Consider the following 46,109-nt stretch of genomic DNA (forward strand, 5'->3'; position numbering starts at 1 on the left):
TTACCTCTAGGCTTTTTAATGCCTCGAATTCAGCTATTTGCTTTTTGCTGACTACACCTGCTTTTTTTAGGTCAGCAAAGGTTTCCGTCATTTCATCAATGATGCGGCTTTTTGTCTTAGTGGCTGCCATATTTCACCTCTATCAATATTTTGTCGTTTAACAGTTTTTCAATTTTTGAAGATGTTGACTCTAATAGTGATTTCGCATTTTTCTGCAAATAAGCTAGCTCGACATTATTAATGTTTGCCCGCTCATTCTTTTCAAAACCATATATAAAGAACCAATGAGTGCTTAGCTTTGTGGCTATGATCGTTCTAACCCCATGGCTTTTGCCACGATTACCAATGGCTATGCGTTTCTTAAATACATTACAACCCAAATCCGCATCGTATAGCCCCTTTGAAATTTCCATAACTGCACCAACTAGGTCCTGATCTGTGAGCTCAGAACTTTTGAGCCATTTAGCGAATATTTTTGTTTTAAAGATTCGTTTTTTGCCCATACATAACTATACCACTAAGTGGTATAGTTTTCAAAAAAAATACATCCCAACATTTACAGCATGGAATTAAAAAGGATGTTACTTCTTCAAGCGCATTTCAGCAGCCCTAGCATGGGCTTGCAAGCCCTCACCATGCGCTAGCGTGCTGGCAACTTTACCTAAGGTTTGTGCGCCGGCTTCGCTGACTTCAATCATGCTGGAGCGCTTAATGAAGTCATAGACGCCCAGTGGCGATGAGAAACGCGCTGTGCGTGCTGTCGGTAAAACGTGATTGGGTCCAGCGCAATAATCACCGAGTGATTCACTGGTGTAATTACCCATGAAGATTGCGCCTGCATGGCGAATGAGCTCAGCCCACTTTCTCGGCTCCTGCGCGCAAATCTCTAAATGTTCTGCAGCAATTGCATTGGCGATCGCACATGACTCTGCCATGTCTTTTACCTGAACCAGTAATGCCCGGTTAGTGAGCGATGTCCGAATTACTTCCTGGCGTGGCATCTCGGGCAAGAGGCGATCGATGCTGGCTTGTACCGCTTCAATAAATTGTGAATCGGGCGTCAGCAAAATCGACTGCGCCAATTCATCGTGCTCGGCCTGCGAGAACAAATCCATGGCAACCCAATCGGGATTGGTTGTGCCATCGCACAGCACCAATATTTCTGAGGGGCCTGCAATCATGTCGATGCCAACCGTACCAAATACGCGGCGCTTCGCGGCAGCAACATAGGCATTGCCGGGACCGACAATCTTATCCACCGAAGGCACGGTATCTGTACCGTAGGCCAAGGCAGCAACGGCTTGGGCACCGCCAATCGTAAACACCCGATCAACCCCAGCCAACCAAGCGGCAGCCAGCACTAAAGGGTTACGCGCGCCATCCGGTGTTGGCACCACCATAATGACTTCTTGCACGCCAGCGACCTTCGCTGGAATGGCATTCATTAAAACCGATGAAGGGTAAGCCGCCTTACCACCAGGCACATAAATACCAACACGATCTAGTGGCGTAACCTTTTGGCCTAAACGTGTTCCATCGGCTTCGGTGTATTCCCAAGAATGGCAACCCGCTTCGATGCGCTGTTGTTCGTGATATGCCCGCACTCGGCTTGCGGCAATATCCAATGCATTTTTTTGCTCGGACGGTAACTGCAGATAGGCCTGCTCGAGATCACCGCGCGCGATTTCTAAATCGGCAACGCTTTTTGCTGTATTGGCAATGCTCAGTCGATCAAAACGCTTGGTGTAGTCGAGCACCGCTGTATCACCGCGCGCTTTGACATCGGCCAAAATGCCCATCACTGCGGCATCAATGGCATTGTCATCTGCACTAGGCAGAGACAAGCTGGCCATCAGCGTCGCTTTGAAATTCGCATCGCTGCTATTGAGGCGCCTGATCTTAACTGAGCCTGGCATGGGTCTTACTTCAGCTGCTCAAAAAAGGGTTGTAGCTGGGCACGCTTACGCTTATAAGATGCTTGATTCACCACGAGGCGTGCACTGATATCGGCAATGGCTTCGACCTCAACCAAGCCGTTGGCTTTTAAGGTGTTGCCTGTCGACACTAAGTCAACAATGGCGTCTGCCAAGCCGACCAAGGGGGCGAGCTCCATTGATCCATACAACTGAATCGTATCGATGTGCACCCCTTTATTGGCAAAGTGCTCGCGAGCGCAGTTCACATATTTAGTTGCCACCTTCAGGCGCGATCCTTGACGAACGGCTTCGGCGTAATCAAAACCAGCGCGCACGGCAACCGACATACGGCATTTGGCAATACCCAGATCAAATGGCACATAAAGACCATCTGTGCCTTTTTCCATTAAGACGTCCAAACCGGCGACCCCAAAATCTGCACCACCAAACTGCACATAGGTTGGCACATCAGAGGCGCGCACAATGATCAAGCGAACATCGGGATTCGAGGTCTCAATAATGAGCTTACGTGACTTTTCAGGGTCCTCCAGCGGCCGAATGCCGATCTTGGACAGAATCGCTGTTGTCTCTTCGAAGATACGGCCCTTAGAGAGGGCGAGGGTCAATTTCATGGAACTATTATTTCACGCGCTCGATGTTTGCGCCCAATTGGGTTAATTTTTGCTCCATCCGGTCATAACCGCGGTCTAAGTGGTAAATCCGATCAACAATCGTCTCCCCCTGAGCCGCAAGACCAGCAATCACGAGGCTGGCGGATGCCCGAAGGTCTGTTGCCATCACCGTCGCGCCCGACAAAGCCTCAACGCCCTGGGCAATCGCGGTATTGCCCTCAATCGCAATATCGGCGCCCAAGCGGTTGAGCTCTTGCACGTGCATAAAGCGGTTTTCAAAGATCGTTTCAGTAATGGTCGAGCTGCCTTGTGCAATGGCATTCACGCTCATCAACTGTGCCTGCATATCGGTTGGGAAGGCGGGATACTCCGAGGTGCGAAAGTTCACCGCCTTTGGGCGCCCTTGCATCTTGGCCCGAATCCAATCGGGTCCAGTCTCTACTTGCAAGCCCACTTCACGTAATTTGACTAAGACCGCATCCAAGGTATCCGGACGGCAGTGCTTGACCAGAACATCACCACCGGCGGCAGCAACGGCACACAAGAAAGTGCCGGCCTCGATTCGGTCCGGGATAACGCTATGCTCTGCGCCGTGCAAGGCATCTACGCCTTCGATGACGAGCTTATCGCTGCCAATGCCGGTAATCTTGGCACCCATTTTGACGAGTAGTTCAGCTAAATCACTCACCTCGGGTTCGCGCGCGGCGTTCTCCAAGGTGGTTATTCCCTTAGCCAATGTTGCTGCCATTAAAAGGTTTTCGGTACCCGTGACGGTAATCATGTCGGTCAGAATCGATGCGCCCTGCAAACGCTCTGCCTTGGCTTCAATATTGCCGCCCTTGATTTTCATGGCGGCACCCATCGCCTTTAAACCCTTAATGTGCTGATCAACTGGCCTAGCGCCAATCGCACATCCCCCCGGCAAAGAAACCGTTGCCTTACCAAGGCGCGCTAATAAAGGACCCAAAACTAAGATCGATGCGCGCATGGTCTTCACGATGTCGTACGTGGCCTCAAAGCTAGTGATGTTGGCTGCATTTAAGATGAGGTGTGTGCGATTGTCCGGATTAGGGAAATCAACTTGCACGCCCATGTTTTTAAGTAACTTAAGCATGGTGCGCACATCCTGCAGATCAGGCACATTGCGTAATTCGATTGGTTCCTTACTTAAAAGGCAGGCACACAAAATCGGCAGGGCTGCATTCTTAGCCCCCGCTATCAGCACTTCGCCTTGCAGCGGCTTTCCGCCAATCATTTTTAACTTATCCATTGCGCTTTATTTTCTTTTTATTGCTTCGTGCTTCATGCAAATTGCTACTGACTTATTGACCCGATTTGCCTGCAAACTCAGCTGGTGTCAATGCCTTAATCGATAAGGCATGCACTTCCGCTTTCATGCGATCACCCAGTGCGGCATACACCAATTGATGACGCTGAATCAAGCGCTTGCCCTCAAACTCAGGGCTCACTACCGTTGCATAAAAATGCTGGCCATCGCCCTCTACCGCAAGGTGGCTGCAAGCAATGCCTTGCTGAATATAGGACTGAATTTGTTCTGGGGTTGGAAACATCGGTTACTCCATAAAGTAAAGCAATTGAATTCAATTCTGCTTAATGCCGTAATTTATACCCGGTTTTAAGCATGCGCAATGCGGCCAACGAGACTGCTAAGAAAAATCCACTGACGATAGCAAAGCTCATCCACGGGGAAACATCCGACACACCAAAAAAGCCATAGCGAAATCCGTCAATCATATAAAAGAAGGGATTGAAATGCGATACCGTTTGCCACACCGGTGGTAAGGTATGAATTGAATAGAAGACGCCCGATAACATCGTAGCCGGCATGATTAAAAAGTTCTGAAAAGCAGCCAGTTGATCAAACTTATCGGCCCAGATGCCAGCTATCAAACCCATGCTACCTAAAATGGCTGCGCCCAGAAAAGCAAAAACGATGATCCAAATCGGGTATTCAAAACTCGGTTGTACAAACCAAGCAGTAATTAAGAAAACGCCCAAGCCAACTACTACACCCCGCACGACCGCAGCCAGCACATAGGCCGCATAAAACTCCAGATTGCTCAGCGGGGCCAGTAGAACAAAAACCAAATTGCCGGTGATCTTAGACTGAATTAAGGAGGATGAGGTATTCGCAAAGGCATTTTGCAATAGACTCATCATCACGAGACCTGGAATCAAAAAGGCGGTATAGCTGAGGTGGCCATACATTTCCACCTTACCTTCCAGTACGTGGCCAAAGATCAAGAGGTACAGTACTGCGGTCAACACCGGCGCGGCCACCGTCTGAAACGCAACCTTATAAAAGCGCTTTACCTCTTTGCGCAGTAGCGTCGGAAAGCCACTGCCATAGTCAAATGGGGCATGCTTCATGCGGCGTTTCCAGACATGATGTGAACAAAGACATCTTCCAAATCAGCCGCCTCACCATTTTGTTTTTTTGTACCGCCAAAGCGAGAAAGCAAATTAGCGGTGGTGTCTAGAGCTACAACCTTGCCTTGCTTTAGCATCGCAATGCGCTGACACAAGGCCTCAGCCTCTTCTAAATAATGAGTAGTTAATACGATAGTGTGCCCATCGTGATTCAGTCTGCTAATAAACTGCCACAGGGATTGGCGCAACTCGACATCCACTCCCGCCGTTGGCTCATCCAGCACAATCACCGGCGGGCGATGTACCAGCGCTTGCGCAACTAAGACGCGGCGTTTCATGCCGCCGGATAGAGAACGCATATTGCTATCGGCTTTACCCGTCAAATCCAGGTTAGCCATGATCTCATCGATCCACGCATCGTTATTACGAATGCCAAAGTATCCCGACTGAAAGCGTAAGGTTTCGCGTACTGTAAAGAAGGGGTCAAAAACCAATTCTTGTGGCACCACACCCAGCTTGCGGCGCGCCTCACGGTGGGTCGACTGCACATCCACGCCCATAATCGAAGCACTGCCGTGGTCTGGCTTACACAGCCCAGCCAAAATGGAGATTAGGGTTGTTTTGCCAGCGCCGTTAGGGCCGAGTAGGCCAAAAAACTCACCTTCATGGATAGTCAGCGAAACCTCATCTAAGGCTTGCAAGACGCCATACTGCTTTGATACGCCTTTAATCGAGATTGCAGAAGTCATGCTGCTGGCGTGCCCAACAACTCAGCAACGCCGTAAACCTGAGCCAATACGCACAATTTCGGTGGCGGACTTACTAAGATCAATTCACGCTGAACCTGTCGTAATTTTTTTTGCCATGCGATCAAGACAGCCAGCGCACTGGAATCAAAATCGCTCAGTGCGGCACAATCCACTCTCTCCAGCTTGGCCAGATCACGCAATCCATCCGCCTCGACTGCTAAAGCATTTTGCTGGGTTAAGGTAGATGGCAGGGTATACGGCATAGCGCGTTTGTTAATTACCAGGACGAGCCGAGGCCAGCATCTTATTGCGTTCTTTTAAAAACGCGATCAGGCCATCAATGCCATTTTGATTAATTTGGTTTGTAAATTGATTACGGTAGTTCTCGACTAGCCAAACTCCCAAAACGTTGATGTCATAGACTCTCCAGCCGGCGGGTGTTTTTTCTAAACGGTAATCCAGCGGAATCGGGTCGCCACGACCCAGCACCACCGTGCGCACAATCACTTCGGTATCGGTAGGCGCTGCACGCAAAGCTTTGTACTGAACGGTTTGATCGCGCACCTGGCTTAATGCGCCAGAGTAGGTACGAATCAATAGGGTTTTGAATTCTGCAATCAGCTGAGCTTGCTGTTCAGGCGTGGCCTTTCTCCAATTGGGGCCCATCGACATCTCGGTGGTACGCCGCATGTCGGTATAAGGAACAATCTTCTTTTCTACTAAATCAACAACCCGCGCAATATTGCCCTTCTGAATTTCTGGATCTGCCTTAATCGAGGCCATCACCTCACTCACAATGCTACGAATTAATCCATTCGGAGTGGATTCATCGATCGGGGCATTTTGTGCGCTAGCTGGATTGATAAACCAGATTGCGGCCAGTGCAGTAAAGATGGAAATGGCGTGGCGGATATTGATATTCAATTGGGCTTCTCTTATGTGTTACAGCGCGATTTGAGTAGGTAGCGTAATTTTAGCCCGCCCTAGCAAACTCAGCAAAAGCGCTGCCATTTGCTATTCTGGAGTCTATTCGTAGGGATTTTGAAATGGCGGCAGTGTTTCTTCATCGTCATAACCCGCTTTGCTTTGCTCAATTTGATATTGACGACGCTGAATATACCCATCCCGCACAAAGGAGTACTTATCAAGGGCCGCACCCTCCAGAAGATCGCCAGCCTGGTAGTAGTTGTTTCGGGCGTTGACGATACGTAAGCCTGTCAGGCTGTTTCGCAAGGCAACATCAGGCAAGAGTCGAAGCAGATAGTCGGTCTCAATATCAGCCGCCGTTCCAAAGGTATCGCGTACCGAGCTCGGCCCGAAGAATGGCAAAACAACATAGGGGCCTGAAGGAATGCCCCATACGCCAAACGTTTGTCCAAAGTCAGCCTTATGTTTAGGCAGCCCTCCCGGAGTGGCCATGTCAATTAAACCGCCCAAGCCAAAAACCGTATTAACTACAACCCGCATCAAGCCTTTGGCTGCTACGCCGGGGTTGCCCTGCAACAACTGGTTCAGTGCAGAATAAATATCGTTGTAGTTGCCAAAGAAATTATCAATGCCATCCCGCGCGAAGGAGGGCACCACATAGCGATAACCGGTAGTTACCGGCTTGAGAACGTATGTGTCTAAGCCTTCATTGAAACTGAAAACAGAGCGGTTAAATGACTCCCATGGGTCTTGCGCCGAAGGCTGGATACCCGCCGGAATGCTTGCGCAGCCAATCATGCTGACGCACACGATCGCGATTAAACCACGCTTGGCGCTTTGCCTGAGAAAGAGTCGCAGCCAAAGAATCACTTCTTAGCGCCTTCATCTTTACCGCCATCAGCTGCCTTGTTATACAAAAATTGGCTGATGAGGTTTTCGAGAACAACGGCTGATTGGGTTTGCGTAATCATATTGCCCTGTGCCAACATTTGATCTGAACCGCCGGCCTCAAGCCCAACGTATTGCTCGCCCAGTAAGCCCGAAGTCAAAATCTTTGCGGACGAATCTTTCGGAAACTGGTAGCTGCGCTCGAGTGTCATGGTGACGGTTGCTTGGTAGGTTGTGTCATCAAAGCGAATGTCTGCAATGCGACCAACAACGACACCGGCACTTTTCACTGGTGCGCGTGGCTTTAAACCGCCAATATTGTCAAAGCGAGCAGTGATCGTATAGGTAGGCTGAAACGATACGGCATTCATATTACCGACTTTGAGGGCCAAAAAGAGAGCCGCCAATAAGCCAATGGCAACAAATATTCCGACCCAGACATCAATGGCACTTTTTCTCATATGGACCTCAGTTTAATCCTTCTGCATTTCATCATTAGTTCGAGAACATCAAGGCAGTCAGCAAGAAATCCAATGCCAATACCGCCAAGGATGAAATCACAACCGTACGGGTGGTTGCTTGCGATACCCCTTCTGGCGTTGGTTTGGCCTCAAACCCCTGATAAAGGGCAATAAACGTCACCACCACACCAAACACAATGCTCTTAATTAGGCCATTCCCAATGTCGGAGAAGAGGTCAACGCCTCCCTGCATTTGTGACCAAAACGCCCCCGAGTCAACACCAATTAATGGCACGCCGACAAAGTAACCGCCAATCACACCAACCGCAGTAAAGATCGTTGCCAAAATCGGCATGGAAATAATGCCGGCCCACAGGCGTGGCGCCACCACTCGGCTTAAAGGATCGACGGCCATCATCTCCATCGCACTCAATTGTTCACCCGCCTTCATCAGGCCAATTTCTGCAGTAAGCGAAGTGCCTGCCCTGCCCGCAAAAAGGAGGGCAGTAATTACGGGGCCCAGCTCACGCGTGAGCGACAAGGCAACCAACAAGCCTAATGCTTGTTCCGAGCCATAGCGATTGAGGGTGTAGTAGCCCTGTAAGCCCAAAACAAAACCAACAAATAAACCCGAGACCGCAATAATCACAAAGGAGTGATTACCAATAAAGAGAATTTGATCGGAAACCAAGCGTGGACGCTTTAATAGCGGAGCAGAGCGAGCCATCACTGCAATGAACATGCGCGTTGCATGGCCAAGACTAACAATATTGCTGCGGATAAAGAATCCGAGGTCGCCAAGCAAATCGATGGTTTTACGTACGATCATCGCGCGCCCACTTCAACAGCAAAATCATCCAGGAGGCCTGCGCCCGGATAATGAAATGGCACTGGTCCATCGGGAGAGGCATCCAAGAATTGGCGCACAAATGGATCGCTTGAACGATTGAGTTCATCGGGCGTACCCTGGGCACCAATGCGCCCATTGGCAATGAAGTAGACGTAATCTGCAATTGCAAATGTTTCTTCCACATCATGAGTGACCAGAATGCTCGTAGCACCAAGTGCAGTATTTAGATCACGGATCAAACGCGCTGTAATGCCAAGCGCTATTGGATCCAAACCGGCAAACGGCTCGTCATACATGATGAGCGGCGGATCAAGTGCAATCGCCCGGGCTAGTGCCACACGCCTTGCCATGCCGCCCGAGATTTGCCCCGGCATCAAGTCACGCGCACCACGCAAGCCCACAGCATTGAGTTTCATGAGCACAAGACTACGCAACAAATCCTCGCTGAGGTTGGTGTGCTCGCGCAGCGGAAAAGCAACGTTTTCAAAAACACTGAGGTCGGTAAACAGAGCGCCAAACTGAAACAGCATGCCCATACGCCGGCGCGCCTGCATTAACTCCGCACCACTCATTTGACCAACGTTACTGCCTTCGAATAAGACCTGACCTTCGCTTGTGGTGACTTGGCCACCAATTAAACGCAGAACGGTTGTTTTGCCACAACCCGAGCCGCCCATGACGGCGACTACCTTGCCGCGGCGAAACTCCATATTGAGGCCAGACAAAATCTGACGCTCGCCTGGTGCATACGAAAAGTTTACGTCCTGAATCGAAACAACAACATCATCTTTGCTGGTGTGACTTTGCGGAGATTCAGATTGATTCAATGCGTATCTTTTAATGAGTAGTCAATTATTCGATTTTAGAGCGGCAATACCGATGAGCCCATCAAATACGAATCCACTGCATGAGCACACTGACGGCCTTCCCGAATCGCCCAAACCACCAAAGACTGGCCCCGACGCATATCGCCGGCAGCAAATACCTTCGCTACATTGGTTTGGTAGGCTTTTTGACCTTCCACGTGGGCCTTCGCATTGCCGCGCGCATCTTTATCGACGCCAAATGCATTCAGCACTTGCTGCGCAGGAGATACAAAGCCCATGGCCAACAATACGAGATCGGCCTTGATCTCAAACTCCGAGTTTGGCACTTCTGTCATCTTGCCGCCTTGCCACTCCAAACGGACACCAATCAGTTTTTCAACCTTGCCGTTTTTACCCTCAAAGCGTTTTGTACCTACCGACCAATCGCGCTCACAACCCTCTTCATGCGATGAGGAGGTGCGCAACTTGGTTGGCCAATACGGCCAAACCAAGGGTTTGTTTTCTTCCTCGGGGGGCTGAGGTAACAATTCAAATTGGGTCACGTGATTTGCGCCGTGGCGATTCGATGTGCCAACGCAATCCGAACCGGTATCACCGCCACCAATGACCACAACGTGCTTACCGGTTGCGCGTATGCCATTTTGCAAATCGCCAGCGACTTCTTTATTTTGTGGAATCAAGAATTCCAAAGCGTAATGAATGCCCTCGAGTTCACGTCCAGGCACTGGCAAATCACGGGGTTGCTCTGCACCACCACTAATGATGACGGCGTCAAAGTCTTTCATCAACTGCTCTGGCGTGACTGTCTTACTCGAATAGTTTTTGACTTCCGCGCCCATTGCCTCTTTGCCAACATAAACGCCGGTAGCAAAGGTAACTCCTTCGGCTTGCATTTGCTCAACGCGGCGATCAATCAGCCACTTTTCCATTTTGAAGTCAGGAATGCCATAGCGCAGCAAGCCGCCAACCCGATCATTCTTCTCGTATACGGTGACATCGTGACCAACGCGCGCCAATTGTTGTGCGGCTGCCATACCAGCAGGGCCTGATCCGACAATCGCTACCTTTTTACCCGTTTTCGTTTTGGATGGCATGGGCTTAACCCAACCATTTTCCCAAGCCTTATCAATAATGGCGTGCTCAATGGATTTGATTCCAACGGCGTCCCGATTGATGCCTAATGTGCAAGCAGACTCGCATGGAGCAGGACAAATGCGGCCAGTAAATTCCGGGAAGTTATTGGTGGAGTGCAGTACTTCAATGGCATTTTTCCAGTCACCCTGAAATACCAGTTCATTAAAGTCCGGAATGATGTTGTTGACTGGGCAGCCGTTATTGCAAAACGGAATACCGCAATCCATGCAACGTGCGCTCTGCACTTTAGCCTCATCATCGCTCAGCGCAGCAACAAATTCCTTGTAGTGGTGTAAGCGCGTTACAGGAGCCTCGTAGGTTTCCTTAACACGCTCAAACTCCATAAATCCAGTGACCTTACCCATCTCAACTACTCCTTCAATATCGTGTTGTTACTTAAGCAATCGCTTTTGCATTTTTTTGCGCTTTTTCCCAAAGCTCACCCAATGCCCGTTTGTATTCAGTGGGGTGAACTTTAATAAAGCGAGCACGCGCCCGATCCCAGTCGGCAAGCAAGGCCTTCGCACGCTCAGATCCGGTATGCCGGAAATGGCGCTCAATTAAGGCTTTCAAAATGTGCTCGTCGCTGAGACGCTGACCACCATCCTTCACATCGATTGGTGCATGCCATTGGGATTCAGGAATGCTCGCAACCTGCTCTGCGTGGGGCAACACTTTTTCTAAAGTAGCCATGCTGGTATTGCAACGCTTTGCAAACAAGCCATCTTCGTCGTAAACATAAGCGATACCACCGCTCATACCGGCTGCAAAGTTGCGGCCGGTTTCACCTAGAACGACCACCGTACCACCCGTCATGTATTCACAACCGTGATCGCCCGTACCTTCAACTACAGCCGTTGCACCCGAATTACGAACTGCAAAACGCTCACCAGCTACGCCATTAAAGAAGGCTTCACCGCCAATCGCGCCGTACAAGACGGTATTACCAACAATGATGTTCTTGGCTGTATCGCCACGGAACTCATGTGGCGCGCGCACGATGACACGTCCACCGGATAAGCCCTTACCGACATAATCATTGGCATCACCAACCAAATCCAAGGTAACGCCATGCGCCAAGAATGCTGCGAAACTTTGACCAGCTGTACCGTTTAACTGAATATGAATCGTATCGTCTGGCAAACCAGCATGGCCATAACGCTGAGCGATTTCACCGGACAGCATTGCGCCTACGGTGCGGTTCACGTTCTTCACGGGAACAATGAAGGACACTTTCTCACCGCGCTCTAATGCAGGCTCGCTCTTTTCAATCAGAATATGGTCAAGAGCAGTGCCGAGACCATGGTCTTGCGTGAGCACTTGATAGCGCGGCACATCGGCTGGCACTGCAGGGACTGCAAAAATCTTACTGAAGTCCAGTCCATGGGTTTTCCAGTTATCAATGCCCTTGCGGGTATCGAGCAAATCAACCCGGCCAATCAAATCATCAAACTTGCGTATGCCTAATTGGGCCATGATTTCGCGTGCTTCTTCGGCAACAAAGAAGAAGAAATTAACCACGTGCTCTGGCTTACCCGCAAACTTTTTACGCAGCTCTGGATCTTGCGTAGCAACACCAACTGGGCAGGTATTCAAATGGCACTTGCGCATCATGATGCAACCTTCGACTACTAATGGTGCAGTAGCAAAACCAAATTCGTCCGCACCAAGTAAGGCGCCAATCACCACGTCACGACCGGTTTTCATTTGACCATCGGCCTGCACCCGAATACGGCTACGTAAACGATTGAGTACCAAGGTTTGCTGGGTTTCGGCAAGGCCAAGCTCCCATGGGGAGCCCGCATGCTTAATCGATGACAGGGGGGATGCGCCGGTACCGCCATCATGGCCCGCAATCACCACGTGATCGGCTTTGGCTTTCGCAACACCCGCAGCAACTGTGCCAACACCTACTTCGGAAACAAGCTTGACCGATACATCGGCGGCAGGATTGACGTTCTTGAGATCGTGAATCAGCTGCGCAATGTCTTCAATCGAATAAATATCGTGGTGTGGAGGCGGAGAAATCAAACCTACGCCTGGCACCGAGAAACGCAACTTACCAATGTAATCGGATACTTTGCTACCAGGCAACTGACCGCCCTCACCTGGCTTTGCACCTTGTGCCATTTTGATTTGCAGCTGATCAGCCGAACGCAGGTATTCGGTGGTTACACCAAAGCGACCTGATGCCACTTGCTTGATTTTTGAGCGCAAAGAATCGCCATCTTCCAATGGAATATTGGCTTCCACCACATCACTACCTAGAATGCTGGCAAGACTTTCGCCCTTGCGAATTGGAATTCCTTTGAGTTCGTTCTTGTAGCGATTCGGATCTTCACCGCCCTCGCCCGTATTGGATTTGCCACCAATGCGGTTCATGGCGATCGCTAAGGTTGCATGGGCCTCGGTTGAGATGGAGCCTAGGGACATCGCGCCCGTGGCAAAGCGTTTGACGATCTCTTTAGCAGACTCTACTTCATCGAGCGGAATGGCTTTTGTGGGATCCACCTTAAATTCAAATAAGCCGCGCAAGGTCATCTGACGCTTGCTTTGATCGTTGATGATGTTGGCGTACTCTTTATATGTCTGATAACCCTTGTCAGAGCCCGTGCGCGTTGCATGCTGCAGCTTTGCAATCGTGTCTGGCGTCCACATGTGGTTTTCACCGCGAACACGATAGGCATACTCACCACCTGCTTCGAGCATATTGCTGAGCACTGGATCGTTTCCAAAGGCTTGCTGATGCATGTGCAATGCCTCTTCGGCAATTTCAAACACACCAATACCACCCACATTCGATGGCGTATTTTTGAAATACTGCTGAATGACTTCCTGATTGAGTCCAATCGCCTCAAAAATTTGTGAGCCGGTATAGGACATATAGGTTGAGATGCCCATTTTGGACATCACTTTTTGCAAACCTTTGCCAACCGCTTTGACGTAATTCTTGATGGCTTTTTCGGGCGATAAGTCGCCAGGCAAACCTTTTGCCATTTCCGCCAAAGTCTCCATTGCCAAGAAGGGGTGAATGGCTTCTGCGCCATAACCTGCTAACAATGCAAAGTGATGGGTCTCGCGCGCGCTACCGGTCTCTACAACCAAACCAACGCTAGTACGCAAGCCTTTGGCAACCAAATGCTGGTGAATCGCAGAAGTCGCTAAGAGCGCTGGAATAGCAACGTGCTTCTCATCCACCTGGCGATCACTGATCAGCACAATATTGAAGCCAAGACTAACTGCATCGGCAGCTTCTGCACATAAGGACGCCAAGCGCGCCTCAATACCTTCTTTGCCCCAAGCGACTGGATAGCAGATATCCAATTCGTAGGTGCGGAACTTGCCATTGGTGTAGTGCTCAATGTGGCGAATCTTCGCCATCTCTTCAAAATCCAAAATGGGCTGACTTACTTCTAGCCGCATTGGGGGATTGATGTTATTGGTATCCAATAAATTAGGCTTTGGTCCGACAAACGAGACCAAGGACATCACCATGTTTTCCCGAATCGGATCGATTGGGGGATTGGTAACCTGAGCAAAGAGTTGCTTAAAGTAGTTGTAAAGGGATTTGTCTTTATTTGACAAAACAGCCAAGGGGCTGTCGTTACCCATTGAACCAATTGCCTCCTCGCCTGCTAAGGCCATTGGTGCCATTAAATACTTGAGGTCCTCTTGGCTGTAACCAAATGCTTGCTGGCGATCCAATAGCTTCGCAGCGGGTCGTATGTGAACCTGTTCATCGACACTGTCTTTTTTCGATAAATCAACTTCATCCAATTTAACGCGTACGGCATCAATCCAGCTCTTGTATGGCTTGGCTTTCGATACCGCATTTTTGAGCTCGACGTCATCAATGATGCGGCCTTGCTCCATATCAATCATGAACATCTTGCCGGGTTGCAAGCGCCACTTTTGTACGATCTTATTTTCAGGTACCGGCAAAACACCTGCTTCTGAGCCCATGATCACGAGGTCATCATCAGTGACGTAATAGCGCGCTGGGCGCAGGCCATTTCGATCGAGCGTCGCGCCAATTTGACGGCCGTCGGTAAAGGCCATGGCGGCAGGACCATCCCATGGCTCCATCATTGCCGCATGGTATTCATAAAACGCTCGGCGGTTCTCATCCATTAGGGTGTGCTGCTCCCATGCCTCTGGAATCATCATCATCATGGCTTGTGCCAAGGGATATCCTGCCATGACCAATAGCTCTAGGCAGTTGTCAAAGCAAGCCGTGTCCGATTGACCTGGATAAATTAACGGCCATAATTTTTGTAGATCATCGCCCAATACCGGCGAACTAATTGCGCCAGTACGTGCATTGACCCAGTTGACGTTTCCTTTAACGGTATTGATTTCGCCGTTGTGCGCAATCATGCGATAAGGGTGGGCCAATTCCCATGCCGGGAAGGTGTTGGTTGAAAAACGCTGGTGTACTAAAGCTAAAGCAGAAACGCAGCGCTGGTCTTGTAAATCTAAGTAATAAGCGCCTACTTGATTCGCCAGCAGCAGCCCTTTGTACACAATGGTGCGTGCCGACATCGATGCAACGAAATATTCTTTGCCGTGCTTTAAGTGCAAATCTTGAATGGCGTGACTCGCTGTTTTGCGGATGACATATAACTTACGCTCTAGGGCATCAGTTGTCATGATGTCGCGACCACGCCCAATAAAAATTTGGCGAATGAATGGCTCTGTCTTTTGTACCGTTGGTGACATTGGTAATTTCGCATCAATCGGTACATCACGCCATCCGAGTACAACTTGACCTTCCAAGCGAACAGTCCGCTCTAGCTCTTGCTCACATGCCAAACGCGATGCGCTTTCTTTTGGCAAAAAGATCATGCCCACACCGTACTCACCGAATGGGGGAAGTGTTATGCCTTGCTTGGCCATTTCCTCGCGATATAAGAGATCGGGTACCTGAATCAAAATTCCAGCACCATCGCCCATCAGCGGATCAGCACCAACAGCGCCGCGGTGATCTAAGTTTTCTAAGATCTGTAAACCTTGCGACACAATCGCGTGGGATTTTTTTCCTTTGATGTGGGCGACAAAGCCTACGCCACATGCATCGTGCTCATTTGCTGGATCGTATAAACCCTGTGCGATTGGGCGGATTGTTTCAGCCTCTACTAGCTGAGTATCTAAATTAATTTGGGAAATTTTGCTATTCATAATGTGTCTCGATAACGGCGCAAAAAAGGCGCTAAGGCGCGTGGGAGATCAAATATAGGGGAATACCCCTTTAAGTGCAATCTTTTTAATTGACTCTGTCCCATTTATATAGGCAGGCCTACCCGAGTAATTATTTTAATGGGGACAGAGTCGAATCGTGAGGGCTCATCGCCGCTCTTTCGGCGAGGTTCTGGCTGTTTAACTAAGATGTATTTTGGGAGGCTGCTGTTTTACCGGTCGTCCACGTGCGCGAATCTGGATTGCCTCTAGATCCCCCTTAAAGAGGGTTTTTGCATAGTCTGGGCTAACCCATGGCTTTGACCGCAGCACGGCTTCGGTAATTGCGCGGTCCTCCCAGTGGGGGGCGCCCTCTTTGACAAAGTCTGCCCAAGCCATTTGACGCTCAAATGGGGTATTTCCGAGCCCCCAAAACCGTGGGTGGTCTTGTAGCCATGCCTCGGCCTTGCCGCCGATGTGGCTGGCGTAACTTGTCCAAGGATAGTCGGCGGGTCGGGACTCAAGTCCGCTACGCACGGGATTAAGCTCGATGTAACGCTGGCAGCGAAGAAGGTAGTCGGGGTCAATGATAGAAGAGCGATAACGGCCCTCCCAAATGGTTCCGGTACGCCCATGCTTTTGATTAAAGAATTGCGCATAGCGCCGCCCTAAGGATTGCATTAGTTTTGATAGAGACTGTGGCTCTTTTGGGCTAAGGAGTAAATGCACATGATTGGGCATGAGTGAATATGCATGAACCGCTACCGAAAATTGCGCGGCTGCAGTACGCAGCCAATCGAGGTACATGGTGCAATCAACCGGCTCATGAAAAAGGATCTCGCGATTGTTTCCACGAACCAAGACATGCATTGCCTGACCCGGAATAACAATGCGCGCCTGGCGAGCCATTACGCCAGCCTCCTAGTTAACCGTACTCAAACCACCCGGCGGAGCAAAGTCAGGAATAAACCAATCTCCTCCCGACTGCACGACGCCAGCGGGAACCAGTCTGACTTGTTCAGGCTTGCCCTTGAGTGCAGTTGCCATAAATGAGGTCCATACCGGCAGTGCTAAGCCACCACCCGTTTCCCGGTCGCCAAGACTGCGCGGCCGATCAAAACCAATCCACGCTACTGCAACTACATCCGGGTTGTAACCTGCAAACCATGCATCGTGCGAGTCATTCGTTGTTCCCGTCTTGCCAGCCAAATCAGCACGGCCTAACTTACCTCTCGTGCTGGCTGCTGTTCCGGTCTTCGTTACTTCTTGCAACATACTGTCCATCACAAAGGCCGTGCGCGCATCGAGCACTCGAGTTGCGTCGACGCTGGCACGTACTGGCTGAGCCTCAAAGAGAACGTCGCCCTTTGAATCAATCATCTTACTAATTAGGTAAGGATCCACGCGGTATCCGCCATTGGCAAACACGCTATAGGCAGTTGCCATTTGTAGCGGCGTAACCGATCCGGCACCTAAAGCCATTGTTAGATAGGGTGGATGCTTTTCCGGCTCAAATCCAAAACGCTGAATGAAGTCTTGTGCATACGATGGACCGATTTTTCGGATCACTCGCACCGACACTAAATTTTTAGACTTGGCGAGTGCTGTTCTTAGCGGCATATACCCATCAAACTTACCATCGTAATTTTTTGGCTCCCATGCCTGGCTGCCAGTCTCTAAGCTACCAATGGATAAAGGCGCATCATTGACTGAAGTGCTGGGGTTAAACCCTTTTTCAACTGCGGCAGCGTAGATGAATGGCTTAAAGGCGGAGCCAGGTTGACGCTGCGCCTGGGTAACGTGATTGAATTGATTGCGACGAAAATCAAATCCGCCAACCAAGGAGAGAATCGCGCCATTTTCGGGATCCAAAGCAACAAATGCCGCCTCCACTTGAGGCAGCTGGGCTAACTTCCAGATGCCGCTGTCGGAAAGAAGGCGAACCACCGCGCCGGGACGTAAGCGTTTTTTAGGTTGTGAATTATCCGTTAGAGATGCTGATGCCAACTTTAAGCCATCCCCTTTAATAGAGATCACATCGCCCGTTGCAATCATGACCTGCAACTCTTTAGGCTTTACTTGCAGCACAACGCCCGATTGCAGTTCATCCAGTGGAGGGTAATCAAGCAAGGCTACGTCAATTGCGCGCTGCCGCTTCACCTCATCTTCGGGCAAATCAATAAAACCTTCTGGGCCGCGGTAGGCATGCCGTAAGTCATAGTCAAATATGCCGCGGCGCACGGCCGCATAAGCCGCATCCTGGTCAGCCTTAATCAAGGTGGTGTAAACGCTCAAGCCTTGTGAATAAATGGCTTCACCATATTGACTAAACAATAGTTGACGCACCATCTCTGCAGCAAAGTCAGCTCGTGTTGCAAACTCATTACCAAGACCGCGCACCCGCAACTGCTCTGCCATTGCCACCTGATATTGCTCCGGCGTGATGTAATTCAAATCGCGCATGCGCTGCAATATGTATTCTTGACGAATCTTGGCGCGTCGGAAATTACTAACGGGGTTATAGGCTGATGGCGCCTTAGGTAAGCCAGCCAACATCGCAGATTCTGCAATGGTCAAACTTTTCAGGTCTTTACCAAAGTAAATTTGCGCTGCGCTTGAAAATCCGTATGCTCGCTGACCTAAAAAAATCTGGTTCATATAGATTTCTAGAATCTTATCTTTCGATAACTTGGATTCAATTTCCCAGGCGAGCAAGACTTCATAAATTTTTCGGCTAAATGTTTTTTCATTACCTAAAAAGAAGTTGCGAGCCACCTGCATGGTAATCGTCGACGCCCCCTGAGAAAGGCGGCCACGTAAATTCGCCAAGCTTGCCCGTAACACCCCTAAATAATCGACGCCGCCATGGGAATAAAAGCGATCATCTTCAATTGCCAATACGGCATTTCGCATCTGCAGGGGAATCTCGGACAAAGGAACTACCGTGCGGCGCTCTTCACCAAACTCGCCAATCAATACTTTGTCGGCTGTAAAAACACGCAGCGGCTCTTTCGGCTTGTAGTCGACCAAGGCCGATATCGGCGGCAAATTCGGAATCGCGATAATGAATGCGTAGGCAATCAGCATGGTTACCATCACCCCACCCGCCAACGCAAAGACCAACAAGGCCTTAATCAGCGGCCCGCCAATGGTGCTCGATAGCGACACATTATCTGGGTGCGGACGGTAAGACCGACCGTCAGGCGATCGCTTGAGCGATGGCTTGACTGGTGGCTTGTCTTTAGGGGAGATCGCCATAAGGGGATTATATGTCGGCCGCTTATCTCCGCGTAAATCAGATTTAGCCGACACAAGAGCCGCCTTTTACCGATAGTACTTACGTGTGCAATCAGGAAAAATCATGGCGTGCCGAAGCGATCCATTTCCCCTAACTCTTTTGATGCCATTTTGAGTGAATTAGGAGATGACCCAGCTATCAGTCATCCAGCCCGCAGAAAGTCTTCCATACCCGAGAACCAGACCATGAATCGCCATTCCTATGAGGCGGATGCGAATCGCCTTGAAGAGCAATTTCCGCAACATAAAAACCGCAAGGGTGATCCCATACAGGCAGTATCTGGTCCCGGGGTAAAAAATCTCCCGTTCAGCACGCTCTTACAGGAAAGGCCGATTTGGCTTGCAATGATCGCCTGCATCGTAGCTAGCACATTACTCAATAGCTATTGGCTGTTTGAATTGCGCTCGGCACACAGTTTGCAGCCACTTGCGGCTGATGAGGCTGGCCAAAGCGCTGATGAAGTCAAGACGCTTGTTCTCAGCCTGAAGGACCAGCTTGAAGACAATCAGGATGCCCTGTTATCCGAATTGGAATCACTAGCCAGCATGGCATTGCAAAATGCCAGCACAAAACGGACTGGTAGCGCCCCTGCACCGGCGCCAAAAATTAGCCCCGCCGAACAGTCTCTTAAGCGGTGGCGCTACTTGGGTATGAGCGATTCCAGCTCGGGCATCAGCGGTCTTTTTCATACAGGGGAGGGCATACAACACATTGCACTCAATAGCCCTGCATTAGAGGGGTGGCGCCTTTCCTTGGTTACGCGTGAGCTGGCAACACTGACGTCCAATGATGGCAAGTCTGTTGCCATTTCAGTCAGCAAGGAGTAATGCATGGGATTGCTGTATTGCCTCCTTTTATTTCTAGTCATTGCAGTTAACCCATTGAATGGGGCGCATGCGGCTCCCAGTAGCCAGGCAACAGTTGCAATACCTTCGGTTCAGCAAAATGCCATCAGCCTACACTTTGCCAACATTGAGGTCAGCGGGCTTTTGCACGAATTAGCGCGCCTTGGTGACACCAACTTTTTGCTTAGTGAGTCAATTCAAGGGCGTATGTCAGTCAACCTTAAAAATACAGCCTGGCACACCGCCTTACACTCCATTTTGGCGAGCAGGGGTTTAGGCATCATTCGGCAAGGCGATATTTACTGGATTGCTCCCCATGCTGAAATTCTGAGTTTTCAAAAGCACCGCAGAGAAGATGCCGCATTGCCTTTTGGGGGTGACCACCTCAACAGCCCAAAGCAAATTTTGATTGAGGCGCGCATTGTGGAGGCGGATCACCGTTTTGCACGCAACTTGGGCGCCAAGCTGGGATTGCAGGCCAAGGGCATTCGTGGCAATGCCGATAATAATCTCATCAGCAATCTGGACCTGGGCGCTTCGGGGCTGACTGGTTTTGATCCCAGTACTATGGCAGCAACCCTCTTATCTAAAGGAGCGACACGACTACTGCAGATGGAGCTGTCCGCATTGGAAAGCGATGGCCAGGGAAAGATTTTGTCCAATCCCCGCATCATGACGGCTGATCAGGTAAAGGCTACGATTGAACAAGGCACCGAAATTCCTTATCAAACATCGAGTCAAACGGGCAGTAAATTGCAGTTCCGTAAGGCCAATTTACGCCTTGAAGTTGTTCCCAAAATTCATCCTGACGAAAAGATTTCCATGCTCGTTTCCATCAACAAAGATACGGTCGGCATGAAAACCGAACAAGGATATGCCATTGACACAAAAAATCTGAGTTCGGAAGTCACGGTTGAAAATGGTGGAACCGTGATTATTGGTGGCATCTACCAAACCACGGAGCGCGAGGATATAGTCAAAGTCCCTTTATTAGGGGACATCCCCCTAATTGGGCACTTTTTTCAACATAAATCCACCTTGCGCGATAAAACCGAGCTATTGGTCTTCATAACCCCCACCATACTCGGCAAACCCTAATAAAATCGTGGGGTGAATTCCTTAACAAAAAACATTTATCTTGTTGGCCTGATGGGCGCCGGTAAATCCACGGTGGGTAAATTATTGGCTCGCAAATTAGACCGTCGATTTATTGATGCCGATGCATTGATCGAAGAGCGCTGTGGCGTGAAAATCCCCGTCATTTTTGAAATGGAGGGTGAGGCCGGCTTTCGTAAGCGCGAAGCGCAAGCCATTAAGGAAGCAGTGGCGGAAGAGTCTATTGTTCTTGCTACCGGTGGTGGCGCCGTCATTCTTCCAGAAAATCGAGCCTTACTCAGTAGCCGAGGCACTGTGATTTATTTACACGCAGGACCAACAGAACTTTGGCACCGCACCAAGGGCGGCGAAGGTCGTCCTCTTTTACAAACCGGGGATGCGCGGCAAACCCTAGAGAATTTATACCGGGTACGTGATCCGCTCTACCGCGAGATCGCAGACCATGTAATTGAAACTGGCAAGCCCAGCGTGAATCAGCTGGTCCATACATTACTGATGCAACTCGAACTCTCCCCATGAAAACATTACACGTCGACTTAGCTAGCCGTAGTTATCCCATCTACATTGGCACTAATTTACTTGAGCAAGCAGCCTTATTTGAGCCCCACCTCAAATCCAGCACCACCGTTTTCATTGTGAGCAATACAACCGTTGCGCCGCTGTATGCGAAAACGCTAATGAACACCCTAAGCCAACTGGGTAAAACCGTTCGCTTGCTGGAGTTGCCAGATGGCGAGTCATATAAAGACTGGCAGCACTTGCAACTCATTTTTGATGAACTGCTGGCACATGGCGCTGATCGTCAAAGCATGATCGTGGCACTGGGCGGCGGCGTGGTGGGCGATATGGCAGGCTTTGGCGCTGCTAGCTTCATGCGTGGCATTCGCTTTATACAAGTGCCTACCACCCTACTAGCTCAAGTTGACTCGTCGGTTGGCGGCAAAACTGGCATTAATCATCCGCTTGGGAAAAATATGATTGGCGCCTTTCACCAGCCAGTGGCCGTGATTGCCGACTTAAATACACTGCGCACATTGCCGCCCCGCGAGCTCTCTGCTGGTCTGGCTGAGGTCATTAAACATGGTGCGATTGCCGATGCTGATTTCTTAGATTGGATCGAAGCTAATGCTGGTGCACTGCTTGCATGCGATACCGATGCCATGGCCCACGCTGTGTTACGCTCATGCGAAATTAAGTCTGCGGTTGTTTCTGCTGATGAGCGTGAAGGAGGAATTAGGGCCACTTTAAATTTTGGTCATACCTTCGGTCATGCGATTGAATCGGGACTTGGGTATGGTGAATGGTTGCATGGTGAGGCGGTAGGCTGCGGGATGGTGATGGCAGCTGATCTCAGTGCCCGCTTAGGCCAAATTAACAAAATGGATGCGGAGCGCCTTAAGCGCATCATTGCATCCATGCATTTACCCATCGCACCACCAAAGCTAGGTAGTCAGCGCTTTATGGAATTAATGCAGGTTGATAAAAAGACAGAAGCAGGAAAAATTCGCTACATCACATTAGGGTCGATTGGCGCTGCGCGCATTCAGCAAGTGCCGGACACTACTGTTATTGAAACGCTCCTTGCTACTGGCGCAGCGTAACAAAACGAAGCTGTACTTATTTGAGACCGATGGTTAGCGGCTGGCCTGCTTGTGCACTAGCAAACTCCGATAAATCGCTGAGTAACTCACGGCCGGTTTTGGTATCAAGCCATAGCGGCTTGCTCATGCTACCCGCCCAGCGGTAATGAAAGCCGCCACACTTTGCGGCTACCCAGATTTCATGAAGGGGTGGCTGGGTGTTAACCACAATCACACTGCGATCACGAAACTGGATGGTAATGACGTTGCCCCCCTGGCGCGACACATCCAGATCAAGGTCGAGGCGATCATCGGCGGCCTCTAATGCCAATTCGATCGACTGCAGTAGGTGCGCACCCAACTGATGAAATTGCGAGTCATCAATTGCTTCCACCGCTGAATTGCTAGGCTTGGTATCAGGCTGCTGCATGCTATATTCAATCATTCGTAATAAAGATAACCATGATAGCCAATCTAATCAGAGCGCTGGGCATTGGACTTCTAATATCCCTCACGGGATGCGGGGTTAGAGGTCCACTGTATTTACCTACGGTACCACCCGCTCCCACCCCCCCAACTCAAGCTGAGCCTAAGGGCGTTTTATACCCGCCTAGTAGTCCAGCCAGCGCCAACCCACCAAAGCAATGACCGCCGACTCCCAATCTAATCCCCTACCCCATTTAGCCGGCTTTTCAGAGCGTGGCGGCCAGTGGTATGCCGAGGGCGTTTCCTTAGCAAGCCTGGCGGAGCAATACGGAACGCCCCTTTACATTTACAGTAAACGTGCAATCACAGAGGCGTATCAGGCTTACGATCGTGCTTGCGTAGATGCAGCCGGGAAGCGGCGTGCCCGCATCCACTTTGCAATGAAAGCCAATAGCAATTTAGCGGTTTTGGATTGCTTAAGAAGATTAGGGGCTGGCTTTGATCTAGTCAGCGGCGGCGAACTGGCCCGCGCCTTAGCCATTGGTGCCGAGCCTTCGAGTCTTGTCTTTGCTGGAGTAGGCAAATCTGCTGCTGAAATTGCAGCAGCATTAAATGCCGGCGTTAAATGCATCAATGTGGAGTCGATTCCGGAGTTGCATCAAATCAATCGCATCGCTTCACAGCAGGGTTGCCGCGCGCCCATTTCCTTGCGCGTCAATCCCGATGTCGATGCACAAACACACCCGTATATTTCTACTGGACTCAAAGATAATAAGTTTGGTATCGCTTACCACGAGGTTCTGAAAACCTATCGCGAGGCAGCGCTCTTATCGCACATCGACGTCGTGGGCATTGATTGCCACATTGGCTCGCAAATCACTAGCATCGCGCCTTACTTGGATGCCGTTGATAAAGTATTGGACTTGGTGGTCCACCTCAAAAAAGAGGGGATCGTGATTCACCACCTCGATTTAGGAGGCGGCCTTGGTATCTCTTACGGAGCCGAAACGCCACCCGATATTACTGAATTTACTAACGCCCTGCTAAATCACGTTGCTAAGCGCGGCTTTGCGCACCTGGATGTAGTGCTTGAGCCGGGTAGATCACTGGTTGGTAATGCCGGTGTTTTACTCACGCGTGTGGAGTATCTAAAACCCGGCGCTGAAAAGAATTTTTGTATTGTGGATGCGGCAATGACTGAGTTAATGCGCCCCGCACTCTATGAGGCGTATCACGCGATTGTGCCGATTCAAGCAAAAGAACTTTCGCATCAGACCTATGATGTGGTGGGACCGGTTTGTGAGTCCGGCGATTGGCTTGGCCGTGATCGTGCGCTTGCGATTGCGGAAGGCGATTATTTAGCCATCCTATCTGCTGGAGCGTACGGCTTTGTGATGTCCTCAAACTACAACACTCGCCCCCGCCCCGCTGAGATCATGGTGGATGGCGACAAAGCCTATGTGATTCGTGATCGCGAAAATGTCAGCGATCTTTTTGCGGGCGAACGGACTCTGCCTTAAAACAAAAAACCCCGCACAGCATGCGGGGTTTGCATTTAATGCAGTAAGCAGGTTTAGCGTAAACCAGCCATGTAATCTGAAACTGCCTTCATTTCAACATCCGATAGCTTCGCAGCAATGGCGGTCATTGCTGCATTATTTTTACGAGTGCCATCGCGGAAGTAACCGAGTTGTGCAACGGAATAATCCGCCCACTGTCCGCTGAGGAGAGGATATTGCGATGGGATACCAGCACCGTTGGGACTATGGCATGCGGCACAAGCTGGGATGCCTTTTTCTGCAATACCGCCTGCATAAATTTGCTTACCCAATCCAATGGTCTCTTTATTTTGGGCAACACCCAAGGAAACCGTTTGCTTACTGAGATACGCAGCAATATTGGCCATATCTTGTTCTGTTAAGGCAGCGGACATACCCGCCATGATGGCATTTGCACGTGTGCCGTCTTTGTAGTTTTTAAGCTGCTTGATGGTGTAAGCACTGTGCTGGCCAGCTAGCTTAGGCCATGCACCGGCAGCACTCTTGCCTTCGGCACCGTGGCAACTTGCGCAGCCAATTACGCCCCGCTGTGGGTCGCCGTTGGTATACAACTTCTCTCCAATCGCTGCATCGGGTTTGGCCGGTTTAGCAGCAGGGTCCGCAGCAACACTGTGAGCGCTAAAACCAAGGCTGGCAGCTGCCAAAAGGGCCATAAAACCAGACCGAAAGCCGTTTAATTTGGAGATTTGAACAGATTGACGCATTATGTTTACCTTAACAAAAATTCCTAAGAGTGCATGGATAACGCCAATTTACCGACGCCCACCATTTCTTCCACTATTTTCCGTGATTTTACAATAGCTTGCACACATGTCTAAACTCTTTCAAGCGCGTTTCGCCACCACCGTAAACGACATCCACTGCCTACCTGAGCTGGGGCTGCGTGAGGTCGCCTTTGCTGGCCGGTCGAATGCGGGCAAATCCACAGCCATTAACGTCCTTTGCAATCAAAAAAGGTTGGCTTTTGCCAGTAAAACCCCTGGGCGGACCCAGCACATCAATTATTTCGGGGTTTTTGCCAAAGAGGACCTATTGGCTTACTTGGTGGACCTGCCGGGTTATGGATACGCTGCCGTCAACCGAGAAACCAAATACCACTGGAACGGCCTTCTAAGCGACTATTTGCAGCAACGTAACCCTCTGGTTGGCCTGATCCAGATTGTCGACGCTAGGCGGGGGATTACGGATCTGGATGAGCAAATGATCCAGTGGTTTGTGCCGACCGGCAAGCCGATTCATATTTTGCTGAGCAAGTGCGACAAATTGAACAAAAGTGAATGCCGTCATGCCCTTGAGGCGGTGACCAAGCAATTGCAGCAGTACGATCCGGACTTGGGTGACGGCGCTAAGGTATCTTCCCGATTAACAGCGCAGCTATTTTCGAGTACAAAGCGAATTGGGCTGGAAGAAGCCGATAAACTGATTCTAAGTTGGCTGTTTCCTGAAGCTGAATCCATTACCGCACCTTTAACTACCGATATACCCCATGAGCTCACTATTCCAGTTTCCCGCCCATAGACCCCGCCGGATGCGTCGCGATGATTGGTCGCGTCGCTTGATTCAAGAAAATACCCTGTCTTGCAGTGATTTGATTTACCCGGTGTTTTTACTGGAAGGCAACAATCAAACCGAAGCGGTCAAGTCCATGCCCGGCGTTAATCGGGTGTCGCTCGATTTACTCTTACCCGTTGCACAAGAATGCGTGACTTTGGGCATCCCAGTACTTGCCCTGTTTCCAGTCATCAGTAGTCAACTTAAAACCCCCGATGGGCAAGAGGCGTTTAACCCCAACGGACTGGTTCCAACTGCGGTACGCGAGCTAAAAAAACACTTCCCTACTCTGGGCATCATGACCGATGTTGCGCTGGACCCCTACACCAGCCATGGTCAAGATGGTGTCTTGGATGATGCCAGCCGGATTCTGAATGATGAAACTACCGCCATCCTCGTAAAGCAAGCCGTCATGCATGCTGCTGCTGGCGTTGATATTGTGGCACCCTCAGACATGATGGATGGTCGCATTGGCGCCATTCGTGCTGCACTTGAAAAGCAAAACTTGATTCACACCCGCATCATGGCCTACTCAGCCAAATATGCATCGGCGTTTTATGGTCCATTTCGGGATGCAGTGGGTTCGGCGCAAAACCTCGGCAAAGCCGATAAGAAAACTTATCAAATGGATGTCGCAAATAGCGATGAAGCATTACGTGAGCTCGCCCTTGATATCAGTGAAGGCGCTGATATGGTGATGGTTAAGCCCGGCATGCCCTACCTGGACATTGTTCGCAGAGCCAAAGATACGTTTGCATACCCCACCTTTGCCTACCAAGTGAGTGGCGAATATGCCATGCTAAAAGCAGCGGCGCAAAACGGCTGGCTTGATCACGATGCAGTGATGATGGAATCGCTGATGGCATTTAAACGCGCCGGTGCGGATGGGGTATTGACGTACTTTGCACTCGAGGCTGCCCGCTTTCTAAAAGCAAAGTCGTAAACGAGTCTTGTTTGCTTAAGGTGCTGCTGCGTTTAGACGCAGTAAGAAGCGATCTGGCGGCATAAAGCCAACTACGCGCTGATTGTTCTGCTCCTCACCCGCAGCATTAAACATCAGAATGCCGGGCGGACCAAATAAACCATAGCGCTTTAACAAAGCCTGATGCTCCGCAGTGTTGCTGGTGACGTCAGCCTGTACCAAAATAAATTCCTGCATCTTTTTGGCAACGGCTGGATTGGCAAAGGTCTTGATTTCCATTTCTTTACAGCTAATACACCAGTCGGCATAAAAGTCGAGCAGCAATGGTTTCCCTGTGCGCTTAGCTTCTTCAAAGAAGGGTTGCAATGCTTCGATCGATCCAATCACCTTAAACTTCAATTCACCAAGCTGCTTCTCAGAGCGTGCCAATCCACCACCATTACCACTTGATGAATTGGTATTGCCAAGCAGAATCGGCGACACAATCCACGCAGCCAGCACGATCAGCATGATGCCCAGTATGCGCTGAAGACCAATCATCCATTTGCCTGTCGTTGGTATCAGCATGCGCGCCTCTACAGCAATGAAAAAGAGTGGCAGCCCCATACCAAGCGCCATTACAAATAGCAAACTGCCACCCAAACTCATCGATCCGGTATGCGCTATAAAGCCGAGCACGCCGGCAAGCGGCGCGGTGATACATGGACTGGCTACCAAGGTGGATATACCGCCCAGAATAAAAGCACCCGCGATACTTCCGCCTTTTTGACGGCCAGCAATCCGATCAATGTGACCATGCCAAGACTGGGGGAGGCTCAGCCCGTAAAAACCAAATAGACTTCCAGCAAGCACCAAAAGCAATATCGCAAAGGCAATTAACACGATGGGGTTTTGCAGCGCTTGTTGTGCGCCGCTGCCCAATGCCGCCATCAATACTCCAGCCAGCGCATACATAAGGGCCATCCCCAAAATATATGCTGCCGCAAGCACGGCTGCGCGGGTCTTTTTAATGGGTTTACTGCCTTGCGTACCGAAAACAATGCTCGACAAAATAGGTAGCATTGGCAATACACAGGGCGTAAATGCTAATGCCAGGCCAAGCACAAAGAAAGCAATGAATAAATAAGTGGTGGGCGTTTCTTCTAAAAATCTACTAATGGCATTCACATCATCGCGCTGCTGCCACAAACCCATAAAACGATCAGCAACACTTGCTTGTTGATTGCTCGTGGCGCTGCTAGCACTCTGGAGTGCTTCATCTGGCATGGGCATAACCTGCACGCCCGGCGCAGCGATATTGAATTTCAAGGTGGTGGGTGGGTAGCAAATTCCGCCATCGGCACAGCCTTGTAAATCGACTTCAATCTGAATGCCCTGGCCTTTTTCTGCCAATGCAGCCCCGCCCGGCAGAGTCAACACAATGTCGATGGGGTACCGATAAATCGGCATGTTTTTCTGAAAGGTCTCATCAAACTTCACTTCGGCTTTGGGTAATGTTGCCGTCAAAGTTTGGCTGACACCATCACCCTGTATCAGCCGAAACTGGAAGGCCTCTTGGTAGAGGTAGTATCCCTTTGCCGTTAAAAAATTAATTTGCAGTTGCGTCTTGTTTTCAAGCCAGCTGACGGTTACCGGAAAGGCTTTATCGGGATGTAAAAAGGCTTTCTGAGCGCTGGCCGGCAGCAACAATAGAAAGCTAGCTGCGATCGCAATGGCAGCTAATAGCCATGCATTGATTCGGGAATGGGCTTGAAAGAGCATCATCTAATTAGGCGCAATTGTTGTCTCTGCAATAACCCAACGAGCATAGTCTGTATGGCTATGGGTAATTGGCTGAGCAATAATTTCAGGAACGTCGTAGGGGTGATTCTGCTTGATAAAGGATGAAATCGTAGACCACTGCTGAGCAGTGGTTTTTGCCACCAGCACCACCTCTTGCTCCTCGCAGATGCGGCCTTCCCAGCGGTAAATGGATTGCACGCCGGGCTGTAGTTGTACGCAGGCCGCTAAATGACTATCAACTAAGCGCTTTGCCAATGCCTTGGCGGCATTCTGGTCTGGAAGGCTTGTCATCACCAAGAGCAATTCAGTCATTGCAAGAATCCATTGTTCACTGTGTGATTCATACAGTGGGGTCATTAAAAAAGCAAAAAGCCAGACCGAAGCCTGGCTTTTGACTATACCCCAAAGACTTAGGCTGCGTCAGCTTCGACTGCAGTCTCTTCGACTTCTGGGCGATCCATCAGCTCAACCAAGGCCATTGGCGCATTGTCGCCATGGCGAAAGCCAAACTTCAAAATGCGCAAGTAACCGCCTGGGCGTGTTGCATAACGTGGGCCGAGTTCGGTGAAGAGCTTGGTAACGATATCGCGATCGCGTGTGCGGTTAAAAGCCAAGCGGCGATTTGCCAAATTGTCTTTTTTGCCTAAGGTAATTAAAGGCTCAACAACCATGCGCAATTCTTTTGCTTTTGGCAAAGTGGTTTTAATCACTTCATGCTCTAAAAGCGAATTAGACATATTGCGCAACATCGCCAAACGATGGGATGAAGTTCTGTTGAGTTTGCGTAAGCCGTTTCCGTGACGCATGGTGCTTCCTTTCTAATTATTTCTCGAGGCTAGCGGGTGGCCAGCTCTCAAGTTTCATGCCAAGACTCAAGCCACGAGCCGCCAAAACATCCTTAATTTCATTCAAGGATTTGCGACCCAAGTTAGGCGTCTTTAACAATTCATTTTCGGTACGTTGGATCAAATCACCAATGTAATAAATATTCTCAGCCTTCAAGCAATTGGCCGAGCGTACTGTCAACTCAAGATCATCCACTGGACGCATCAGCATTGGATCAACGGTCGATGAACGGCTTGGAGCCAAATCACCCATGACTTCGCTGCTTTCCAGCGCAGCAAAGACAACCAGCTGATCAACCAAGATGCTAGCGGCTTGACGAATTGATTCTTCTGGCGATAACACGCCATTGGTTTCAATGGTCATGACCAAACGATCTAAGTCGGTACGTTGCTCAACGCGAGCCGACTCTACTGCATAGCTTACGCGTGAAACTGGGCTAAACGATGCATCAAGCACAATGCGTCCGATTAACTTGGTCGCTTCATCGTGGTACTGACGCATGTTGCCTGGAACGTATCCACGGCCTTTTTCAACCTTGATCTGCATATCCAGCTTGCCGCCTGCGGACAAATGCGCAATCACGTGATCTGGGTTAATAATCTCGACATCGTGTGGCAAATCAATATCCTTGGCTGTAACAACGCCAGGACCTTCTTTGCGCAAATTAATTGTCACCTCGTCGCGTGACTGGAGCTTGAATACAACGCCCTTTAAATTCAACAATAAATTAACTACGTCTTCTTGTACGCCATCCAGAGTGGAATACTCATGAACAACGCCAGCAATTGCAACTTCAGTTGGAGCAAAACCCACCATGGATGACAGCAATACACGGCGTAAGGCGTTACCTAAAGTGTGGCCATAGCCCCGCTCAAAGGGCTCCATGACAACTTTTGCTTGATTTGCTGTAATTGCTTCAACAGAAATAATTTTTGGCTTGAGCAAATTTGTTTGCATATTTTCTTCCTTAAAGTGCCTAATTAGCGCGAATACAATTCGACGATCAAACTTTCATTAATTTCACCGCTAATTTCATCGCGGTCTGGCACTTGTTTAAATGTTCCCTCTAGCTTTGCCGCATCAACCGTAACCCAGTTAACTGCGTTTGTTTGCTGTACTAAATTGAGTGATTCTTGAATACGAGTTTGTTTTTTTGCTTTTTCACGGATCGCAATGACATCCCCAGGCTTTACCTGAATCGATGGAATATTTACTGCACTGCCATTGAGCATGACGGCGCAATGCGATACCAACTGACGCGCTTCAGCACGTGTGGAACCAAAACCCATGCGATACACGACGTTATCTAAACGGGACTCCAAAAGCTGCAGCAAGGTTGCGCCGGTATTACCTTTGCGACGCTCTGCTTCAGCAAAATAACGGCGGAACTGACGCTCTAAAATGCCGTACATGCGTTTTACTTTTTGCTTCTCGCGCAACTGATTGCCGTAATCCGAAGTCCTGGAGCCTGATGTGCGTCCATGTTGACCTGGCTTGGTATCTAGTTTGCATTTATCCGACAGAGCACGGCGTGCGCTCTTCAGAAATAAGTCGGTACCTTCCCGACGGGATAGTTTGGCCTTAGGGCCTAAGTAACGTGCCACGATGCTTTCCTTTCTTTGCCGCAGTCTTTCGACCGGCGGTGAGTCCACCCTTTACATCAGATGAACAGTGGGCTTTAATAAAAAATAACTAAACGGGTACTACGTACTGCAAAACTTAAATGCGGCGACGCTTTGGAGGGCGGCAACCATTGTGCGGGACAGGCGTTACGTCCTGAATCTCCGTAATCTTGATTCCCAAGGAATTCAAGGCACGAACAGCAGATTCACGACCTGGGCCAGGGCCCTTAATTTGAACTTCTAAATTCTTAATGCCACATTCGATTGCAGCTTTACCCGCAACTTCAGCGGCTACCTGAGCAGCAAATGGAGTTGACTTACGTGAGCCTTTAAAACCTTGGCCGCCGGAGGTTGCCCATGAAAGCGCATTACCCTGACGATCCGTAATCGTAATAATGGTGTTGTTAAAAGAGGCGTGTACGTGCGCAATGCCGTCTGCTACGTTCTTTTTAACTTTCTTACGCGCACGCTGGGCGGCTGCGTTTGAACTAGTTTGCTGTTTTGCCATGTCGTTTAACTCTCTCGATTATTTCTTAAGTGCGATACCAGACTTCCGTGGGCCCTTACGGGTACGCGCGTTTGTCTTGGTACGCTGACCGCGAACTGGCAGACCTTTACGATGGCGAACACCACGGTAGCAACCCAAGTCCATCAAGCGCTTGATGCTCATCGTGACTTCACGGCGCAGATCACCTTCTGTCGTTAGCTTGCCGACTTCGTCGCGCAATTTTTCTAAATCGCTATCGGTTAAGTCTTTTACTTTTCGGTCAAACGGAACACCAGTCGAAGCGCAGATTTTGCGTGCCCGTGTTGTTCCAATGCCAAAAATAGCCGTTAAACCGATAACGGTATGTTGATGATTTGGGATGTTTACCCCAGCGATACGTGCCATGAGAATTCCTCTTAATTAACCGAATTAGCCTTGACGCTGCTTATGACGTGGATCTGACGAGCAAATCACACGCACAACGCGTTTGCGCTTAATGATCTTGCAATTTCTGCAAATGACCTTTACGGATGCCAATACTTTCATAACTCACCTATTCAAAAATATTTACTGCTAATTACTACTTCGCGCGGAAAATAATGCGCGCGCGCGTCAGGTCGTATGGAGTCATCTCCACCGTCACCTTGTCTCCTGGAAGGATTCGAATGTAGTGCATCCGCATCTTTCCAGAAATGTGCCCCAATACAACATGTCCGTTTTCCAGCTTTACGCGAAACATCGCGTTCGGCAAATTCTCAACTACTTCACCAGCCATTTGAATAACATCATCTTTTGACATAGTTACTGTGTAATACCCATCTTAAAGTTGGCCTTCTTCATTAAAGAGCCATACTGCTGCTGCATTACAAACGACTGTACTTGCGACATAAAGTCCATTGCCACAACGACAATAATCAAGAGTGAGGTACCGCCAAAATAGAACGGTACGTTGTACTTCAAGACCAAGAACTCGGGCAGTAAACAGACCAGCACCATATAAATTGCGCCGCCCAAAGTTAAACGCACCAAAATCTTGTCGATGTAACGGGCTGTTTGATCGCCTGGGCGAATGCCTGGAACAAAGGCGCCGCTCTTCTTTAAGTTATCTGCTGTGTCACGGCTGTTGAATACCAAAGCGGTGTAAAAGAAACAGAAGAAAATAATGGCTGTTGCATACAGAATCACATATACCGGCTGACCTGGGGCCAATGTCGCTGCCAAATCTTTAATTACGCTGCTGAACATATTGGTTGGCTCGCCCGAAGTAAACCAACCAGCAATCGTTGCAGGAAACAAAATAATCGACGAGGCAAAAATAGGGGGGATCACTCCAGCCATATTGAGCTTGAGCGGCAAATGGGATGATTGACCGCCGTACACTTTATTGCCAACCTGGCGCTTTGCATAATTCACCAAGATACGTCGCTGGCCGCGCTCAACAAATACAACGAAATAGGTCACTGCAATCACAATTAATACAATGAACAATCCAGCTAAGATGCTCATGGAACCAGTACGGACCAACTCCATTAGACCGCCAATAGCGCTTGGTAAACCAGACACAATTCCAGCAAAAATAATGATTGAAATGCCATTACCTAAACCGCGCTCTGTGATTTGCTCGCCAAGCCACATTAAGAACATGGTGCCGGTAACTAAGGTGATCACGGTATAAACCTGAAATGCCAAACCCGGGTCAATTACCAGACCAGGCTGCGCTTCCAGTGCCACTGAAATACCCAAGGCTTGAAAGGTCGCCAACACAACCGTTGCATAGCGAGTGTATTGCGTAATCTTGCGTTGGCCAGCAGGGCCTTCTTTTTTCATCGCCTCAAGCGATGGAACAATGATCGTTGTTAACTGCATGATGATCGATGCAGAAATGTAAGGCATGATGCCAAGCGCAAACACGGTGAAGCGGGACAATGCGCCACCTGAGAACAGGTTGAACATTCCCAAGATGCCGTCTTTTTGACCTGAAAACAATTCAGCCAACTGATTTGGATCGATACCAGGTACTGGAATATGCGCGCCGATTCTAAACACAATCAAAGCGAGTACTAGGAATACCAAGCGTCGGCGTAAATCGCCGAACTTGCCTCCTGCTTGCGCAGTGCTTTGCATGTTAGAAGAGCCGAGTGCCATTAGGGTGTCAATTAAGCCTGATTAACTAACTTGCCGCCAGCCGCTTCAATAGCTGCTTTTGCACCAGCTGTTGCGGTTAAGCCTTTTAAAGTAACTGCACGCTTGAGTTCGCCGGTCTTGATAACCTTAACTGCGTTGATTTGTTCGCCAGCATAACCATGCTGCTTCAAAACCAAGAGGTCGACCTCAGCTAAACCAATCTTTTCAAGATCGTTCAGTGTAATTTGACCAACGTGACGACGTGTCAGCGATACGAAGCCGCGCTTTGGCAGACGACGATACATTGGCATTTGACCGCCTTCAAAGCCAACCTTATGAAATCCGCCTGAACGGGACTTTTGTCCCTTATGTCCACGACCAGCTGTTTTGCCAAGGCCAGAACCGATACCACGTCCAACGCGGCGGCGATTTTTCTTAGAACCTTCTGCAGGTTTAATTGTGTTGAGTTGCATAGTATTTGCCTATATATCTTGCTGATCGTTAGCCGATGACTTTGACCAAATAAGAAACTTTATTAATCATTCCGCGTACTGCAGGCGTATCTTGTAATTCTGAAACCGAATTGATACGGCGTAAGCCTAAACCGCGAACAGTCGCACGGTGACTTTCACGAGTACCAATCAAACTGCGAACCAATTGCAGTTTGACTTTGGAGTTGGATTGCGTTGTCATTTGTAAATTCCTAATCTAGTGGTCTTAGCCGAGAATCTCTTCAACTGACTTACCGCGCTTAGCAGCAATTTCAGAAGGAGTGCTCATCTTGCTTAAACCATCGATGGTTGCACGAACCATGTTGTAAGGATTGGTTGAGCCAATCGACTTTGCAACAACGTTGGTTACGCCCATTACATCAAAAATTGCGCGCATTGGACCACCGGCAATAACACCTGTACCGTCTTTGGCTGGGGAAATCATTACCCGTGACGCGCCATGCTGACCGATCACGGTATGTTGCAATGTACCCTTACGGAGCGTTACTTTGATCATCTTGCGACGGGCTTCGTCCATTGCTTTTTGAACGGCCACGGGAACTTCTTTCGATTTCCCTTTGCCCATTCCAATACGGCCATCGCCATCACCCACTACGGTCAGTGCGGCAAAACCTAAAATACGGCCGCCCTTCACTACCTTGGTTACGCGATTAACAGCAATCATCTTTTCGCGAAGACCATCATCGCGCTCTTCGGATTGCATCTTGGTTTGCATTTTTGCCATGTTTTTTCCTAAACCAATCTGTTAGAACTTCAGGCCGGCTTCACGCGCGGCTTCAGCTAATGCTTTGATACGGCCGTGATAACGGTGGCCAGAGCGATCAAAGGCAACGTCAACAACGCCAGCTTTAACAGCGCGTTCAGCAATTAACTTGCCGATTTGTTGGGCTGCAGATGCGCTTCCGCCATTCTTAATTGCTGCACGGAGATCTTTTTCCATAGTCGACGCTGCTGCGAGTACTTTTGTACCGCATGGGCTATAAACCTGTGCAGAAATGTGGCAGTTGCTGCGGATAACCGTTAAACGGTTTGCTAATGCTTCAGCGATCCGAATGCGAGTCTGCCGAGCGCGCCTTAATCTTGATTCGTCTTTATTCATATCTAATCCCGATTACTTCTTCTTAGTTTCTTTGAGATGCACGACTTCGTCGATATAACGAACACCCTTGCCTTTATATGGCTCTGGTGAACGGTATGCGCGAACCTCTGCAGCAACTTGACCAACCTGCTGCTTGTTGGAACCTTTAATTACGATTTCAGTTTGCGATGGCGTTTCTGCTTTTACACCCTTTGGCAGGTTGTAAATAATGTCGTGTGAAAAACCGAGTTGCAATTTCAGGGTATCGCCCTGAGCAGCAGCACGATATCCAACGCCTACCAAGCTGAGCTTGCGCTCAAAGCCGGTGGTAACGCCAATCACCATGTTGTTGACTAATGCACGGGTAGTACCTGACAGCGCAGCGGACTCGACTGTGTCATCTTTGCGTTCGACGTTGATGAAACCGTCGGCCTGGCTTAAACCAATGCAGGTATTCAAGGTATGGTTCAGGGTGCCTAATGGGCCCTTTACCGTTACATTCAAACCGCTAATTGTTACTTCAGCACCTTTTGGTACTGGAATGGGGGATTTTCCGACTCTGGACATAGTGATCTCCTTAAGCGACGTAGCAAATAACTTCGCCACCCACGCCAGTAGCGCGCGCTTTGCGATCGGTCATCACGCCTTGGGGTGTGGAGATAATTGCCACTCCCAAACCATTCATGACTTCAGGAATATCGTGACGGCCTTTATAGATCCGCAGTCCAGGCGTCGATACGCGCTGAATGCGTTCAATAACGGCACGGCCAGCGTAATACTTCAGCTCGATATGCAATACCGGCTTCGCTGCTTCGCCCTTGATTTCAAAACCATCGATATAGCCCTCTTCTTTCAGGACTTTGGCGATGGCCACTTTAATTTTTGATGACGGCATGACAACCATCGGTTTCTGCACCGCTTGCGCGTTGCGAATCCGGGTCAACATGTCGGCGATTGGATCGCTTATGCTCATGAGTTCTCCTAATTCTTTCGCCGCTTACCAGCTGGCCTTGGTTAAACCGGGGATTTCGCCACGGAAGGCGATTTCACGAATCTTGCTACGGGCCAATCCAAATTTACGGAATGTGCCACGTGGTCGACCGGTCAATGAACAACGATTCCGCTGGCGGATCGGGCTTGCGTTACGTGGTAGAGCTTGCAATTTCAGACGGGCTTCATAGCGCTCTTCGTCGCTACGGGCTGTATCGGCGATGATGGCCTTTAATTCAGCCCGCTTTGCTGCGTATTTCTCTACACATTTAGCGCGCTTATTCTCGCGCTCAATTAGGGATAGTTTTGCCACGTTAGCCTCTTAATTGCGGAAAGGGAATTTAAATGCCGCCAACAGCGCTTTTGCTTCATCGTCTGTTTTTGCGGTTGTCGTAATGCTGATATTTAGACCACGAAGTGAATCGATTTTGTCGTATTCAATTTCTGGGAAAATAATTTGCTCTTTAACGCCGATGTTGTAGTTACCACGGCCATCAAATGCCTTGCCTGAGATTCCGCGGAAGTCACGAACGCGTGGCAGCGCAACCGTAACAAAACGGTCTAAGAATTCAAACATGCGTGCGCCACGCAGGGTAACCATTGCACCAATGGGATAGCCTTGACGAATCTTAAATCCGGCAATCGCTTTACGTGCTTTCGTTACAACTGGCTTTTGGCCTGCAACTTTCGTTAAATCACCAACAGCATTCTCGATGATTTTCTTGTCATTCACTGCGTCGCCAAGACCCATGTTCAGGGTGATCTTAGTAATGCGTGGGACTTCCATTACCGACTTGTAACCGAATTTGGTCATCAAATCGCCAACGACTTTTTCTTTGTAGTGTTCTTGAAAACGTGTGCTCATAATTTCTCCGGGCCCTTATGCGCTTAACGTTGCGCCAGTGGTTTTCAGAAAACGGACTTTCTTGCCGGCATCCACTTTGATACCAACCTTAGAAGGCTTGCCGTTTGCGTCTACCAAAGCCACATTAGATACGTGGATTGGCATCACTTTGTCGATCATGCCGCCAGTAGTGCCTGTATTGGGATTAGGCTTAACGCTCTTTTTATAGACGTTGACACCCTCAACCACTAATTTGTTCTCGAGTACATTCGTGACTGTTCCTTTTTTGCCTTTATCGCGGCCGGTCAGAACAATGACGGAGTCACCTTTACGAATCTTTTTCATATCTACCCCTTAAATCACTTCAGGCGCGAGGGAAACGATCTTCATGAACTTCTCGGTACGCAATTCGCGCGTAACCGGTCCAAAGATACGAGTTCCAATCGGCTCAAGCTTGGCATTCAGCAGTACTGCGGCATTGGCATCGAACTTAATCAATGAGCCGTCTGGGCGGCGAACGCCCTTAGCAGTTCTTACCACTACTGCGTTATAAATATCACCTTTTTTTACACGGCCACGTGGAGCAGCGGACTTCACGCTGACTTTGATGACATCACCGATACTGGCGTAGCGACGCTTAGAGCCGCCCAATACCTTGATGCACAACACTTCACTGGCGCCAGTATTATCGGCAACCTGCAATCTACTTTCGGTCTGAATCATTTCTTAATTCCCAACTTATTGGCCAAAGGCGAACAGTTTTGGTTCCGTCAATGGGCATTTAGCGACGCTAAAACCCGGATTTAATGGAAAAACTACTTCTATGTACCGCGAAAAGCCTTCTATTCTACTACTGAAACAGGGGCTATGGCAAGGAATCTTGCGCATTTCCCCCTAAAAAACTTAAATACCCTTTGATGCCTCAACGAGACGGGTTACAACCCACGACTTTGTACGTGAAATTGGCTTAGATTCAGCAATTTCAACTGTATCGCCCATCTTGTACTGGCTGGCTTCGTCGTGCGCATGGTACTTTTTGGAGTGCCCAACGTACTTACCATATAGAGCGTGCTTTACCTGGCGCTCTACTAAGACCGTCACGGTTTTTTGCATTTTGTCACTTACAACACGGCCAATTAATGTCCGGCGTAAGGGTTTGGAGGTTTCTGTCATATCCCGTCCTTATTTCTGGGCAGTCTTTTGGGTAATAAATGTCTTGACGCGAGCGATGTCGCGCTTAACTTTACCCAATTGGCTAGTGTTTTGAAGTTGCTGAGTACCCTTTTGCATGCGTAGTTTGAAGCTCGTTTTGAGGAGCTCAGACAATTCGCTGTTTAAGGCATTCAGGTCTTTGGTTTGCAATTCTTTGTTATTCATTATCTCTATCCCGATTAGCCTAAGTGGCGAATCACAAATGTGGTCTGAATAGGTAACTTCGCTGCAGCTAGCTTGAAAGCTTCGCGCGCCAAGGTCTCATCGACTCCGTCCATTTCATACAACACTTTGCCTGGTTGAATCTCAGCAACGTAATACTCTGGATTACCTTTACCGTTACCCATACGGACTTCAGCTGGTTTTTGCGAAATTGGCTTATCTGGGAAAATACGAATCCAAATACGGCCACCACGCTTAATGTGGCGAGTCATCGCACGACGTGCCGACTCAATTTGGCGTGCGGTTAAACGACCGCGACCAACTGCCTTTAATCCAAAGTCACCAAAGGCAACTGAACTGCCGCGCGTTGCGACTCCAGTATTACGGCCTTTTTGCTCTTTGCGATATTTGCGACGCTTTGGTTGCAACATGCTTTACTCTCCTGACTTCTGTGTTTCAGCAGCAGCATCTGGCTTAGCTGCCGCCTTGCTAACACGCTTAACAGCTGGTTTTGCAGCCACCAATGGTTTTGCGTCACCTGCAGCAGGCGTACGACGTGCTGTTTTTGCTGGTGCACGGCGTGGCTTTTTGTCATCAACGACTGGCTCTGCTGGCGCCGCTACTGGAGCATCCGCACCGCGACCCAATGTGTCGCCTTTGTATACCCATACTTTGACACCAATAATGCCGTAGGTTGTTTCTGCTTCCGATGTTGCGTAATCGATGTCCGCCTTCAAGGTGTGAAGTGGAACGCGACCTTCGCGATACCATTCGCGACGCGCAATCTCAGCACCATTCAAACGGCCTGAAGACATGATCTTGATGCCCTGTGCGCCAAGACGCATTGCATTTTGCATGGCACGCTTCATCGCACGACGGAACATAATCCGCTTCTCTAACTGCTGAGTAATCGAGTCAGCAATTAATTGTGCGTCGACTTCAGGCTTACGAATTTCTTCAATGTTCACATGAACAGGAACGCCCATGCGCTTTTGCAGTTCGCGGCGAAGCACTTCAATATCTTCGCCTTTTTTACCGATCACGACACCTGGGCGTGAGCTATAAATCGTAATGCGTGCATTTTTAGCAGGACGCTCAATGATGACTTTGCTAACGGATGCATTCTTCAATTTCTTTTTCAAATAGATGCGAACGTCCACATCTTCTTTGAGCATTTTTGCAAAGTCAGTATTGTTTGCATACCAACGTGATGTCCAATTCTTGCTTACCGAGAGTCGGAATCCGGTGGGGTTTATCTTTTGGCCCATATCTTTCCTTAGTTACTCAAGGTCACGCTAATGTGACAAGTTTGTTTTTCGATTTGATTGCCACGGCCTTTGGCGCGCGCTGTAAATCGCTTCAAGGAGGTACCTTTGTCAACAATAATTGCGGCAACTTTGAGCTCATCAATATCGGCACCTTTATTGTGTTCAGCATTGGCCATTGCAGACTCAACTACCTTCTTCACAATAAATGCCGCCTTCTTGGGGCTGAAATTCAAAATGTTCATGGCGCGTGCAATTGGCAAACCACGAATTTGATCAGCGACCAAACGTGTCTTTTGCGCAGAAATGCGGGCGCCCTTGTGAATAGCTTTAACTTCCATCATCATCCCCTTACTTCTTCGTTACTTTCTTGTCAGCAGCGTGACCTTTGAAAGTACGGGTCAAAGCGAACTCGCCTAACTTATGACCCACCATGTTTTCTGATACATAAACCGGAACGTGTTGACGACCGTTGTGCACAGCAATTGTCAGACCAATGAAGTCGGGCAGAATTGTGGAACGGCGTGACCAAGTTTTAATCGGCTTTTTGTCTTTGTTTGCCTGTGCGACTTCGACTTTTTTTACCAAGCTGGCGTCGCAAAACGGGCCTTTTTTAGCTGAACGTGTCATATCTATTTATCCTTATCGCTTAACGTTTTTGACGACGTTGAACGATCATCGAAGTTGTACGCTTGTTACGACGTGTACGATAACCTTTGGTTGGAGTGCCCCATGGCGATACAGGAACACGGCCTTCGCCAGTCTTACCTTCACCACCACCATGTGGGTGATCCACTGGGTTCATTGCCACACCGCGTACGGTTGGGCGAATACCACGCCAGCGATTTGCACCTGCTTTACCAATTTGACGCAAGCTATGCTCTTCATTGCCAACTTCACCAATCGTGGCACGGCAATCGATGAGAATGCGACGTACTTCGCCGGAACGCAAACGAACCTGAGCATATACACCCTCACGTGCCAGCAATACAGCTGAGCCACCTGCAGAGCGAGCGATTTGCGCGCCTTTGCCTGGGAGCATTTCAACGCAATGGATCGTGCTACCAATTGGAATATTACGAATTGGCAAGTTGTTGCCTGCCTTGATTGGTGCTTGCGAACCATTCATGACTGGCTGACCTGCAACCATGCCTTTAGCAGCAATAATGTAACGACGCTCACCGTCTGCAAACAACAATAAAGCGATGTTTGCGCTACGGTTTGGATCGTATTCCAAGCGCTCTACTTTGGCGGCAATACCATCTTTATCGTTGCGCTTAAAGTCAACAACGCGATAGTGGTGCTTATGTCCACCGCCTTTATGACGGGTGGTAATGTGGCCGTTGTTATTACGACCGGCTTTTTGAATCTGTGGCTCCAACAACGCTGCGAAAGGTTTTCCTTTATGCAGGTCTGGGTTTACCACCTTGACCATTGAGCGACGACCTGGTGAGGTCGGTTTTGTTTTCATCAAAGGCATGATTAATTCGCCTCCGCTTCAAAGTTGATTTCTTGACCAGGCTTCAAATTAACGTAAGCCTTCTTGACGTGATCGCGACGACCTTCAAAACGACCATAGCGCTTTGGCTTGCCTTTTTGATTGACGATTTGAACTGAGTCCACTTGAACTTTGAACAGCAATTCAACGGCTTGCTTCACATCACTCTTGTTTGCAGCGCGGTCTACCTGAAAAACTACTTGCTCGTTTTTCTCAGCAACCATGGTTGCTTTTTCCGAAATAACCGGTCCAAGCAAAACCTTCATCAGGTTGTGATCATTTCTGCGTGTTTGGCTCATTTCAGCAACTCCTCGATTTTGGCAATCGCTGCTTTGCTCACCAACACTTTTTGATACTGAACCAAAGAAAGCGGGTCAGCATGTTGTGGCTCTACTACGGCAACTTTATGCAAATTGCGTGCAGCTAAATACAAGTTTTCGCTGACCTGATCAACAATAATCAGCACCGAATCCAAGCCCATTGCTTTTACCTTTTCGGCAAGCACTTTGGTCTTTGGAGCATCGAGCTCAAATTGATCAACCACGTTTAAGCGTCCTTCGCGAGCTAACTGAGACAGAATCGATCTCATACCAGCGCGATACATTTTTTTATTTACTTTGTGGCTGAAATTTTCTTCTGGGGAGTTCGGGAATATCCGACCACCTCCACGCCACAATGGGGAAGAGCTCATACCAGCACGTGCACGGCCAGTGCCTTTTTGGCGCCATGGCTTTTTCGTGGTGTGCTTAACTTGCTCGCGGTCTTTTTGTGCGCGGTTACCGCTACGTGCATTGGCTTGATACGCCACTACAACTTGGTGTACCAATGCTTCGTTGTATTCGCGCTCGAACACTTCGGGTGAGGCTTGAATGCCTGCAGCGAGAGTGCCGTTATCTTGGAGAAGCTTGAGTTCCATATTCGCTCTCCTTATTTCTTCTTCAGCGGAGTCTTAACCGCTGGAGTAACGATGACTTTACCGCCTGGGGCGCCGGGTACGGCACCTTTAACCATGATCAGATTGCGTTCTGTGTCAATGCGGGCGATGACTAAATTTTGTACGGTGCGTGTAACGTCGCCAAGGTGACCTGTCATGCGCTTACCTGGGAACACACGTCCTGGATCTTGCGCCATACCAATCGAACCTGGCACGTTATGCGAACGGGAGTTACCGTGACTGGCGCGACCGGAAGCAAAGTGGTAACGCTTGATGGTACCGGCATAGCCCTTACCAATCGAAACGCCTTGCACATCGACCTTTTGGCCGGCTGCAAATGCTGCATCTGCTGGAATAACTTGACCAGGCTTCATTTCTGCAATTTTGGCTGCATCTAAATGAAATTCATTCAACGCATTGCCAGCCATTACGCCAGCTTTTGCAAAATGACCTGCCATGGGTTTGGTTACGCGCGTTGCTCTACGGGTGCCGTGGGCCAACTGAATAGCATCGTAGCCATCCGTTTCCTGGGTCTTAATTTGAGCAACCCTGTTATCACTCACGTCAATGACGGTGACTGGGATGGAATCCCCTTCATCCGTAAAAAGACGGGTCATACCGACCTTGCGGCCGATTAAGCCTAAGCTCATATTCATGCTCCACGCCGACTTCGATTGGTCAGCAATAATTTAATTTAAGTGATTTATGGACAAATATGTCGATAAATCAATAACTTACAACAAAAACGAGTCAGAAATTACATTTCTGAACCGAGAAAAGCCTTCAATTCTATCGTGCTAAACCGATTTAGGCAAGGCCTAAATCGGATAAATGCCATTACTTCAGCTTGATTTCGACGTCCACACCGGCTGGGAGGTCTAATTTCATCAATGCATCCACTGTCTTTTCGGTTGGATCAACGATATCCATCAAACGCAGATGGGTACGAATTTCTAACTGATCACGTGAGGTTTTATTCACGTGGGGTGAACGCAGGATGTCAAAACGCTCGATGCGCGTTGGCAAAGGAACTGGTCCCTTTACTACTGCGCCGGTGCGCTTTGCTGTATCAACGATTTCAGCAGCAGACTGGTCGATGAGACGGTAATCAAACGCTTTAAGACGAATACGAATTTTCTGGTTTTGCATAGTAATTCCAAAGAGCGGTGCGGTGCTGCCGCGTTATATTTCTAAAGAGCTCGGTGGCATCTGCAGCACAGACGCCACCGGTTAGCAAAACGCTAAATAATTATTGCTACTAAATACCTAAACCTATTAAGCCAAAATCTTTGCTACCACGCCGGCGCCAACAGTACGGCCACCTTCACGGATCGCAAAACGCAAACCTTCTTCCATCGCGATTGGCGCGATGAGCTTGACAGTAATGCTGACGTTATCACCTGGCATCACCATCTCTTTGTCTTTTGGCAACTCGATCGAACCGGTTACGTCCGTAGTACGGAAGTAAAACTGAGGACGGTAGTTGTTAAAGAAGGGAGTATGACGACCACCTTCGTCTTTACCTAAGATGTAAACCTCAGCAGTAAAGTGGGTGTGTGGGGTGATGGAGCCTGGCTTAGCCAATACTTGACCGCGCTCGACTTCTTCACGCTTAGTGCCGCGCAACAAGATACCGACGTTATCGCCTGCTTGACCTTGGTCGAGCAATTTACGGAACATCTCAACACCAGTACAAGTGGTCTTGAGTGTTGGCTTGATACCGATGATTTCAATCTCTTCACCAACTTTAACGATACCGCGCTCAATACGGCCAGTAACAACCGTACCGCGGCCGGAGATCGAGAACACGTCTTCTACAGGCATCAAGAAGGCGCCATCAACTGCACGCTCTGGTGTAGGGATAAAGGTATCTAAGGCTTCAGCCAATTTCATGATGGCTTCTTTGCCCAAAGGACCTTCGTCGCCGTCTAAAGCTAGCTTGGCAGAGCCGCGCACGATTGGTGTGTCATCGCCAGGGAACTTGTACTTGGAGAGAAGCTCACGCACTTCCATCTCAACGAGCTCGAGGAGTTCTTCGTCGTCCACCATGTCGCACTTGTTTAGAAAGACGATGATGTAAGGCACGCCAACTTGGCGGGCCAAGAGGATGTGCTCACGAGTTTGTGGCATTGGGCCGTCGGCTGCAGAGCAAACCAAAATAGCGCCGTCCATTTGGGCTGCGCCGGTAATCATGTTCTTGACATAGTCAGCGTGGCCTGGGCAATCAACGTGCGCATAGTGGCGGTTGGCTGTCTCGTACTCAACGTGCGCGGTATTAATCGTAATACCGCGTGCTTTTTCTTCTGGAGCAGCATCGATCTGATCGTATGCTTTTGCTTCGCCACCAAATGCTTTTGACAGCACGGTTGCAATTGCTGCAGTGAGGGTGGTCTTACCATGGTCAACGTGACCAATCGTACCAACGTTTACGTGCGGTTTTGTCCGCTCAAACTTTTCTTTTGCCATTTTTTTGTCTGCCTTTAAATAACTCTTTAATTAAATCAATTGCAAATGAACTGCGCGTTAACTCAACTTCAAATAGTGGTGCCCATGGGCAGGATCGAACTGCCGACCTCTCCCTTACCAAGGGAGTGCTCTACCACTGAGCCACATGGGCTAATTTCCAAAATGCTCCTGCAATGCTGGAGCGGGTGAAGGGAATCGAACCCTCGTCATAAGCTTGGAAGGCTTCAGCTCTACCATTGAGCTACACCCGCAGCGTATCAACATCAATAATCTGCAACATCCCCAACTAACCCGCTTAATACTTTTAAATACTTTCTTACAAAACAACTGGTGGAGAGAGTTGGATTCGAACCAACGTAGGCGTAAGCCAACAGATTTACAGTCTGCCCCCTTTAGCCGCTCGGGCATCTCTCCGGGAACCTTAAATTTTCGCCTCTTCTAGCACTGCTGTCAATCCTAAAAAGGCGTTGCACAAGTAAAAACGCCCAGACCTAAAAGGGTCTGGGCGTCGCATTGGTGCCCGGCAATTACCTACTTTCACACGGGTAATCCGCACTATCATCGGCGTTGAGTCGTTTCACGGTCCTGTTCGGGATGGGAAGGGGTGGTTCCAACTCGCTATGGTCACCGGGCGTAGAGGGTGGGCTGTAATACATCTACAACCCCATTTGAGTAAGCAATTTATTGGATAAGCGATTGAATCTCGCAAACAGCCAACACAATAGTGCTGGTTATAGGATCAAGCCTAACGGGCAATTAGTATCAGTTAGCTTAACGCATTACTGCGCTTCCACACCTGACCTATCAACGTTGTGGTCTTCAACGACCCTTTATGTAGGTTAAACCTACGGGAGATCTCATCTTCAGGCAAGTTTCCCGCTTAGATGCTTTCAGCGGTTATCTCTTCCATTCATAGCTACCCTGCGATGCTTCTGGCGAAACAACAGGTACACCAGCGGAATGTCCACTCCGGTCCTCTCGTACTAGGAGCAGCCCCCGTCAATCTTCCAGCGCCCACGGCAGATAGGGACCAAACTGTC

60 protein-coding genes, 3 tRNA genes and 2 rRNA genes (1 of these 65 only partly in view) are annotated in these 46,109 nt (G+C 49.3%); 8 read left to right on the forward strand and 57 right to left on the reverse strand.

Annotation, left to right across the window (positions count from 1 at the left end):
- The 18 genes from Q8M75_RS09770 to Q8M75_RS09855 all read right to left on the reverse strand — a co-directional run.
- Positions 1 to 130, reverse strand: partial view of a DNA-binding transcriptional regulator gene (locus Q8M75_RS09770; protein WP_305488953.1) — the 5' portion only. Its footprint begins 191 nt before the window's first position; the window shows 130 of its 321 coding nt (coding positions 1–130); it begins with the start codon at positions 128 to 130; its stop codon lies off the left edge, out of view.
- On the reverse strand, positions 117 to 503 hold the full coding sequence (locus tag Q8M75_RS09775) for a type II toxin-antitoxin system RelE/ParE family toxin (RefSeq protein ID WP_305488955.1): 387 nt from the start codon (positions 501 to 503) through the stop codon (positions 117 to 119). The genes Q8M75_RS09770 and Q8M75_RS09775 overlap by 14 nt, the downstream gene beginning before the upstream one ends.
- A 78-nt stretch (positions 504 to 581) precedes the next feature.
- Positions 582 to 1,916: a histidinol dehydrogenase gene (gene hisD, locus Q8M75_RS09780; protein WP_305488958.1), complete on the reverse strand. Its 1,335-nt coding sequence runs from the start codon at positions 1,914 to 1,916 to the stop codon at positions 582 to 584.
- A 5-nt stretch (positions 1,917 to 1,921) separates the two neighbouring features.
- Entirely contained in the window at positions 1,922 to 2,548 is a 627-nt protein-coding gene (gene hisG, locus Q8M75_RS09785; protein ID WP_305488960.1) for an ATP phosphoribosyltransferase, read from the reverse strand.
- Positions 2,549 to 2,555: 7 nt separating this feature from the next.
- Positions 2,556 to 3,818, reverse strand: a complete 1,263-nt coding sequence (gene murA / locus Q8M75_RS09790; RefSeq protein ID WP_305488963.1) for a UDP-N-acetylglucosamine 1-carboxyvinyltransferase — start codon at positions 3,816 to 3,818, stop codon at positions 2,556 to 2,558.
- 52 nt (positions 3,819 to 3,870) lie between these two features.
- Positions 3,871 to 4,119 (reverse strand): BolA family protein, encoded by a 249-nt coding sequence (locus tag Q8M75_RS09795; RefSeq protein WP_305488965.1) that lies wholly within the window; start codon positions 4,117 to 4,119, stop codon positions 3,871 to 3,873.
- A 40-nt stretch (positions 4,120 to 4,159) separates the two neighbouring features.
- Entirely contained in the window at positions 4,160 to 4,939 is a 780-nt protein-coding gene (locus Q8M75_RS09800; RefSeq protein ID WP_305488968.1) for an ABC transporter permease, read from the reverse strand.
- On the reverse strand, positions 4,936 to 5,688 hold the full coding sequence (locus tag Q8M75_RS09805) for an ABC transporter ATP-binding protein (RefSeq protein WP_305488970.1): 753 nt from the start codon (positions 5,686 to 5,688) through the stop codon (positions 4,936 to 4,938). The genes Q8M75_RS09800 and Q8M75_RS09805 overlap by 4 nt, the downstream gene beginning before the upstream one ends.
- On the reverse strand, positions 5,685 to 5,951 hold the full coding sequence (locus tag Q8M75_RS09810; protein WP_305488972.1) for a lipid asymmetry maintenance protein MlaB: 267 nt from the start codon (positions 5,949 to 5,951) through the stop codon (positions 5,685 to 5,687). Before Q8M75_RS09810 ends, Q8M75_RS09805 begins: the two co-directional genes overlap by 4 nt.
- Positions 5,952 to 5,961: 10 nt before the next feature.
- Positions 5,962 to 6,606, reverse strand: coding sequence for a phospholipid-binding protein MlaC (locus tag Q8M75_RS09815; protein ID WP_371131786.1), 645 nt, complete (start codon positions 6,604 to 6,606; stop codon positions 5,962 to 5,964).
- A gap of 108 nt (positions 6,607 to 6,714) precedes the next feature.
- Complete coding sequence (locus Q8M75_RS09820) at positions 6,715 to 7,485, reverse strand: VacJ family lipoprotein (protein ID WP_305488974.1); 771 nt, start codon at positions 7,483 to 7,485, stop codon at positions 6,715 to 6,717.
- Positions 7,482 to 7,964 (reverse strand): outer membrane lipid asymmetry maintenance protein MlaD, encoded by a 483-nt coding sequence (gene mlaD, locus Q8M75_RS09825; protein WP_305488977.1) that lies wholly within the window; start codon positions 7,962 to 7,964, stop codon positions 7,482 to 7,484. The genes Q8M75_RS09820 and mlaD overlap by 4 nt, the downstream gene beginning before the upstream one ends.
- A gap of 34 nt (positions 7,965 to 7,998) precedes the next feature.
- Entirely contained in the window at positions 7,999 to 8,793 is a 795-nt protein-coding gene (mlaE, locus tag Q8M75_RS09830) for a lipid asymmetry maintenance ABC transporter permease subunit MlaE (RefSeq protein WP_305488979.1), read from the reverse strand.
- A complete protein-coding gene (locus tag Q8M75_RS09835) occupies positions 8,790 to 9,641 on the reverse strand; it encodes an ABC transporter ATP-binding protein (protein ID WP_305488982.1) in 852 nt (283 codons plus the stop codon). Before Q8M75_RS09835 ends, mlaE begins: the two co-directional genes overlap by 4 nt.
- 35 nt (positions 9,642 to 9,676) lie before the next feature.
- Positions 9,677 to 11,140, reverse strand: a complete 1,464-nt coding sequence (locus tag Q8M75_RS09840; RefSeq protein WP_305488985.1) for a glutamate synthase subunit beta — start codon at positions 11,138 to 11,140, stop codon at positions 9,677 to 9,679.
- Between the two features lie 31 nt (positions 11,141 to 11,171).
- Complete coding sequence (locus Q8M75_RS09845) at positions 11,172 to 15,953, reverse strand: glutamate synthase-related protein (RefSeq protein WP_305488987.1); 4,782 nt, start codon at positions 15,951 to 15,953, stop codon at positions 11,172 to 11,174.
- Between the two features lie 198 nt (positions 15,954 to 16,151).
- The gene (locus tag Q8M75_RS09850; protein WP_305488989.1) at positions 16,152 to 16,859 is read right to left on the reverse strand and encodes a transposase; all 708 of its coding nucleotides are present in this window, start codon (positions 16,857 to 16,859) and stop codon (positions 16,152 to 16,154) included.
- A 12-nt stretch (positions 16,860 to 16,871) separates the two neighbouring features.
- On the reverse strand, positions 16,872 to 19,208 hold the full coding sequence (locus Q8M75_RS09855) for a penicillin-binding protein 1A (RefSeq protein ID WP_305488992.1): 2,337 nt from the start codon (positions 19,206 to 19,208) through the stop codon (positions 16,872 to 16,874).
- 150 nt (positions 19,209 to 19,358) lie between these two features.
- Between Q8M75_RS09855 and Q8M75_RS09860 the strand changes: the two genes are divergently transcribed.
- Genes Q8M75_RS09860 through aroB form a run of 4 tightly spaced genes read left to right on the forward strand, consistent with a single transcriptional unit; the run spans position 19,359 to position 22,810 of the window.
- Positions 19,359 to 20,075 carry a hypothetical protein gene (locus tag Q8M75_RS09860; RefSeq protein WP_305488995.1) on the forward strand — a complete coding sequence of 239 codons (717 nt, stop codon included), beginning with the start codon at positions 19,359 to 19,361 and terminating at the stop codon, positions 20,073 to 20,075.
- Between the two features lie 3 nt (positions 20,076 to 20,078).
- On the forward strand, positions 20,079 to 21,191 hold the full coding sequence (locus Q8M75_RS09865; protein WP_305488998.1) for a type II and III secretion system protein: 1,113 nt from the start codon (positions 20,079 to 20,081) through the stop codon (positions 21,189 to 21,191).
- Between the two features lie 51 nt (positions 21,192 to 21,242).
- Positions 21,243 to 21,728: a shikimate kinase gene (locus tag Q8M75_RS09870; RefSeq protein ID WP_305489128.1), complete on the forward strand. Its 486-nt coding sequence runs from the start codon at positions 21,243 to 21,245 to the stop codon at positions 21,726 to 21,728.
- Positions 21,725 to 22,810 (forward strand): 3-dehydroquinate synthase, encoded by a 1,086-nt coding sequence (aroB, locus tag Q8M75_RS09875; RefSeq protein WP_305489001.1) that lies wholly within the window; start codon positions 21,725 to 21,727, stop codon positions 22,808 to 22,810. The genes Q8M75_RS09870 and aroB overlap by 4 nt, the downstream gene beginning before the upstream one ends.
- 16 nt (positions 22,811 to 22,826) lie before the next feature.
- Here the strand turns inward: aroB and cyaY are convergent, their stop codons facing one another.
- Positions 22,827 to 23,219, reverse strand: a complete 393-nt coding sequence (cyaY, locus tag Q8M75_RS09880; RefSeq protein ID WP_305489004.1) for an iron donor protein CyaY — start codon at positions 23,217 to 23,219, stop codon at positions 22,827 to 22,829.
- Between the two features lie 32 nt (positions 23,220 to 23,251).
- Here cyaY and Q8M75_RS09885 point away from each other — a divergent pair, with 32 nt between their 5' ends.
- Together Q8M75_RS09885 and lysA are read left to right on the forward strand one after the other, a co-directional pair.
- Entirely contained in the window at positions 23,252 to 23,437 is a 186-nt protein-coding gene (locus tag Q8M75_RS09885) for a lipoprotein (protein ID WP_305489007.1), read from the forward strand.
- Positions 23,434 to 24,735, forward strand: coding sequence for a diaminopimelate decarboxylase (gene lysA / locus Q8M75_RS09890; protein ID WP_305489009.1), 1,302 nt, complete (start codon positions 23,434 to 23,436; stop codon positions 24,733 to 24,735). The genes Q8M75_RS09885 and lysA overlap by 4 nt, the downstream gene beginning before the upstream one ends.
- Before the next feature lie 53 nt (positions 24,736 to 24,788).
- Here lysA and Q8M75_RS09895 read toward each other — a convergent pair whose 3' ends face one another.
- Positions 24,789 to 25,478, reverse strand: a complete 690-nt coding sequence (locus tag Q8M75_RS09895; RefSeq protein ID WP_305489012.1) for a cytochrome c — start codon at positions 25,476 to 25,478, stop codon at positions 24,789 to 24,791.
- Between the two features lie 106 nt (positions 25,479 to 25,584).
- On the opposite strand from Q8M75_RS09895, the gene yihA reads away from it, so the two are divergent.
- Positions 25,585 to 26,292, forward strand: coding sequence for a ribosome biogenesis GTP-binding protein YihA/YsxC (gene yihA, locus Q8M75_RS09900; RefSeq protein WP_305489015.1), 708 nt, complete (start codon positions 25,585 to 25,587; stop codon positions 26,290 to 26,292).
- Positions 26,261 to 27,268: a porphobilinogen synthase gene (gene hemB, locus Q8M75_RS09905; RefSeq protein WP_305489018.1), complete on the forward strand. Its 1,008-nt coding sequence runs from the start codon at positions 26,261 to 26,263 to the stop codon at positions 27,266 to 27,268. The genes yihA and hemB overlap by 32 nt, the downstream gene beginning before the upstream one ends.
- Positions 27,269 to 27,283: 15 nt before the next feature.
- On the opposite strand, the gene dsbD is transcribed toward hemB, so the two are convergent.
- From dsbD to Q8M75_RS10090, 37 genes are all read right to left on the reverse strand, one after another.
- The gene (dsbD, locus tag Q8M75_RS09910; protein ID WP_305489020.1) at positions 27,284 to 29,011 is read right to left on the reverse strand and encodes a protein-disulfide reductase DsbD; all 1,728 of its coding nucleotides are present in this window, start codon (positions 29,009 to 29,011) and stop codon (positions 27,284 to 27,286) included.
- Positions 29,012 to 29,341 carry a divalent-cation tolerance protein CutA gene (gene cutA / locus Q8M75_RS09915; RefSeq protein WP_305489023.1) on the reverse strand — a complete coding sequence of 110 codons (330 nt, stop codon included), beginning with the start codon at positions 29,339 to 29,341 and terminating at the stop codon, positions 29,012 to 29,014. It abuts the gene before it with no gap.
- Between the two features lie 98 nt (positions 29,342 to 29,439).
- A complete protein-coding gene (gene rplQ / locus Q8M75_RS09920) occupies positions 29,440 to 29,835 on the reverse strand; it encodes a 50S ribosomal protein L17 (RefSeq protein WP_305489024.1) in 396 nt (131 codons plus the stop codon).
- Between the two features lie 16 nt (positions 29,836 to 29,851).
- Positions 29,852 to 30,832, reverse strand: coding sequence for a DNA-directed RNA polymerase subunit alpha (gene rpoA, locus Q8M75_RS09925; protein WP_108468260.1), 981 nt, complete (start codon positions 30,830 to 30,832; stop codon positions 29,852 to 29,854).
- Positions 30,833 to 30,855: 23 nt separating this feature from the next.
- Positions 30,856 to 31,479, reverse strand: a complete 624-nt coding sequence (gene rpsD, locus Q8M75_RS09930; protein WP_305489027.1) for a 30S ribosomal protein S4 — start codon at positions 31,477 to 31,479, stop codon at positions 30,856 to 30,858.
- A 115-nt stretch (positions 31,480 to 31,594) separates the two neighbouring features.
- Positions 31,595 to 32,005, reverse strand: coding sequence for a 30S ribosomal protein S11 (gene rpsK / locus Q8M75_RS09935; RefSeq protein ID WP_108468259.1), 411 nt, complete (start codon positions 32,003 to 32,005; stop codon positions 31,595 to 31,597).
- Positions 32,006 to 32,023: 18 nt separating this feature from the next.
- Positions 32,024 to 32,389, reverse strand: a complete 366-nt coding sequence (gene rpsM, locus Q8M75_RS09940) for a 30S ribosomal protein S13 (RefSeq protein WP_305489031.1) — start codon at positions 32,387 to 32,389, stop codon at positions 32,024 to 32,026.
- A gap of 24 nt (positions 32,390 to 32,413) precedes the next feature.
- On the reverse strand, positions 32,414 to 32,530 hold the full coding sequence (rpmJ, locus tag Q8M75_RS09945) for a 50S ribosomal protein L36 (RefSeq protein WP_108468257.1): 117 nt from the start codon (positions 32,528 to 32,530) through the stop codon (positions 32,414 to 32,416).
- 34 nt (positions 32,531 to 32,564) lie between these two features.
- Complete coding sequence (infA, locus tag Q8M75_RS09950) at positions 32,565 to 32,783, reverse strand: translation initiation factor IF-1 (protein WP_068320132.1); 219 nt, start codon at positions 32,781 to 32,783, stop codon at positions 32,565 to 32,567.
- A gap of 2 nt (positions 32,784 to 32,785) precedes the next feature.
- Positions 32,786 to 34,129: a preprotein translocase subunit SecY gene (secY, locus tag Q8M75_RS09955; protein ID WP_305489050.1), complete on the reverse strand. Its 1,344-nt coding sequence runs from the start codon at positions 34,127 to 34,129 to the stop codon at positions 32,786 to 32,788.
- Positions 34,130 to 34,140: 11 nt separating this feature from the next.
- Positions 34,141 to 34,581, reverse strand: a complete 441-nt coding sequence (rplO, locus tag Q8M75_RS09960; protein WP_305489053.1) for a 50S ribosomal protein L15 — start codon at positions 34,579 to 34,581, stop codon at positions 34,141 to 34,143.
- Between the two features lie 28 nt (positions 34,582 to 34,609).
- Positions 34,610 to 34,801, reverse strand: coding sequence for a 50S ribosomal protein L30 (gene rpmD / locus Q8M75_RS09965; protein WP_108468254.1), 192 nt, complete (start codon positions 34,799 to 34,801; stop codon positions 34,610 to 34,612).
- A 24-nt stretch (positions 34,802 to 34,825) separates the two neighbouring features.
- The gene (rpsE, locus tag Q8M75_RS09970) at positions 34,826 to 35,344 is read right to left on the reverse strand and encodes a 30S ribosomal protein S5 (protein ID WP_108468253.1); all 519 of its coding nucleotides are present in this window, start codon (positions 35,342 to 35,344) and stop codon (positions 34,826 to 34,828) included.
- A 21-nt stretch (positions 35,345 to 35,365) separates the two neighbouring features.
- On the reverse strand, positions 35,366 to 35,719 hold the full coding sequence (gene rplR, locus Q8M75_RS09975) for a 50S ribosomal protein L18 (protein ID WP_305489057.1): 354 nt from the start codon (positions 35,717 to 35,719) through the stop codon (positions 35,366 to 35,368).
- 12 nt (positions 35,720 to 35,731) lie between these two features.
- Positions 35,732 to 36,265: a 50S ribosomal protein L6 gene (rplF, locus tag Q8M75_RS09980; RefSeq protein WP_305489060.1), complete on the reverse strand. Its 534-nt coding sequence runs from the start codon at positions 36,263 to 36,265 to the stop codon at positions 35,732 to 35,734.
- Between the two features lie 10 nt (positions 36,266 to 36,275).
- Positions 36,276 to 36,671 carry a 30S ribosomal protein S8 gene (gene rpsH, locus Q8M75_RS09985; RefSeq protein WP_108468250.1) on the reverse strand — a complete coding sequence of 132 codons (396 nt, stop codon included), beginning with the start codon at positions 36,669 to 36,671 and terminating at the stop codon, positions 36,276 to 36,278.
- Positions 36,672 to 36,695: 24 nt separating this feature from the next.
- The gene (gene rpsN / locus Q8M75_RS09990) at positions 36,696 to 37,001 is read right to left on the reverse strand and encodes a 30S ribosomal protein S14 (RefSeq protein WP_108468249.1); all 306 of its coding nucleotides are present in this window, start codon (positions 36,999 to 37,001) and stop codon (positions 36,696 to 36,698) included.
- A gap of 9 nt (positions 37,002 to 37,010) precedes the next feature.
- Positions 37,011 to 37,553 carry a 50S ribosomal protein L5 gene (gene rplE, locus Q8M75_RS09995; protein ID WP_108468248.1) on the reverse strand — a complete coding sequence of 181 codons (543 nt, stop codon included), beginning with the start codon at positions 37,551 to 37,553 and terminating at the stop codon, positions 37,011 to 37,013.
- Between the two features lie 15 nt (positions 37,554 to 37,568).
- Positions 37,569 to 37,877 (reverse strand): 50S ribosomal protein L24, encoded by a 309-nt coding sequence (gene rplX / locus Q8M75_RS10000; RefSeq protein ID WP_305489066.1) that lies wholly within the window; start codon positions 37,875 to 37,877, stop codon positions 37,569 to 37,571.
- A 9-nt stretch (positions 37,878 to 37,886) separates the two neighbouring features.
- On the reverse strand, positions 37,887 to 38,255 hold the full coding sequence (gene rplN, locus Q8M75_RS10005) for a 50S ribosomal protein L14 (protein ID WP_011901910.1): 369 nt from the start codon (positions 38,253 to 38,255) through the stop codon (positions 37,887 to 37,889).
- 180 nt (positions 38,256 to 38,435) lie between these two features.
- A complete protein-coding gene (gene rpsQ, locus Q8M75_RS10010) occupies positions 38,436 to 38,705 on the reverse strand; it encodes a 30S ribosomal protein S17 (RefSeq protein ID WP_108468246.1) in 270 nt (89 codons plus the stop codon).
- A 9-nt stretch (positions 38,706 to 38,714) separates the two neighbouring features.
- Positions 38,715 to 38,909 carry a 50S ribosomal protein L29 gene (gene rpmC / locus Q8M75_RS10015; RefSeq protein WP_108468245.1) on the reverse strand — a complete coding sequence of 65 codons (195 nt, stop codon included), beginning with the start codon at positions 38,907 to 38,909 and terminating at the stop codon, positions 38,715 to 38,717.
- 14 nt (positions 38,910 to 38,923) lie between these two features.
- A complete protein-coding gene (gene rplP / locus Q8M75_RS10020) occupies positions 38,924 to 39,337 on the reverse strand; it encodes a 50S ribosomal protein L16 (RefSeq protein WP_108468244.1) in 414 nt (137 codons plus the stop codon).
- Positions 39,338 to 39,340: 3 nt separating this feature from the next.
- A complete protein-coding gene (rpsC, locus tag Q8M75_RS10025; RefSeq protein ID WP_305489075.1) occupies positions 39,341 to 40,174 on the reverse strand; it encodes a 30S ribosomal protein S3 in 834 nt (277 codons plus the stop codon).
- Positions 40,175 to 40,182: 8 nt separating this feature from the next.
- Positions 40,183 to 40,515 carry a 50S ribosomal protein L22 gene (rplV, locus tag Q8M75_RS10030; protein ID WP_199908302.1) on the reverse strand — a complete coding sequence of 111 codons (333 nt, stop codon included), beginning with the start codon at positions 40,513 to 40,515 and terminating at the stop codon, positions 40,183 to 40,185.
- A gap of 7 nt (positions 40,516 to 40,522) precedes the next feature.
- Positions 40,523 to 40,801 carry a 30S ribosomal protein S19 gene (gene rpsS, locus Q8M75_RS10035; RefSeq protein ID WP_011901904.1) on the reverse strand — a complete coding sequence of 93 codons (279 nt, stop codon included), beginning with the start codon at positions 40,799 to 40,801 and terminating at the stop codon, positions 40,523 to 40,525.
- A 19-nt stretch (positions 40,802 to 40,820) separates the two neighbouring features.
- Entirely contained in the window at positions 40,821 to 41,651 is an 831-nt protein-coding gene (rplB, locus tag Q8M75_RS10040; protein WP_108468242.1) for a 50S ribosomal protein L2, read from the reverse strand.
- Positions 41,652 to 41,653: 2 nt separating this feature from the next.
- Positions 41,654 to 41,968: a 50S ribosomal protein L23 gene (gene rplW / locus Q8M75_RS10045; RefSeq protein ID WP_108468241.1), complete on the reverse strand. Its 315-nt coding sequence runs from the start codon at positions 41,966 to 41,968 to the stop codon at positions 41,654 to 41,656.
- Entirely contained in the window at positions 41,965 to 42,585 is a 621-nt protein-coding gene (gene rplD, locus Q8M75_RS10050; protein WP_108468240.1) for a 50S ribosomal protein L4, read from the reverse strand. Before rplD ends, rplW begins: the two co-directional genes overlap by 4 nt.
- Before the next feature lie 11 nt (positions 42,586 to 42,596).
- On the reverse strand, positions 42,597 to 43,253 hold the full coding sequence (gene rplC / locus Q8M75_RS10055; protein WP_108469950.1) for a 50S ribosomal protein L3: 657 nt from the start codon (positions 43,251 to 43,253) through the stop codon (positions 42,597 to 42,599).
- Between the two features lie 187 nt (positions 43,254 to 43,440).
- Complete coding sequence (gene rpsJ / locus Q8M75_RS10060) at positions 43,441 to 43,752, reverse strand: 30S ribosomal protein S10 (RefSeq protein WP_305489086.1); 312 nt, start codon at positions 43,750 to 43,752, stop codon at positions 43,441 to 43,443.
- 126 nt (positions 43,753 to 43,878) lie between these two features.
- On the reverse strand, positions 43,879 to 45,069 hold the full coding sequence (gene tuf / locus Q8M75_RS10065; protein WP_108468228.1) for an elongation factor Tu: 1,191 nt from the start codon (positions 45,067 to 45,069) through the stop codon (positions 43,879 to 43,881).
- 76 nt (positions 45,070 to 45,145) lie between these two features.
- Positions 45,146 to 45,220, reverse strand: a tRNA-Thr gene (locus tag Q8M75_RS10070).
- A 26-nt stretch (positions 45,221 to 45,246) separates the two neighbouring features.
- Positions 45,247 to 45,320 (reverse strand) — tRNA-Gly (locus Q8M75_RS10075).
- Positions 45,321 to 45,397: 77 nt separating this feature from the next.
- A tRNA-Tyr gene (locus Q8M75_RS10080) sits at positions 45,398 to 45,483 on the reverse strand.
- A 104-nt stretch (positions 45,484 to 45,587) separates the two neighbouring features.
- Positions 45,588 to 45,701: ribosomal RNA gene (gene rrf / locus Q8M75_RS10085) — 5S ribosomal RNA — on the reverse strand.
- Between the two features lie 103 nt (positions 45,702 to 45,804).
- A 23S ribosomal RNA gene (locus Q8M75_RS10090) occupies positions 45,805 to 46,109 on the reverse strand; the annotation flags it as partial.

The organism is Polynucleobacter sp., from assembly GCF_030693775.1.
In the GTDB taxonomy this organism is placed as follows: Bacteria; Pseudomonadota; Gammaproteobacteria; order Burkholderiales; family Burkholderiaceae; genus Polynucleobacter.

Coding starts and splice junctions, on each gene's coding strand:
- Q8M75_RS09775 (WP_305488955.1), bottom strand. CDS start 503: ATGGGCAAAAAACGAATCTTTAAAACAAAAATATTCGCTAAATGGCTC.
- hisD (WP_305488958.1), bottom strand. CDS start 1,916: ATGCCAGGCTCAGTTAAGATCAGGCGCCTCAATAGCAGCGATGCGAAT.
- hisG (WP_305488960.1), bottom strand. CDS start 2,548: ATGAAATTGACCCTCGCCCTCTCTAAGGGCCGTATCTTCGAAGAGACA.
- murA (WP_305488963.1), bottom strand. CDS start 3,818: ATGGATAAGTTAAAAATGATTGGCGGAAAGCCGCTGCAAGGCGAAGTG.
- Q8M75_RS09795 (WP_305488965.1), bottom strand. CDS start 4,119: ATGTTTCCAACCCCAGAACAAATTCAGTCCTATATTCAGCAAGGCATT.
- Q8M75_RS09800 (WP_305488968.1), bottom strand. CDS start 4,939: ATGAAGCATGCCCCATTTGACTATGGCAGTGGCTTTCCGACGCTACTG.
- Q8M75_RS09805 (WP_305488970.1), bottom strand. CDS start 5,688: ATGACTTCTGCAATCTCGATTAAAGGCGTATCAAAGCAGTATGGCGTC.
- Q8M75_RS09810 (WP_305488972.1), bottom strand. CDS start 5,951: ATGCCGTATACCCTGCCATCTACCTTAACCCAGCAAAATGCTTTAGCA.
- mlaD (WP_305488977.1), bottom strand. CDS start 7,964: ATGAGAAAAAGTGCCATTGATGTCTGGGTCGGAATATTTGTTGCCATT.
- mlaE (WP_305488979.1), bottom strand. CDS start 8,793: ATGATCGTACGTAAAACCATCGATTTGCTTGGCGACCTCGGATTCTTT.
- Q8M75_RS09840 (WP_305488985.1), bottom strand. CDS start 11,140: ATGGGTAAGGTCACTGGATTTATGGAGTTTGAGCGTGTTAAGGAAACC.
- Q8M75_RS09845 (WP_305488987.1), bottom strand. CDS start 15,953: ATGAATAGCAAAATTTCCCAAATTAATTTAGATACTCAGCTAGTAGAG.
- Q8M75_RS09850 (WP_305488989.1), bottom strand. CDS start 16,859: ATGGCTCGCCAGGCGCGCATTGTTATTCCGGGTCAGGCAATGCATGTC.
- Q8M75_RS09855 (WP_305488992.1), bottom strand. CDS start 19,208: ATGGCGATCTCCCCTAAAGACAAGCCACCAGTCAAGCCATCGCTCAAG.
- Q8M75_RS09865 (WP_305488998.1), top strand. CDS start 20,079: ATGGGATTGCTGTATTGCCTCCTTTTATTTCTAGTCATTGCAGTTAAC.
- Q8M75_RS09870 (WP_305489128.1), top strand. CDS start 21,243: ATGGGCGCCGGTAAATCCACGGTGGGTAAATTATTGGCTCGCAAATTA.
- aroB (WP_305489001.1), top strand. CDS start 21,725: ATGAAAACATTACACGTCGACTTAGCTAGCCGTAGTTATCCCATCTAC.
- cyaY (WP_305489004.1), bottom strand. CDS start 23,219: ATGCAGCAGCCTGATACCAAGCCTAGCAATTCAGCGGTGGAAGCAATT.
- Q8M75_RS09885 (WP_305489007.1), top strand. CDS start 23,252: ATGATAGCCAATCTAATCAGAGCGCTGGGCATTGGACTTCTAATATCC.
- lysA (WP_305489009.1), top strand. CDS start 23,434: ATGACCGCCGACTCCCAATCTAATCCCCTACCCCATTTAGCCGGCTTT.
- Q8M75_RS09895 (WP_305489012.1), bottom strand. CDS start 25,478: ATGCGTCAATCTGTTCAAATCTCCAAATTAAACGGCTTTCGGTCTGGT.
- yihA (WP_305489015.1), top strand. CDS start 25,585: ATGTCTAAACTCTTTCAAGCGCGTTTCGCCACCACCGTAAACGACATC.
- hemB (WP_305489018.1), top strand. CDS start 26,261: ATGAGCTCACTATTCCAGTTTCCCGCCCATAGACCCCGCCGGATGCGT.
- dsbD (WP_305489020.1), bottom strand. CDS start 29,011: ATGATGCTCTTTCAAGCCCATTCCCGAATCAATGCATGGCTATTAGCT.
- cutA (WP_305489023.1), bottom strand. CDS start 29,341: ATGACTGAATTGCTCTTGGTGATGACAAGCCTTCCAGACCAGAATGCC.
- rplQ (WP_305489024.1), bottom strand. CDS start 29,835: ATGCGTCACGGAAACGGCTTACGCAAACTCAACAGAACTTCATCCCAT.
- rpoA (WP_108468260.1), bottom strand. CDS start 30,832: ATGCAAACAAATTTGCTCAAGCCAAAAATTATTTCTGTTGAAGCAATT.
- rpsK (WP_108468259.1), bottom strand. CDS start 32,005: ATGGCAAAACAGCAAACTAGTTCAAACGCAGCCGCCCAGCGTGCGCGT.
- rpsM (WP_305489031.1), bottom strand. CDS start 32,389: ATGGCACGTATCGCTGGGGTAAACATCCCAAATCATCAACATACCGTT.
- rpmJ (WP_108468257.1), bottom strand. CDS start 32,530: ATGAAAGTATTGGCATCCGTAAAGGTCATTTGCAGAAATTGCAAGATC.
- infA (WP_068320132.1), bottom strand. CDS start 32,783: ATGTCAAAAGATGATGTTATTCAAATGGCTGGTGAAGTAGTTGAGAAT.
- secY (WP_305489050.1), bottom strand. CDS start 34,129: ATGGCACTCGGCTCTTCTAACATGCAAAGCACTGCGCAAGCAGGAGGC.
- rplO (WP_305489053.1), bottom strand. CDS start 34,581: ATGCAACTCAACACAATTAAACCTGCAGAAGGTTCTAAGAAAAATCGC.
- rpmD (WP_108468254.1), bottom strand. CDS start 34,801: ATGACAACGCAATCCAACTCCAAAGTCAAACTGCAATTGGTTCGCAGT.
- rpsE (WP_108468253.1), bottom strand. CDS start 35,344: ATGGCAAAAATGCAAACCAAGATGCAATCCGAAGAGCGCGATGATGGT.
- rplR (WP_305489057.1), bottom strand. CDS start 35,719: ATGAATAAAGACGAATCAAGATTAAGGCGCGCTCGGCAGACTCGCATT.
- rplF (WP_305489060.1), bottom strand. CDS start 36,265: ATGTCCAGAGTCGGAAAATCCCCCATTCCAGTACCAAAAGGTGCTGAA.
- rpsH (WP_108468250.1), bottom strand. CDS start 36,671: ATGAGCATAAGCGATCCAATCGCCGACATGTTGACCCGGATTCGCAAC.
- rplE (WP_108468248.1), bottom strand. CDS start 37,553: ATGAGCACACGTTTTCAAGAACACTACAAAGAAAAAGTCGTTGGCGAT.
- rplX (WP_305489066.1), bottom strand. CDS start 37,877: ATGAAAAAGATTCGTAAAGGTGACTCCGTCATTGTTCTGACCGGCCGC.
- rplN (WP_011901910.1), bottom strand. CDS start 38,255: ATGATTCAGACCGAAAGTAGATTGCAGGTTGCCGATAATACTGGCGCC.
- rpsQ (WP_108468246.1), bottom strand. CDS start 38,705: ATGACAGAAACCTCCAAACCCTTACGCCGGACATTAATTGGCCGTGTT.
- rpmC (WP_108468245.1), bottom strand. CDS start 38,909: ATGAATAACAAAGAATTGCAAACCAAAGACCTGAATGCCTTAAACAGC.
- rplP (WP_108468244.1), bottom strand. CDS start 39,337: ATGTTGCAACCAAAGCGTCGCAAATATCGCAAAGAGCAAAAAGGCCGT.
- rpsC (WP_305489075.1), bottom strand. CDS start 40,174: ATGGGCCAAAAGATAAACCCCACCGGATTCCGACTCTCGGTAAGCAAG.
- rplV (WP_199908302.1), bottom strand. CDS start 40,515: ATGATGGAAGTTAAAGCTATTCACAAGGGCGCCCGCATTTCTGCGCAA.
- rpsS (WP_011901904.1), bottom strand. CDS start 40,801: ATGACACGTTCAGCTAAAAAAGGCCCGTTTTGCGACGCCAGCTTGGTA.
- rplB (WP_108468242.1), bottom strand. CDS start 41,651: ATGCCTTTGATGAAAACAAAACCGACCTCACCAGGTCGTCGCTCAATG.
- rplW (WP_108468241.1), bottom strand. CDS start 41,968: ATGAGCCAAACACGCAGAAATGATCACAACCTGATGAAGGTTTTGCTT.
- rplD (WP_108468240.1), bottom strand. CDS start 42,585: ATGGAACTCAAGCTTCTCCAAGATAACGGCACTCTCGCTGCAGGCATT.
- rplC (WP_108469950.1), bottom strand. CDS start 43,253: ATGAGCTTAGGCTTAATCGGCCGCAAGGTCGGTATGACCCGTCTTTTT.
- rpsJ (WP_305489086.1), bottom strand. CDS start 43,752: ATGCAAAACCAGAAAATTCGTATTCGTCTTAAAGCGTTTGATTACCGT.
- tuf (WP_108468228.1), bottom strand. CDS start 45,069: ATGGCAAAAGAAAAGTTTGAGCGGACAAAACCGCACGTAAACGTTGGT.